This is a genomic window from Halorussus vallis (assembly GCF_024138165.1).
In the GTDB taxonomy this organism is placed as follows: domain Archaea; phylum Halobacteriota; class Halobacteria; order Halobacteriales; family Haladaptataceae; genus Halorussus; species Halorussus vallis.
On the sequence record NZ_CP100000.1, the window covers coordinates 3,661,054 to 3,715,885 of the forward strand.

General features: G+C 67.6%; 59 protein-coding genes and 1 tRNA gene (2 of these 60 running past the window's edge). 31 read left to right on the forward strand and 29 right to left on the reverse strand.

From position 1 onward, the window contains the following. On the forward strand, positions 1–80 hold the end of the coding sequence (locus NGM07_RS18565; RefSeq protein ID WP_253514355.1) for a Na+/H+ antiporter NhaC family protein. 1,498 nt of this gene lie to the left of the window's left edge; the window shows 80 of its 1,578 coding nt (coding positions 1,499–1,578); its start codon lies beyond the left edge, outside the window; it ends in the stop codon at positions 78–80. Beyond that, positions 77–343, forward strand: coding sequence for a DUF7513 family protein (locus NGM07_RS18570; RefSeq protein ID WP_253514358.1), 267 nt, complete (start codon positions 77–79; stop codon positions 341–343). Before NGM07_RS18565 ends, NGM07_RS18570 begins: the two co-directional genes overlap by 4 nt. Before the next feature lie 63 nt (positions 344–406). Here the strand turns inward: NGM07_RS18570 and NGM07_RS18575 are convergent, their stop codons facing one another. Continuing rightward, positions 407–730, reverse strand: coding sequence for an uS10/mL48 family ribosomal protein (locus NGM07_RS18575; protein WP_253514361.1), 324 nt, complete (start codon positions 728–730; stop codon positions 407–409). Positions 731–931: 201 nt separating this feature from the next. Here NGM07_RS18575 and NGM07_RS18580 point away from each other — a divergent pair, with 201 nt between their 5' ends. The 3 genes from NGM07_RS18580 (at position 932) to NGM07_RS18590 (ending at position 4,047) form a co-directional block, all read left to right on the forward strand. Beyond that, a complete protein-coding gene (locus NGM07_RS18580) occupies positions 932–1,369 on the forward strand; it encodes a bis(5'-nucleosyl)-tetraphosphatase (RefSeq protein WP_253514363.1) in 438 nt (145 codons plus the stop codon). Between the two features lie 187 nt (positions 1,370–1,556). Beyond that, positions 1,557–2,663: a DUF5787 family protein gene (locus NGM07_RS18585; protein ID WP_253514365.1), complete on the forward strand. Its 1,107-nt coding sequence runs from the start codon at positions 1,557–1,559 to the stop codon at positions 2,661–2,663. 73 nt (positions 2,664–2,736) lie between these two features. After that, entirely contained in the window at positions 2,737–4,047 is a 1,311-nt protein-coding gene (locus NGM07_RS18590) for a PQQ-binding-like beta-propeller repeat protein (RefSeq protein ID WP_253514367.1), read from the forward strand. Between the two features lie 63 nt (positions 4,048–4,110). Here NGM07_RS18590 and NGM07_RS18595 read toward each other — a convergent pair whose 3' ends face one another. Continuing rightward, complete coding sequence (locus NGM07_RS18595; RefSeq protein ID WP_253514369.1) at positions 4,111–4,611, reverse strand: DUF5797 family protein; 501 nt, start codon at positions 4,609–4,611, stop codon at positions 4,111–4,113. 114 nt (positions 4,612–4,725) lie between these two features. Between NGM07_RS18595 and NGM07_RS18600 the strand changes: the two genes are divergently transcribed. The 4 genes from NGM07_RS18600 to NGM07_RS18615 all read left to right on the forward strand — a co-directional run bounded on the left by NGM07_RS18600 (position 4,726) and on the right by NGM07_RS18615 (position 6,848). Further along, positions 4,726–5,502, forward strand: coding sequence for an enoyl-CoA hydratase/isomerase family protein (locus NGM07_RS18600; protein ID WP_253514372.1), 777 nt, complete (start codon positions 4,726–4,728; stop codon positions 5,500–5,502). A 124-nt stretch (positions 5,503–5,626) separates the two neighbouring features. After that, the gene (locus NGM07_RS18605) at positions 5,627–6,163 is read left to right on the forward strand and encodes a hypothetical protein (protein WP_253514375.1); all 537 of its coding nucleotides are present in this window, start codon (positions 5,627–5,629) and stop codon (positions 6,161–6,163) included. Positions 6,164–6,198: 35 nt separating this feature from the next. Next, entirely contained in the window at positions 6,199–6,573 is a 375-nt protein-coding gene (locus tag NGM07_RS18610; RefSeq protein ID WP_253514378.1) for a hypothetical protein, read from the forward strand. Beyond that, positions 6,570–6,848, forward strand: coding sequence for a hypothetical protein (locus NGM07_RS18615; RefSeq protein ID WP_253514380.1), 279 nt, complete (start codon positions 6,570–6,572; stop codon positions 6,846–6,848). The genes NGM07_RS18610 and NGM07_RS18615 overlap by 4 nt, the downstream gene beginning before the upstream one ends. Before the next feature lie 113 nt (positions 6,849–6,961). Here the strand turns inward: NGM07_RS18615 and NGM07_RS18620 are convergent, their stop codons facing one another. Both NGM07_RS18620 and NGM07_RS18625 read right to left on the reverse strand, forming a co-directional pair. Further along, positions 6,962–8,239 (reverse strand): MFS transporter, encoded by a 1,278-nt coding sequence (locus tag NGM07_RS18620; protein WP_253514382.1) that lies wholly within the window; start codon positions 8,237–8,239, stop codon positions 6,962–6,964. A gap of 130 nt (positions 8,240–8,369) precedes the next feature. Next, a complete protein-coding gene (locus NGM07_RS18625; protein ID WP_253514384.1) occupies positions 8,370–9,254 on the reverse strand; it encodes a DUF7351 domain-containing protein in 885 nt (294 codons plus the stop codon). Positions 9,255–9,476: 222 nt separating this feature from the next. On the opposite strand from NGM07_RS18625, the gene NGM07_RS18630 reads away from it, so the two are divergent. After that, on the forward strand, positions 9,477–10,670 hold the full coding sequence (locus NGM07_RS18630; protein WP_253514386.1) for a threonine synthase: 1,194 nt from the start codon (positions 9,477–9,479) through the stop codon (positions 10,668–10,670). Between the two features lie 5 nt (positions 10,671–10,675). Here NGM07_RS18630 and NGM07_RS25355 read toward each other — a convergent pair whose 3' ends face one another. Together NGM07_RS25355 and NGM07_RS18635 are read right to left on the reverse strand one after the other, a co-directional pair. Continuing rightward, entirely contained in the window at positions 10,676–10,801 is a 126-nt protein-coding gene (locus NGM07_RS25355) for a hypothetical protein (protein ID WP_256524265.1), read from the reverse strand. 95 nt (positions 10,802–10,896) lie between these two features. Beyond that, entirely contained in the window at positions 10,897–11,079 is a 183-nt protein-coding gene (locus tag NGM07_RS18635) for a hypothetical protein (protein ID WP_253514388.1), read from the reverse strand. Positions 11,080–11,383: 304 nt separating this feature from the next. Between NGM07_RS18635 and NGM07_RS18640 the strand changes: the two genes are divergently transcribed. The 4 genes from NGM07_RS18640 (at position 11,384) to NGM07_RS18655 (ending at position 14,372) form a co-directional block, all read left to right on the forward strand. After that, complete coding sequence (locus NGM07_RS18640) at positions 11,384–12,061, forward strand: metal-dependent transcriptional regulator (protein WP_253514390.1); 678 nt, start codon at positions 11,384–11,386, stop codon at positions 12,059–12,061. Continuing rightward, positions 12,058–12,849, forward strand: a complete 792-nt coding sequence (locus tag NGM07_RS18645; RefSeq protein WP_253514391.1) for a TMEM165/GDT1 family protein — start codon at positions 12,058–12,060, stop codon at positions 12,847–12,849. The genes NGM07_RS18640 and NGM07_RS18645 overlap by 4 nt, the downstream gene beginning before the upstream one ends. Positions 12,850–12,928: 79 nt before the next feature. Next, positions 12,929–13,603 (forward strand): TMEM165/GDT1 family protein, encoded by a 675-nt coding sequence (locus tag NGM07_RS18650; RefSeq protein ID WP_253514393.1) that lies wholly within the window; start codon positions 12,929–12,931, stop codon positions 13,601–13,603. A gap of 109 nt (positions 13,604–13,712) precedes the next feature. Beyond that, on the forward strand, positions 13,713–14,372 hold the full coding sequence (locus NGM07_RS18655; RefSeq protein ID WP_253514395.1) for a LysE family translocator: 660 nt from the start codon (positions 13,713–13,715) through the stop codon (positions 14,370–14,372). A gap of 180 nt (positions 14,373–14,552) precedes the next feature. Here the strand turns inward: NGM07_RS18655 and NGM07_RS18660 are convergent, their stop codons facing one another. The 3 genes from NGM07_RS18660 to NGM07_RS18670 form a co-directional block, all read right to left on the reverse strand. Next, positions 14,553–15,263 (reverse strand): HD domain-containing protein, encoded by a 711-nt coding sequence (locus NGM07_RS18660; protein WP_253514397.1) that lies wholly within the window; start codon positions 15,261–15,263, stop codon positions 14,553–14,555. Positions 15,264–15,530: 267 nt separating this feature from the next. Further along, entirely contained in the window at positions 15,531–15,821 is a 291-nt protein-coding gene (locus NGM07_RS18665; RefSeq protein WP_253514399.1) for a hypothetical protein, read from the reverse strand. A 225-nt stretch (positions 15,822–16,046) separates the two neighbouring features. Further along, a complete protein-coding gene (locus NGM07_RS18670) occupies positions 16,047–16,256 on the reverse strand; it encodes a DUF2065 domain-containing protein (protein WP_253514401.1) in 210 nt (69 codons plus the stop codon). Positions 16,257–16,690: 434 nt separating this feature from the next. On the opposite strand from NGM07_RS18670, the gene NGM07_RS18675 reads away from it, so the two are divergent. Then, complete coding sequence (locus NGM07_RS18675; RefSeq protein WP_253514403.1) at positions 16,691–18,973, forward strand: Eco57I restriction-modification methylase domain-containing protein; 2,283 nt, start codon at positions 16,691–16,693, stop codon at positions 18,971–18,973. Between the two features lie 107 nt (positions 18,974–19,080). Here NGM07_RS18675 and NGM07_RS18680 read toward each other — a convergent pair. From NGM07_RS18680 to NGM07_RS18710, 7 genes are all read right to left on the reverse strand, one after another. After that, a tRNA-Gln gene (locus tag NGM07_RS18680) sits at positions 19,081–19,153 on the reverse strand. Between the two features lie 151 nt (positions 19,154–19,304). Beyond that, complete coding sequence (locus NGM07_RS18685; RefSeq protein ID WP_253514411.1) at positions 19,305–19,730, reverse strand: metal-dependent transcriptional regulator; 426 nt, start codon at positions 19,728–19,730, stop codon at positions 19,305–19,307. Then, positions 19,727–20,218: a ferritin-like domain-containing protein gene (locus NGM07_RS18690; RefSeq protein WP_253520248.1), complete on the reverse strand. Its 492-nt coding sequence runs from the start codon at positions 20,216–20,218 to the stop codon at positions 19,727–19,729. The genes NGM07_RS18685 and NGM07_RS18690 overlap by 4 nt, the downstream gene beginning before the upstream one ends. A gap of 203 nt (positions 20,219–20,421) precedes the next feature. Beyond that, positions 20,422–21,633, reverse strand: coding sequence for a Fe-S cluster assembly protein SufD (gene sufD, locus NGM07_RS18695; protein WP_253514412.1), 1,212 nt, complete (start codon positions 21,631–21,633; stop codon positions 20,422–20,424). Next, the gene (gene sufB, locus NGM07_RS18700; protein ID WP_253514413.1) at positions 21,630–23,060 is read right to left on the reverse strand and encodes a Fe-S cluster assembly protein SufB; all 1,431 of its coding nucleotides are present in this window, start codon (positions 23,058–23,060) and stop codon (positions 21,630–21,632) included. Before sufB ends, sufD begins: the two co-directional genes overlap by 4 nt. An 8-nt stretch (positions 23,061–23,068) precedes the next feature. Beyond that, positions 23,069–23,974 (reverse strand): ABC transporter ATP-binding protein, encoded by a 906-nt coding sequence (locus NGM07_RS18705; RefSeq protein WP_253514415.1) that lies wholly within the window; start codon positions 23,972–23,974, stop codon positions 23,069–23,071. Positions 23,975–24,317: 343 nt separating this feature from the next. Beyond that, complete coding sequence (locus NGM07_RS18710; protein ID WP_253514417.1) at positions 24,318–27,053, reverse strand: DNA-directed DNA polymerase; 2,736 nt, start codon at positions 27,051–27,053, stop codon at positions 24,318–24,320. 129 nt (positions 27,054–27,182) lie between these two features. Here NGM07_RS18710 and NGM07_RS18715 point away from each other — a divergent pair, with 129 nt between their 5' ends. The 3 genes from NGM07_RS18715 (at position 27,183) to NGM07_RS18725 (ending at position 28,401) form a co-directional block, all read left to right on the forward strand. Continuing rightward, positions 27,183–27,377 carry a DUF7331 family protein gene (locus NGM07_RS18715; protein ID WP_253514419.1) on the forward strand — a complete coding sequence of 65 codons (195 nt, stop codon included), beginning with the start codon at positions 27,183–27,185 and terminating at the stop codon, positions 27,375–27,377. Positions 27,378–27,486: 109 nt separating this feature from the next. Next, positions 27,487–27,831 (forward strand): DUF7322 domain-containing protein, encoded by a 345-nt coding sequence (locus NGM07_RS18720; RefSeq protein ID WP_253514420.1) that lies wholly within the window; start codon positions 27,487–27,489, stop codon positions 27,829–27,831. 66 nt (positions 27,832–27,897) lie between these two features. Beyond that, the gene (locus tag NGM07_RS18725; protein ID WP_368410220.1) at positions 27,898–28,401 is read left to right on the forward strand and encodes a DUF7346 family protein; all 504 of its coding nucleotides are present in this window, start codon (positions 27,898–27,900) and stop codon (positions 28,399–28,401) included. A 49-nt stretch (positions 28,402–28,450) separates the two neighbouring features. Here NGM07_RS18725 and rad50 read toward each other — a convergent pair whose 3' ends face one another. The 4 genes from rad50 to NGM07_RS18745 all read right to left on the reverse strand — a co-directional run bounded on the left by rad50 (position 28,451) and on the right by NGM07_RS18745 (position 33,539). Next, positions 28,451–31,117: a DNA double-strand break repair ATPase Rad50 gene (rad50, locus tag NGM07_RS18730; RefSeq protein WP_253514422.1), complete on the reverse strand. Its 2,667-nt coding sequence runs from the start codon at positions 31,115–31,117 to the stop codon at positions 28,451–28,453. Next, positions 31,114–32,646: a DNA double-strand break repair protein Mre11 gene (mre11, locus tag NGM07_RS18735; protein WP_368410221.1), complete on the reverse strand. Its 1,533-nt coding sequence runs from the start codon at positions 32,644–32,646 to the stop codon at positions 31,114–31,116. The genes rad50 and mre11 overlap by 4 nt, the downstream gene beginning before the upstream one ends. Beyond that, complete coding sequence (locus NGM07_RS18740) at positions 32,643–33,149, reverse strand: DUF7966 family protein (protein WP_253514424.1); 507 nt, start codon at positions 33,147–33,149, stop codon at positions 32,643–32,645. The genes mre11 and NGM07_RS18740 overlap by 4 nt, the downstream gene beginning before the upstream one ends. Positions 33,150–33,263: 114 nt before the next feature. Then, positions 33,264–33,539, reverse strand: a complete 276-nt coding sequence (locus NGM07_RS18745) for a MarR family transcriptional regulator (RefSeq protein ID WP_253514425.1) — start codon at positions 33,537–33,539, stop codon at positions 33,264–33,266. A gap of 172 nt (positions 33,540–33,711) precedes the next feature. On the opposite strand from NGM07_RS18745, the gene pan1 reads away from it, so the two are divergent. Together pan1 and NGM07_RS18755 are read left to right on the forward strand one after the other, a co-directional pair. Next, positions 33,712–34,926 (forward strand): proteasome-activating nucleotidase Pan1, encoded by a 1,215-nt coding sequence (pan1, locus tag NGM07_RS18750; RefSeq protein WP_253514427.1) that lies wholly within the window; start codon positions 33,712–33,714, stop codon positions 34,924–34,926. A gap of 143 nt (positions 34,927–35,069) precedes the next feature. Then, positions 35,070–35,885 (forward strand): lamin tail domain-containing protein, encoded by an 816-nt coding sequence (locus NGM07_RS18755; protein ID WP_253514429.1) that lies wholly within the window; start codon positions 35,070–35,072, stop codon positions 35,883–35,885. 82 nt (positions 35,886–35,967) lie between these two features. Here the strand turns inward: NGM07_RS18755 and NGM07_RS18760 are convergent, their stop codons facing one another. After that, positions 35,968–36,105 carry a hypothetical protein gene (locus tag NGM07_RS18760; RefSeq protein WP_253514431.1) on the reverse strand — a complete coding sequence of 46 codons (138 nt, stop codon included), beginning with the start codon at positions 36,103–36,105 and terminating at the stop codon, positions 35,968–35,970. Positions 36,106–36,245: 140 nt separating this feature from the next. Next, on the reverse strand, positions 36,246–36,443 hold the full coding sequence (locus NGM07_RS18765; protein WP_253514433.1) for a DUF5800 family protein: 198 nt from the start codon (positions 36,441–36,443) through the stop codon (positions 36,246–36,248). Between the two features lie 96 nt (positions 36,444–36,539). Between NGM07_RS18765 and NGM07_RS18770 the strand changes: the two genes are divergently transcribed. From NGM07_RS18770 to NGM07_RS18790, 5 genes are all read left to right on the forward strand, one after another. After that, on the forward strand, positions 36,540–37,931 hold the full coding sequence (locus NGM07_RS18770) for a polymer-forming cytoskeletal protein (protein WP_253514435.1): 1,392 nt from the start codon (positions 36,540–36,542) through the stop codon (positions 37,929–37,931). Positions 37,932–38,172: 241 nt separating this feature from the next. Further along, the gene (locus NGM07_RS18775) at positions 38,173–39,021 is read left to right on the forward strand and encodes an electron transfer flavoprotein subunit beta/FixA family protein (RefSeq protein ID WP_253514437.1); all 849 of its coding nucleotides are present in this window, start codon (positions 38,173–38,175) and stop codon (positions 39,019–39,021) included. Between the two features lie 2 nt (positions 39,022–39,023). Continuing rightward, positions 39,024–40,604 carry an electron transfer flavoprotein subunit alpha/FixB family protein gene (locus NGM07_RS18780; RefSeq protein WP_253514439.1) on the forward strand — a complete coding sequence of 527 codons (1,581 nt, stop codon included), beginning with the start codon at positions 39,024–39,026 and terminating at the stop codon, positions 40,602–40,604. Then, a complete protein-coding gene (locus NGM07_RS18785) occupies positions 40,597–42,312 on the forward strand; it encodes an FAD-dependent oxidoreductase (protein ID WP_253514440.1) in 1,716 nt (571 codons plus the stop codon). Before NGM07_RS18780 ends, NGM07_RS18785 begins: the two co-directional genes overlap by 8 nt. Before the next feature lie 2 nt (positions 42,313–42,314). Beyond that, complete coding sequence (locus NGM07_RS18790; RefSeq protein ID WP_253514442.1) at positions 42,315–42,674, forward strand: DUF8055 family protein; 360 nt, start codon at positions 42,315–42,317, stop codon at positions 42,672–42,674. A 107-nt stretch (positions 42,675–42,781) separates the two neighbouring features. On the opposite strand, the gene NGM07_RS18795 is transcribed toward NGM07_RS18790, so the two are convergent. Further along, positions 42,782–43,201 carry a DUF2267 domain-containing protein gene (locus tag NGM07_RS18795; protein ID WP_253514444.1) on the reverse strand — a complete coding sequence of 140 codons (420 nt, stop codon included), beginning with the start codon at positions 43,199–43,201 and terminating at the stop codon, positions 42,782–42,784. A gap of 146 nt (positions 43,202–43,347) precedes the next feature. Here NGM07_RS18795 and NGM07_RS18800 point away from each other — a divergent pair, with 146 nt between their 5' ends. From NGM07_RS18800 to NGM07_RS18810, 3 genes are all read left to right on the forward strand, one after another. Continuing rightward, positions 43,348–44,079, forward strand: a complete 732-nt coding sequence (locus NGM07_RS18800) for a GNAT family N-acetyltransferase (protein ID WP_253514446.1) — start codon at positions 43,348–43,350, stop codon at positions 44,077–44,079. Positions 44,080–44,088: 9 nt separating this feature from the next. Next, on the forward strand, positions 44,089–44,544 hold the full coding sequence (locus tag NGM07_RS18805; protein WP_253514448.1) for a hypothetical protein: 456 nt from the start codon (positions 44,089–44,091) through the stop codon (positions 44,542–44,544). Positions 44,545–44,666: 122 nt separating this feature from the next. Next, positions 44,667–46,877: an alkaline phosphatase PhoX gene (locus NGM07_RS18810; protein ID WP_253514449.1), complete on the forward strand. Its 2,211-nt coding sequence runs from the start codon at positions 44,667–44,669 to the stop codon at positions 46,875–46,877. A gap of 146 nt (positions 46,878–47,023) precedes the next feature. Here NGM07_RS18810 and NGM07_RS18815 read toward each other — a convergent pair whose 3' ends face one another. Then, the gene (locus NGM07_RS18815) at positions 47,024–47,230 is read right to left on the reverse strand and encodes a dodecin family protein (RefSeq protein WP_253514451.1); all 207 of its coding nucleotides are present in this window, start codon (positions 47,228–47,230) and stop codon (positions 47,024–47,026) included. Between the two features lie 128 nt (positions 47,231–47,358). Between NGM07_RS18815 and NGM07_RS18820 the strand changes: the two genes are divergently transcribed. Both NGM07_RS18820 and NGM07_RS18825 read left to right on the forward strand, forming a co-directional pair. Continuing rightward, entirely contained in the window at positions 47,359–48,540 is a 1,182-nt protein-coding gene (locus NGM07_RS18820) for a redox-regulated ATPase YchF (protein ID WP_253514453.1), read from the forward strand. A 92-nt stretch (positions 48,541–48,632) separates the two neighbouring features. Next, a complete protein-coding gene (locus NGM07_RS18825) occupies positions 48,633–49,160 on the forward strand; it encodes a hypothetical protein (protein ID WP_253514454.1) in 528 nt (175 codons plus the stop codon). A 6-nt stretch (positions 49,161–49,166) separates the two neighbouring features. Here NGM07_RS18825 and NGM07_RS18830 read toward each other — a convergent pair whose 3' ends face one another. Then, the gene (locus NGM07_RS18830; RefSeq protein WP_253514456.1) at positions 49,167–50,825 is read right to left on the reverse strand and encodes a Kelch repeat-containing protein; all 1,659 of its coding nucleotides are present in this window, start codon (positions 50,823–50,825) and stop codon (positions 49,167–49,169) included. A 173-nt stretch (positions 50,826–50,998) separates the two neighbouring features. On the opposite strand from NGM07_RS18830, the gene NGM07_RS18835 reads away from it, so the two are divergent. Further along, positions 50,999–51,934, forward strand: a complete 936-nt coding sequence (locus NGM07_RS18835) for a M48 family metallopeptidase (RefSeq protein WP_253514458.1) — start codon at positions 50,999–51,001, stop codon at positions 51,932–51,934. 19 nt (positions 51,935–51,953) lie between these two features. Here NGM07_RS18835 and NGM07_RS18840 read toward each other — a convergent pair whose 3' ends face one another. From NGM07_RS18840 to NGM07_RS18855, 4 genes are all read right to left on the reverse strand, one after another. Then, positions 51,954–52,592, reverse strand: coding sequence for a type 1 glutamine amidotransferase (locus NGM07_RS18840; protein ID WP_253514460.1), 639 nt, complete (start codon positions 52,590–52,592; stop codon positions 51,954–51,956). 107 nt (positions 52,593–52,699) lie between these two features. Next, positions 52,700–53,158: a cytochrome b family protein gene (locus NGM07_RS18845; RefSeq protein ID WP_253514462.1), complete on the reverse strand. Its 459-nt coding sequence runs from the start codon at positions 53,156–53,158 to the stop codon at positions 52,700–52,702. A 102-nt stretch (positions 53,159–53,260) separates the two neighbouring features. Then, on the reverse strand, positions 53,261–54,283 hold the full coding sequence (locus tag NGM07_RS18850; RefSeq protein ID WP_253514464.1) for an alpha/beta fold hydrolase: 1,023 nt from the start codon (positions 54,281–54,283) through the stop codon (positions 53,261–53,263). A 141-nt stretch (positions 54,284–54,424) separates the two neighbouring features. After that, positions 54,425–54,832, reverse strand: partial view of a DUF7282 domain-containing protein gene (locus NGM07_RS18855; RefSeq protein WP_253514466.1) — the 3' portion only. It continues 291 nt past the right edge of the window; the window shows 408 of its 699 coding nt (coding positions 292–699); the start codon falls outside the window, past its right edge; it ends in the stop codon at positions 54,425–54,427.

The following is a 54,832-nucleotide window of genomic DNA, read 5'->3' on the forward strand; positions in this document are numbered from 1 at the left end:
TCTTCCTGCTGTCGGCGTGGACCGGGTTCGGCCTGGAGTACGTCTCCGACCGCGAGTCCGAGGAGGTGGCCCGCGTATGAGCCGCCACCGCAAGTTCTTCGCCGGATTCGGCTTCCGGACGAACAAACCCAGTTTCGACCCCGGCGAGGAGATCACGGCGTTCGTCACGGGCTACGACGGCGAGTCGCCCATCGCCAGAATCGGCGACACGATTCTGACCGTCGAGGGTGCGTCCGAGGACGTGGTCGACGCCCGGGTTCGACTGAAGGTGGAGTCGTTCGACGCGAACGCCCACCGCGGGACGGCCACCTTCCTGGAGAAGGTCGGCGAGTCGGCGTACTGAGCCGGAAGAATCGATTTTCGAGGGTTCGAGGAAATCGGCGCGGAGAAAGGAGCGGTTCGGCGGTCAGGCCATCTCGACGTGTTCGAGTTCGACCTCGGCGCGAACGCCGTCGGGGAACTCGGTTTCGGTCGCCTGCCGGGCCACCGCGTCGTGGCCGACGATCTCTAGCTGGCGGGTGTAGACCGTGTAGTCCCACGACCGGAACTGTCGGGACTGGTCGCCGGACGTCGTCTTGTACTGGGGGACCGTCAGGCGCTCGGGCGGGTCCGAGTGGGGGCCGCGCAGTTCCGCGCCCTTTCGCTCGACCGTGGTTCGAATCTCGTCTACCACTCGCTCCAGCGCGGGCCGGTTGCCGCTCTGAAGCCGGATTTTGGTTACGAAGGTCATGGCTGGGGGTTCGTGTCCGTCACCTATTTCGCGGAGGTACGTAAATCGAGTGTTCTGTCTCCGCCGCGGCCGGCGGTGGGCAGAACCGGCGGTGGCGGGACCGGCGAGAGCGGGAACCGGGACGACCCGGAAGTGAGACGTTGTCATCTCGCCGTGGTTCTCCGACATTCTCTTAACGTATCACCGTTTACACTCCAGTAAATGACGGTTGAAGCCACGAGCGCGGGTGCGATCCTGTTCAGGGATACCCGCGGTCGAAGAGAATACCTCCTCCTCAAGAGTCGCCCGGGCGACTGGGAGTTCCCCAAGGGCGGCGTGGAGGGCGACGAAGAGCTACAGCAAACCGCGATTCGCGAAGTCAAGGAGGAGTCGGGCATCGAGGACTTCCGACTCATCGACGGCTTCCGGGACGACTACGACTACGTCTTCGAGGCGAACGGCAACACCATCCACAAGACGGTCCACCTGTTCATCGCCCAGTCCTACGAGGCCAGCGCCGAGCTGTCCCACGAACACCGCGACCACCAGTGGCGCGACTACGACCAGGCGATAAACACCATCACCCAGGACGGACCCCGCGACATCCTCGAAGACGCCCACGAGTTCCTCGACGAGAAGAAAGAGAACGGCGGTCTTTGACCGACCGCCCGTTTCGTCCGCCCGCCCCGCCGAGCGACCGCTTCGGCGACTTTCGAGCGACCGCACCCGCGACTCTCGGAGCGACCGCTTCGGCGGCGCGGAGGTCCGTCGAGACGGACCTCCGCGCCGAGGACTCCGCCGCCGCCCCACCAGAACGACTTAGGTAACACCGTCCGCACCTCCGGGCGTGCCAGACGCCGACTCCGAGTTCGTCTTCGAGTTGCGAGCGTGCCGCTGGGCGGAACTCCACTGGCCGCCCGGCGACGACGGGCGAGGCGCGTCCGCCGCCGACGCCGATAGCGACGACGACCGGCCGCGGCCGGTCGTCGTCGCTCGGCAACTCGGGACGAAGCGCAGGCGGTGGGACACCATCGTCCTCGAAGTCGACCCCGAGGGCCTGCGCGAGCGCCGGAACTTCGGCCGGGAGCGACTCGACCCGGACCTCCTGCACGTCGTCCGCAACGCGCCCGCCGAGTGGGCGTGGTACCGCGACGCCCTCCCGCACCCGGACTACCCCTGGCGGTACGTCCGCGAGAGCATCCACGCGGCCGACGACCGCGGCATCCTGGACGTGCGCAAGCACGGCAACAAACTCCAGATTCGCCGCAAGTGGCGGTATCCCGACTGGGTCCGGCGCATCGTCGCCGTCGAGAACAAGCCCGACCTGGACGCCAGCGCGGCCCGCGCGTTGAAGCCACAACTGGAGTACGACGTGGCGCTCGGACTCGCCGACGAGGTGTGGGTCGCCACCCGGAAGACCGGCGAGCGCGTCGAACCGGCGCTGCTGGAGGCGGTTCCCGTGGAGGCCGGCATCCTCACCCTCGACGACGAATCCGAGGCGGCCGCCGGCGGCGTCGCGCGCGACGCCGCCAGCGTCGAGTGGTTCCCCCGGTCGCTCGCGGTCGACGACCCCGGCACGCGCATCCTCGACCGACCCTCCGGCGGGAAGTACGACCAGTCGGCGGCCACCTTCGAGTACGCCGACCCGGAGCGGAAGGCGACGAAACGGCTCGAAATCGCCGAGCGCGCCTACGAGCGCGGCTGGCGAAACTACGCCGAGACGATGCGCCCGGACTGCCGGCACTTCCAGTTGCGCCGCGAGGGCCGGAGCCTCCTGCCGTACTGTGCCGCGAAGGGCCGCAACCAGACCGACCGCGAATGCGCCGGGTCGTGTCTGGAGTTCTCGCCCGAACCGCCGCAGTGGCGGATGGGGGCCTGGCCCATCGAGGGCGGGCCGGGCAAGGCGATTCGCCGACTCCTCGAAGACCGGCGCGAGCGGGCGCGACCCGACTGAGTCGCCGAGCGCGACTCGTTTCCACCGTCACGAACCGTGAGAACTATTAGTTTCGTCAGAGTGTCATCTCGGCGTGAGCCCTCCATCCGTCTCCAGACGCGCCGCCCTCGTCGGGGCGGGCGGTGTCTTCGCCGGGTTCGGCGCGTCGACGGCGAAACTCGGCCCCGACTCGATAGCGAATCCCGCCGACGGCGCCGACTGGCCGCTCGTCCACCGGGACGCGAGAAACGCCGGCTTCAACCCCGGCGCGTCCGGTCCCGCGAGCGACCCGCGAACGCGCTGGACGCTCGACGCCTACGAACCCGGAGACCGATTTCGCGGCTACCTCAACGCGCCCGCGCCGGTCGTCGTCGGCGACCGCGTCTACGTCGGCGGTCCCGACCTCTCGGCCCACCGGGTCGGCGACGGGCGCGCGGTCTGGTCGGTCGGCGGCGAGCGCGAGGAGACGTTCCACGGCGCGGCCTACGCCGGCGGCCGCCTGTTCGTCTCGACGCGGCGAGGGACGTCCTCGACGCCCGGCGTCACGTCGTTCGACGCGGCCCCCGACGCCGAAGCGCGCTCGCGGCGGCGGTGGCGGACGAGACTCGACCACAGGGGCGTCCAGGCCCCGCTGGTCGCCGGCGACGCCGTCTACGTCCCGACGCTCGACTACCTCTTCGCGCTCGACCGTGACTCGGGTCGGCGGCGGTGGCGACTCGAAGTGAGCCACCCACGCGCCCGCCCCGCGGTCACCGACGGTGCACTCTACGTGCCTCGGGGCTGGAAGGGCCTGTTCGCCTGCGACCGCCGCCGGGATATGTTCACCGCGATGGTCGGCGACCCGCCGCGGACGCGCTGGCGCTTTCGACACCAGGAGGACGTCGCTCCCGCGCCGGCGGTCGGCGGTGGACTGGTCTTCGTCCCCGAAACCGAAGAGTGGTACCCCGGCGGCGACGACGACACCGGCAAACTCGCCGCGGTCGGGACCGACGGCGCAGTCCGGTGGCGCGAACCGGTCGGCTCGTTCGGCACCACCCCGGTCGTCGCCGGCGACGCGGTGTTCTACAAGGCCGGCGCGAACGTCGAGAAGATAGACCACGGCGACTGGGTCGAACCCCGGTCGGACGCCCGCGTCGTCGCCTTCGACCCCGCCGACGGAACCCGGCGGTGGACCCGGGAGTTCCCGGACCTCGGAAGCTGGCGAATCGCGCCCGTCTCGGACGGCGAGCGCCTCTACGTCCCGCTGTACGACAGCCAGTCCGGAAGCGAACTGGTCGCGCTCGACGCCGCCACCGGCGAAACCCGGTGGCGGCTGAAACTCGACGCGCCGGCGTACCACCTCGCGCTCGCGGGCGAGATGCTGTACGTCAGCACGTACGACGGGACGCTGCTGGCGCTCTCGTGAGCGTCTTCGCGGAAGCGGGCCTCACGTCCGAACGTCGGGAGAGAAAAGTCGCGAGCAGACCGCTCAGTCCGAAACTTGCACTTCGACCTCGTCGCGCTCGACCGCCAGTTTGAACGTCGGCACGGTCCGGTAGATCACCTCGATTACGCCCTTGCGCCGGAGGCTCTGGAGGGCCTTCCGGACGTCCTCGGCCTCGGGGTCGACGCCGAACTCCTCGCGGACCTTCTGGAGGACCGACACCACGCTCTCGGACTCCTCGTCCGGGCCGGCGACCACGTCGAACACCTGCTTCTGGAGTTCGGGCACGCGGATGACCTCCGGGATGCCATCGTCCTCGTCGGCGACGAGGCCGGGGTCGACGTCGACGAGCTCGGCCGCCTCCTTGTTCGCGCGGATGAGGCTGTTGTCGTCGCGGTAGTAGTACTCCTTGAGTTCGTTTTCGAGGTACTGGTGGACCTCGCTGCCGCTTTCGAGGCCCCACCGCTCCTGCAGTTCCGCGTTCTTGGTCGGCTGTAGCTCCACCAGATCCGCCAGCCGCTCGCGGGCCTCGTCGGAGAGAGTCATCGCCCGAGGCTAGGCGCGGGGAATATTTCGGTTTTCCGGAAGGGGCGACGACTCCTCGGCGCGGGCGTTTCCCGGAAGGGAAGGACTATTCCGCAGGCCGTCGTCGTCGGAGGCATGTCCGACTGGGAGACCATCCGACTCGACGTAGAGGACGCCGTGGCCACGCTCACCGTCGACCGACCGGACCGGCTCAACGCGGTGAACGTCGAGACGCTCGAGGCCATCGAGGAGGCCCTGGACGAGGCCGAGGCCGAGGACGTCCGGGCGCTCGTGCTCACCGGCGCGGGCGACGACGCCTTCGTCGCGGGCGCCGACATCAGCTACATGCAGGACCTCTCGACCCCCGAGGCGCTGGCCTACGCCGAACTGGGCCACCGGGTCGCCGACAGGCTGGAGCGGTTCCCTGCGCCCACCATCGCGGCGGTCAACGGCTACGCGTTCGGCGGCGGGTGCGAACTCGCGCTGGCCTGCGACCTCCGGGTCGCCAGCGAGGACGCCGTCATCGGCCAGACCGAGATCGACCTCGGCATCGTCCCCGGGTGGGGCGGCACCCAGCGCCTCTCGCGGCTCGTCGGCGACGAAATCGCCCGCCGGATGGTCTTCTTCGGCGAGCGCATCGACGCCCAGGACGCCCGCGAGTACGGACTCGTCGGAGAGGTCGTCGCCCACGACCAGCTAGACGACCACGTCGCCGAACTCGCGGCCGACCTCGCGGCCAAGCCCCGCTTCGCGCTCGCGGCCGCCAAGGAGGCGCTCAACCAGGCCCACGAGATGTCCCTCGAAGCGGGCCTGCAGTACGAGCGCCGGCTCTGGAGCGGGATGTTCGGCACGCACGACCAGCGGGAAGGGATGGAAGCCTTCCTCGAAGACCGCGAACCCGACTGGGAGTGAGGGCCGAGCGCGACCGGCGAGACGACCGTGACCGGTGGCGCGGACGCCGACGAGTCGGCGTCCGCGCCGCGTAAGCGACCCTTACTTTTCCGCCGGGCCACCGAAGCCTGCCTTCACGGAAGCGATGACCGCCGGAGGCGACGGCACGGAGCGGTCCGGAGACGACGGAGCACCCGGCGACTCCGGGGATTCGACGACGGAGAGTCTCTCCTGGAACGTCGGTCCGGGCGACTCCCGCACGATTCGGGTCTGTTACTACCTCTTCGAGGCGTTCGCGGGCGGCGCCGTGCTGGCGGGAGCGTTCGAGTACGGCCGGGCGTTCCTCCCGGCCGCGCTGGCGTCGAATCCGTGGGCGCCCGCCGCCCTCTCGCTCGCGGCGCTCGCGCTCGCCTGGCGGTGCTGGCGGTGGCTCCTGGCGCGGGCCGGGCGACCCGCAAACCGGACCGCCCGCGAGTGGCTGGCCGTCCGCCGGTGGTGGCTGTCGCTCGCGGCGGCGACACCCGTCGCCGTCGCGCTGGTCGCCCTCGAACGCTCGCTCCCCCGTCCACACTGGTCCGGTCCGTATTCGACGTGGTTCGTCGCGCTGTTCGTCGCGGTGGCGTTCGCCTGGCTCACCGAACTGCTGAGCGCGGCGAGGGCGAACTCGACGCCGAGTCGCTGACCCTCTCCGCGCCTCGTTACGGCCGGGAGCGGGTGGTGGACCTCCGGACGCTCACGGGCGTCCGGCACGTCACCGTCGGGGAGTTCGCCGTGCTGTGGCTGTCGGCGTCGCCCGGCGTCGAGAAGCGTTCGGCGGTCCAGGGCCTCTACGCGATGCCGGCCGAGACGTTCGAGCGCGCGAAGCCGGCGTTCGAGGCGGGGGTGGCCGCGCCGGTCCCCCTCGACGCCGAAACCGTCGAGCGGGCGCGGTTCTTCCGGCGAGTCAACCGCGTCGTCCTTGCCGCGTTCGTCGCGGTCACGGTCGTCGCGTTCGGGGTCCTGTTCTGGATTCGAGCGCCCGCCTACCTCTACCTCCAGTGGCTCTGGGGATTCGTGCTGTTCGGCGCGCTCCTGTTCAAACTCGCGCTGTGAGCGGGGTCGCTGAGGCTGTCGCGACTGTCGGGGACGCGGCCGACGGGACTATTGAAATCGACGCCCACGTGCCCGACGTGGCAGAGATAACCTACGAGGGACCTGACGGGGCCGAATCGATCGCGGTCGACGCCGAGCACGTCTCGGACTCCGGGCGAGTCCGCGGGGTCCGAATCCAGCGCGACGACGGGAGCTACCTCCACATCCCCGACGGTCGCCTCTACGCGATAACGACGACCGAGGCGGAGGGCAAGGTCGACTACTCGACGCCGTAGCTCCGGGCGTGTCCGGCGGGTCCGACCCGCCGGACACCGCTGGGTTCAGTTCCGAGATTCCCTGGGTTCGACTTCGGGGCCTGCCAAGCGCGGCCGGTTCCGCGACCGGTCGGTCAGTCCTGGGGCGCGGGTCGGCCGGCCTCCCCGCCCGCCGGGACGGTTTCTTCGACCTGCGTGTAGACGAGCGCGAGTCCGACGGCCGCCAGCGCAGCGCCGAACGCGAACGGCCAGACGAAGCCGAACGTCACCAGAAAGCCCGAGGCCAGCGGACCGATGGCGGTACCGAGCCCGAACGCCATCGTCAGCACCGAGAGCTTCGTGCCCGACTCGCCCTCCCGCGCCAGATCGCCGGCGAGCGCGAGCGCGGGCGCGAACACCATCGCCACCGCGACGCCCTGGACCAGCCGAGCCAGTATCATCGTCGCCGGCGTGGTGACGAACCCCTGCGCGAGCAGCGAGGGGACCAGCACGACGAACCCGGCCACGACGAACGGCCGGCGGCCGTACCTGTCGCTCGCCCGGCCGACCGGCACCTGGAAGACCACGTTGGCGAGCACGACCGCCGCGAACTCGACGCTGAACAGCACCGGCCCCTGGTCGAGTCGCGCCAGCAGTTGCGGTTCGAGCGTGGCGAACAGGCCGATGCCGATGGCCATGAACAGCGTCGCCACGCCGAGCGCGAACACGGTGTCGAGTCCCCGGCCGTCGGGATCGCGGACCGCGATGGCCACGTCGTCGCCCGCGGATTCTGCGGTCCGCTCGGGGTCGGAGACGAACGCCGCGACCAGGCCGAAGCTGACGACCGCCCCGAGCATGGCGACGGCGAACGCGGCGTGGAACCCCGACACCGTCCCGACCGGCGTCGCGTAGGGGCCGAACTCGAGGAGCGCGCCCGCCGCCAGCGGGCCGAACCCGAAGCCGATAAGTCGGAACGTGTTGAACACGCCGAAGTTGTTCCCCCGGTCGACGTCGGTCGCCAGTTCGTTGACCAGCGCGACGGTCGCGGGGATGGTCAGCGCCGCGCCGAGGCCCTGGACCATCCGGAGGACCACGACGCCGAGATAGCTGTCGACGAACGTGTACGCGCCGCTTGCCAGTCCCAGGAGCGCGAGTCCGGCGAGGATGAACGCCCGCCGCCTGCCGGTGCGGTCCGAGAGTCGCCCGGTGAACGGCTGGCCGAAGCTGTTGAGGAAGCCGAACAGCGACAGCGCGACCCCGATGAGGATGGACTGGCGCACCCCCACCCCGAACAGGCTGGCGTGCCGGGAGCCGATGACCACTTCGTTCAAGAACCGCGGGAGCACCACGATGAGAAACGAGTTGCCCACCGAGTCTATCATCCGGGCGAACGCGAGCGTCAGCACTCGCCGGTCGGTTTCGAACGGTTCCATCCGGTCCGGCTAGGGCGCGGCGGGGTTTGACGGTTGTGGCGGGCGGCGTTCCGCGCAAATCCCGTGAGCGAGGCGCGACGCTCGGCGTCGCGCCTCGCTCGCGGTCACCCCTTCCGCACCTCGCTCGCAGTCACTCTTCCGGCGTCTCGACCGCGGTCACCTCGACGTCGTCGTCGAGGACGAACCGGAGTTCGTCGCCGTCGCACTCGACCGCCACCACGACCTCCCATGGGTCCTCCGAGCGGACCTCCCGGACGCCGTCGGCGACGAAGTCGAGTTCCCAGAGTGGCCGGGCGGTCACGTCGACGCCGCGGTCGTGGAAGAACGACACCGTCGCCGGGTGGTAGAGGACGGTTTCGCCCGGGGTCGTGTACATGAACCCGTTGCAGTTCCCGCAGGCGCGGGCGACGTACACCGCCGACTCGCGGTCGCCGGTCAACCCCTCGCCGGAGACCCGCCGAAACTCCCCCGGCATCGGTCCGCCGCACCACTTGCAGACGCCCCGGTTGAACAGCAGGATGTTGTGTCTCCCCCACTGGTCGAACGCCGAGAGCAGTTCGTCGTCGTCCCACGCCTCGACGGCGCTCGGCGGGTAGGGGACGTCCTGGTACTCGCGGCCGCAGTCCTCGCAGGCGAGGCGAAGCCGGTTGTCCTCGTAGCGCGCCCGTAGAGTCGTGCCGCAGGTCGGACACGGGGCGTCGGCGTCGAAGTTCTCCAGGTCGGCGTCGTCGGTGAAGAACCCGGCGACGACGGTCCGGTACAGCAGTTCGCCCGCGTAGTTCAGGGTGTAGCCGTCCTCGCGCTCGCGGACGAACGGGCCGACCAATTTCCGGAGGTGGTAGTTGAACTTCCCGCTGTCCCGGACCGCGGCCCGCTCGCGGAGTTCGGAGAACCGAAGCGTCCCCTCGAACTCCTCGTACGGCGCGCTCCCGAGCGCCCGGAGGATGCGAAGTCGGGTTTCGTCGGCCACCAGGCCGAACGCGTCGGCCGGCGAAAGCGGTTGGTCGTCCGTCACGTTCGCTCCGACTCCGGCGGCGGTCAAAAGCCTCCCGGTCGTGCGTTTCTCGGTGTCACGGTTGCTCGCACTCCGCTAACTCTCACCGCCTGACCGCCCGGCGCGACGCCGGCGTCGCGCCGGGCGAGCGAAAGGGCAGGTCCGGGTGGTCGGCGGAAGCTAGGGGCCGAGCGGTCGGGCGAAAGGGCAGGGGATTTGTCCCTCGGCTTCGAACCCTCGCGCATGGAGACTACCGAGGCGTTCGTCGGCCTGACGTGCGTCGACTGCGGCGAGCAGTTCGACGCCGCGGAGGCAACCCATCGCTGTCCCGACTGCGGAGGCATCCTGGACCCGACCTACGACTACGACGAGATCGACCTCTCGCGCGAGGACCTCGAATCGCGGCGCTTCGACACGATGTGGCGCTACGAGGAACTGCTGCCGTTCCCCCGCGAATCGGCGGTCACGATGGACGAGGGCGCGACCCCGCTCGTGGAGTGTCCGCGCCTCGCCGACGAACTCGGCGTCGGCCGCGTGCTGCTGAAAGACGAGGGGCGCAACCCGACGGGGACGTTCAAGGACCGCGGCCAGACCGCCGCCGTGACGGCGGCGGTCCAGCACGGCGCGACCGACGTGGCGCTCAACTCCGCGGGCAACGCCGGCCAGGCCGCGGCGGCGTACGCCGCGCGCGCCGGTCTCGACTCGCACGTCTTCCTCCCTTCGCGGGCTGGGTTCACCAACAAGGCGATGGTGAACGTCCACGGCGGCGACATGACGGTCGTCGAGGGCCGTATCGGCGACGCCGGCGCGGCCTACGAGGACGCGATGGCCGAGCACGACGACTGGTACTCGGTCAAGACGTTCGTCACGCCCTACCGCCACGAGGGCAAGAAGACGATGCTGTACGAGGTCGTCGAGCAGAACGACTGGGAGGTGCCCGACGCGGTGGTCTACCCGACCGGCGGCGGGGTCGGCCTCGTCGGGATGCACAAGGGCGCGACGGAACTCCGGGACCTCGGGCTGATCGACGAGGTGCCGTCGATGTACGCGGCCCAGTCGGCTGGCTGTGCGCCCATCGTCGAAGCGTTCGAGGAGGGAAAGGACGCCCACGAGACGTGGGACGTGCCGGACACCATCTGCGGCGGCATCGAGATTCCGGACCCCGGCGCGAGCCCCTGGATTCTGGACGCCCTGCGCGAGAGCGACGGCGGCGCGGTGGCCACCCCCGACGAGGACATCCTCGACAGCGCCGTCGCCGTGGCCACCAACGAGGGCATCGAGATGGGCGCGACCGCCGCGGCGGCCGCCAGCGGCGCGTGGGAACTCGCCCGGCGCGGCGAGTTCGGAGAAGACGACACCGTCGTCCTGCTGAACACCGGCGCGGGCAACAAGGACGACGACGTGCTCCGCAGCCACCTGATGGGCAAAGGAATCTGACTGGGCTACTGTTCGACGTCGACCGGGTCGTCGGCGATGATCCAGGCGTCGGGCGACGCCTTGGACCGCAGTTCGAGGCTTCCGTCGTGGAAGTGAGCGGTGATGCGACCGCGCGCTTCGGACTCTGACATGGACGTATTCGGCTACGAGCTATCCGTCCATTACTATTGACCGGCTAGTCGAACGTTAGGGCGCGCGAACCCGCGAAAAACGGAGTGAAACGGATTCAGTAGTAGTAGACCTCGAAGCGGTCGCCGCACTCGGCGCAGGCGACCGACCGACCTTTCAGTCTGTCTCCGTCGCCGAAGGCCGCTCGCGGTTCTCCGCCGTCCGTACGCAGGTCGTCGCCGATGGTTACGCTCCGGGCGTCGCAGTGGGGACACCCGACCTGTACGCTTGCTTGCGGCATGCTCACCGAATATTCCATCCGGGACGTTAGTTATATTCCGTCTAATGGAGCTGACAATCGGTTCCTTCGACGCGCGAAAACGGCTTAGACCGGCGTTAATGCGCCTCCGGCCTGGCTTGACTCGACGGCGCTCGACCCGCATTCGGCGCTTGAATCGGGCCGGCGGGCCGCAAGCCGGGCCTGTTTCCCGCGGAACGACCGGAACCGTCGGAACGACCCGCCACGCCGATACGTCGCCGCCCGACGCGCCGCCGAAACGAGGGGACAAATATATCCTTTAGACGCGTCTAATAACGGTCACACGATGTTGAGCGACGTGATGGAGGACTACCTCAAGGCTATCTACGCGCTCCAGCGGGAGGGAGAGAGCCCCGTCTCGACCTCCGCCATCGCGGAGTACCTTGACGTGACGCCGCCCACGGTGACGAGCATGGTCGAGAAACTCGCCGACCGCGGACTGGTCGAGCGCGAGAAGTACAAGGGAGTCGAACTCACCGCCGAGGGCGAAACCGTCGCGCTCGAAGTGCTGCGCCACCACCGCCTGCTGGAGTCGTACCTCACCGAGCACCTCGACTACTCGTGGAGCGAGGTCCACGAGGAGGCCGACACGCTCGAACACCACATCAGCGAGGAGTTCGAGCGCCGGGTCGCCGAGGCGCTGGGCGACCCCGAGGTCGACCCCCACGGCGACCCCATCCCGGGCGCCGACCTCACGCCGCCCGAGGAAACCGGCGTGACGCCGCTGTCGGACCACGAGCCGGGCGACCGCCTCGTCGTCGCCCGCGTCAGCGACCGCGACGAGGAGGAACTGCGCTACCTCGCCGACGCCGGCATCGCGCCGGGCACAGAACTCGAAGTCGTCGACGTGGCGCCGTTCGGCATGGTGACCGTCTCGCTGGTCGACGACGACGCCGAGCAGAGCCTCCCCGAGAACGTCGCCCGGTCGATCCGGGTCCGCAGCGCCGAGGAGGTCCGGGCGTGACCGCGGCGGTACCGTCGCCGGTACCGCTCGCGGCCGGACTCGACTCGGTGGTCGAACGCTACGACGCCTACGGCCCGCTGGTCGCGGCGTTCCTCGCCAACACGCTGGCGACGTTCGGCGACAAGGGCCAACTCGTCGTGGTGACCCTCGCCTCGCGCTACGACGCCGAGAAGGTGTTCGTCGGCGCGATGGGCGCGTTCGTCGCCTGGAGCGCGATCGAGGTGACCGTCGGCCAGATGGTCGTGAGCGCCGTCTCCGACACGGCGATGACGCTGGCGACCGGCGGACTGTTCGTCGCGTTCGGCCTCTGGACGCTGTGGACCGCGGTCGGCCGCTTCCGCCGGCGCGTCGGCGACCCCGACGGACCGCTCCTGACCGGCGGCGGCGTCGACGTGGGGCTGACGGGGCGACTCCTGCCCGACGTGGTCCTCGACCGCGTGGGGACCCACGGCGGCGTCCTGACGAGTTTCGTCTTCATCGCGTTCGCCGAGTTCGGCGACAAGACCCAACTGCTGACCATCACGCTCGCCGGGACGTTCCCCGACCGGCCGCTGTCGGTGTTCGTCGGCGTGGTGGCCGCGCTCGGCCTCCGGACCGGCGTCGACGCCGTCATCGGCGAGAAGTTCGAGCGCTGGATTCCGACCCGGTGGCTGGAACTGGTCGCGGCGGTCGTCTTCGTGACGTTCGGCCTGGTCGTCCTCGGCGTCGTCCCGACGACCCTCCTGCTCGGCCTGCTCGCCGGCCTCCTCGCGCTCGGTGCGGCGCGGGCGGTCCGGTCACTGCGGTAGGTCGGGGGAAACCCGCGAGGCTCGCTTCTCCTGGCCGTAACCCTTCTCGACGTCGGGTTCCTAGCGGGGTCGACCCCCGATGGCCGCCCAGACGATGACGACGCCGCTGGTCGCACAGAACGTCGGTTCGCTCGTCCAACGGTACGCCGTCTACGGCCCGCTGGTCGCGGCGTTCGTCGCCAACCTCGTCGGTACGTTCGGCGACAAGGGGCAGGTCGCCGTCGTGACTCTGGCCTCCGAGAAGTCCTGGGCTGGCGTGTTCGCCGGCGCGATGGCCGCGTTCGCCGCCTGGAGCGCGCTCGAAGTGGCGCTCGGCGGCTGGCTCGTCGCCGCGATTCCCCGGAGCCTGCTGACCGTCGCGACCGCGGGTCTGTTCGCCGCCTTCGGCGCGTGGACGCTGTGGAACGCAGTCGAGCGATTTCGCGAGAGCGAGGACGGCGGCGCCGACGAGGCGTCCTCGTCGCTCCTCGACCGGTTCGACGACCGCCGCGGCGCCGTGGCGGGGTTCGCCCTCGTCGCGGTCGCGGAGTTCGGCGACAAGACCCAATTGCTGACCATCGCGCTCGCGGCGGCGTTTCCCGACCGACCGCTGTCGGTGTTCGTCGGCGTGATGGCCGCGATCGCCCTCCGAACAGGCGTCGACGCCGTCGTCGGCGAGGCCCTCGGCAACCGCCTGCCGCTCCGCTGGGTCGAACTGGCCGCGGGCGTCGCGTTCGTGGGGTTGGCCGCGCTCGCCGTGCGCGCACCGCTGTAAACCGAGCGACTCGCGGCGGCCCGGGCGACCTCGGTGGCACTCCGCTCTCGCGGAACCCGCGTCGTCGACGCGACAGGCTTTTCTCGGGCGCGGAACCTACCTCGGAGCGATGATAGACGCCGCCGCGTCGGCGCTGGCCGGCATCGCGCTGGGACTGTCGCTGGCGGCCCCGCCGGGCCCGATGAACGCCGTCATCGCCGAGGAGAGCGTGCTCCGGGGCTGGAGCGCGGGCTTCCGGGCGGGACTCGGGGCGATGACCGCCGACGCCTGCTTCTTCGTGCTGGCGCTGTTGGGCGTCGTCGCGGTGGTCCAGGAGATGCCGACGCTCCGTGCGGCGCTGTTCGGCGTCGGCGGCCTGCTGATGCTCTACTTCGCCTACGGCGCGGCCACCGACGCAAGTGCGGCGTTCACCGCAGACGAGGACGACGCCAGCGCCGACGAGGACTCGAAGGGCTTCCGGAAGGCGTTCGCGCTCGCGCTGACCAACCCCTACCAGATTCTGTGGTGGCTCACCGCCGGCGTCGGACTGCTCGACCCCGGGACGCTCGCGCTCGACGCGCTGGGGCTCACGGTCCGTACCGGCGGGCCGGTCATCCTCGTGGCGTTCTTCGCCGGCATCGGACTCTGGATCACGGGTTTTCCGGCGGCGCTGACCGCGGCCGGCCGCCGAGTCGACGCCTTTGCGCCGGTCGTCGCGGTGCTGAGCGCGGCGGTGCTGGCGCTGGCCGGACTCTCCTTCCTCTCGCGGTCGGTGTCGCTTTTGGGGTGACCGCGAGCACGTCCCGGTCGGCGGCGCGGCCGCGCCGCCGACCGGGGCGGACACGGAGCAATCGAGAGCGCAGTCGCTCAAGGCGCCTGACTTCTCGTGACGTCTTCGGAACTCTCGCTCGCTGGCGCTCGCTTCAGAATCTCGTTAGCCGCAGGTCGTCGCGTCGCTCCTCCTCGCTCGCTACGGCCGCCGGTGGCCGCGCGGCGACGACGTCTTCTCGCTGTCCATCTCCGGCACCTCCATCTCCAGCCACTCCCGGAACCACTTCACGCGCTTGAGCCGGCGGTGGGCGATGCTCTCGGCGGTGTCGCTCCGGACGCGGTCGGCGGCGTCCTTGCCGCGTTCGAGCACGCGCTCGACCATCTCCGCCGAGTCCATGTGGGTGCGAGCCTCGTAGCCCATCCGCAGCAGCATCAGCGCCGTCCCGTTCGCGCCCACCTTGTCGAGCAGGTCGGCCTCGATGAGACACCGAGTCTCCAGCGAGAGGTTGTCGAGGTCGCCCTGGTAGGAGTGGTTCTCGACGGCCTTGGCGACCTCGTCGATGAACGACTCGGGGAAGTCGCCGTGGGTTTCGAGGTACTTCCGGGCGATGCGCGCGCCCTCCTCGGCGTGGACCTCCTGGTCGGCGTCGAGTTTCGCGATGTCGTGGAACAGCGCGGCGACCCGCGTCACGTCGACGTTCGCGCCCTCGGCCTCGGCGATGGTTTGGGCAAGGTCGACCACGTTGAGGATGTGGTTGAAGCGGTACTCCGCCGAGTGCCAGGGGTACCACCGCATCCGACCCCCGCCGTCCTCGTTCTCGACGCTGGCCGAGAGATACTCGTAGACGAACTCCTTCATCTCATCGAGTTCCGACTCGGTGACGGGCGATTCTTTAATCTCGACGCCCACGAAACCACCTCGATTGTCCGACGTTCGCGTTCATTGTTACTCGCATAAACGTATGATTGACTCTTTAGAGTTACGACGAGCGAATCGAGTAGCATTCGCCCCTTCGCGCGGGTACGACCGAGCGTATGACCGAAACTCCCTCCGTCGATTCCTCCGGCGAGCGTGTTTTCGAGACGACAGTCGAGGGGGCCGACGGTGACCGCACGACGTACTACCCAGGCGGGCCGAGAGACGGGGGAGGAGCGACGAAGAGCGGTCGGAGGTGGTTCAGGTGAGCCACCGGCCGACGCGGCGGAGCAGTCGAGCCGTGAGCGTCGGACGCTCTCGGACGTTCCCGGCGTCACGCCGGACGTTCCTCTCGGGTTCCTCGGATTCGCGCGGTGGCATTCCGGCGCGGTGGCGGTCCCGGGACCGCAACAGGTCGCGCGTCGAAAGGACGACCAGCGCGGCGCCGATGAGCGCCCAGACGACCAGCGGGGACTGCTGGACGCGCTGGAAGAACGCGTATCCGACGCCGACGGTCAGCACCGACGCGGCGGCGACCCACGTCAGTTCCATCGCTCTCTGTTTTTGAGTCGGTCGACGAGTCTGTACAGGGGCGGGGCCATGCGTGTGCACGGACGGTTCCTACGCTTTTTGTTATGTGTGCGCTGGATAACTATTAGGCGGTGTCAAAGACCGCCTGAATCGGGGTCCCCTGCCCGGTAGGGTGCGTTTACCGCCGGCGCAGGCGGGACGGTAGGTCGAACCTTCGGAGCGCGAGGTCGGCGGTCGGCCGAGAACTCAACCCAGCGCGTGGGCGACCGTGACTACGCCGACGAGCAGACAGACCAGCCCCATCCGGCGCTTGGCGCGCGCGAGCGCGTCGGTGACCGTCGGCGGGAAACTGAACAGGCGGGACTGCGCTCTGAGTACGGTCGAGGGGAACAGGTAGTCGGCGAACCCCCACAGGACGAGGACCGCGCCGAGTCCGAGTTCGACGGGGTGGGACATGGGGAGTGCTAGTCAACGTGAAGCACGAAATAGGTACTCCCTGGAGGCTGCCGGTCACGAAACCGTTACGAAACCGCTTCGAGAGCCGTCTGACGGCGACACACGACCTACTTCGAGCAAGTCGGTGCGACCTGCGAAGGCTACTTCCGTGACAGCTTCGGAGCACCGTCGGCAGTACGATTCTCGACCGTACAGATACCGTAGTACGGACGCGGTGGTTCTCCCCGTCGAATATTGTGCCGCCCGAAATGAATGGACGCTCTTATCTGCCGGGTCGAGTGATTTCTCCGCAACGAGTACGCGGACGCTCCCGAAGTCTGTCGACGAAGCCGAACGAGTCACGGTCGTCCGGATGCCATGAAGGAAAACGACGACGATAGACCCAAGTGTCGGTCCCTCCGAGTCAGTAGCAACTGGAAGTCGCGTCGATAAACATGTCCGACAACTCTTATTACTGGTTGACCGCCCCGCTGCTCCTTTCGGAGAAATCGGAGTTAGAGGCGAATCTCCCCGACGAGTTCTACGCCGAGAACGAGTCCGTCGAGTATCGACATCGCCGCCACCAGAAGGACGCCGGAGCGTACTACACCGACGAACATCTGGCGGAGGTACTGGCTGATATCGCCATCGAGCGGCGCGTAGAGCCGATAGCAGAGAAGGTGGAAAACGCGGCGAGGAACGATGCCGAAGAGGAGGCGCGGGACCTCGCCGACGGACTTCTCGATTTGAAAATCTGCGACCCCACTGTCGGTGGCGGTGTCTTCCTGAGCAAACTCGCCCCTCGACTCGAAGACGTCCTCAACCGAGTCCGCGAGGTCGTTTCGGCGGAAGGACTCGAACTCGACCACGAGGCGCTCGACGGGGAACGGGACGTGGCCGAACACGTTTACTCGCGGATGCTGTACGGCGTCGACCTCGACGAGCGCGCGCTGGCGGACGCGTGTTCGCACATCGCCGAGGACTCTTCGCTCTCGGAATCGGAAGTCCGGAACCTCATCGCACCGAATCTGAAGCAAGGAAACGCACTGCTCGACCCCGTCCCGCCCGAAGCGTGGCCGAACAGGAACACGCTACATTTCCCCGCGAAACTCGGTCAGTTGGTCGGCTATCGAAAACGGCTCCGAGAGGGTCAACGCGATGCGGAGACGCTTCGAGAGTGCCTGGACCTGAAAGAGCAGATCGTCTCGCGGACGGCCGGCCGGGTTCTCGACCGGTTCCCCGACTGGTATCTCGAAGACGACCAGCCCTTTTGCTGGCCCCTCGAATTCCCGGAGGCGTTCTACGACGAGAACGGGCGCCTCCTCGATTCACCGGGGTTCGACGTGATAATCGGTAATCCACCGTGGGACGTCGTGAAGTGCAACGACCGGGAGTTCTTCGATACCGTCGAACCGGACTTCTCGCAACGAAGCAGAGCGAAACGGGACGAACTCAAAGCGGACCTGCTCGAAGACGACGAGGTGCGGGCCGACTACGACCGGTACGTCGAACGTATCGAGCACTTTCTGGACTTCGTCAAGTCCGACACCTACTACCGGCATCAGACCAGCGGGCGATACGGACACAGTTACAACAAGTACAAACTCGCCACGGAACTCGCGTACAACGTCGCGAGCGAAGGAGGAGACGTCCTCCTCATCACGCCTTCGGGCATTCTCGGTGAGGCGGGGTCCACCGCACTCCGAGAACTGCTCTTCGACGGAGGGACCGTCGATAGTTTCTGGTCGTTCAAGGCACGGTCGGACGTGTTCGAAGGCGTCGACCAGAATCCCGCGATCCAGATCTACACGAAGGGCGGGAGGACCGAGAACCTCCGCTACGTCGACGGTATCGAGTCGGCGGACGAGTTCGGTCGACTGTATCACTCGGACGAAGTACCGCAGATCTCCGGGGAACTGGTCCGCGAGGCGGCCCCGGAGACGTTCTCGCTGATTCCTGTCCGCGACGAAACCGGCCTCAACGTCCTCGACACCCTCACGTCGCACCCCCTCGCCGGTGACGACTCGGGCGAGTACTGGAGCGTAACCCCATCACGAGAGATAGACGAGACGAACGATAGACACCACATCGTGGAGGAGGAAACCGCGTACCCGTTCGTCAAGGGTCGGTGCGTCTTCCCGTACGACCTCCAGCCGGAGGTCATCGACAAGTGGGTGGAGGCGGACTTCCTCGAAACGGAGTGTGAACACGCGAACGAGTCGCGGGTCGTGTGGCGCGACGTCGCCCGTCCGAGTCTGCGACGGCGGATGTTCGTGACCGTCGTTCCGCCGGAACACGGCATCGGGAACTCGTTGAACTACGTCGTGCCCGACCAGTCCGAGGACGAGAAACTGTATCTCGCGGCCGTGATGCAGAGTTGGGCGTTCGAGTATCGCGCTCGGCAGATCAGCACGAACAGCCACCTGAACATGTACGTGATTCGCCAGGTACCCGTCCCGAGGCTCGACGCCGATACGGAACTGTTCGAGAGCATCGTCTCTCGAACCCGCGAAATCCTGAATCGAGACGTCGAGGACGGCCGTCGCGAGAGCGTGATGAACGAGATCGACGCCCTCGTCGCTCACGCGTACGGCCTCGACGACGACGAACTCGAATTCGTCCTCGACTCGTACGAGAAACTGGAAACCGAAACGAAGCAGTCGATACTAAATGCGTACGCTAACTACCGGGGGACGATGACGCAGGTGATGGGCGATCCACCTCCTCCGAAAAGATAGAATTTGGTATCTATTCGTCACGGGCGCGCGCCACGGACCCCATCGTTCGACGCGGGAAGTCGCGGCGAGTATCACCGTGAAAAGGTGGATTCGTACCGTTTTGGATATAGTCCCGGGCGGATTCGAACCGCCGTCAATGGCTCCAAAGGCCATTATGATTGGCCACTACACCACGGGACTTCGATCGCTTCGTTCGCTCATCCTGCGAGTTTCGCGTTTCCTCCGGAAACGCTCACCACCATGGGACTGCGCTGTCGACCGCAACGAAAACTAACGCGATAACGCACTTGAACGTATCGCAATCGGAAGACCGAGGACGGACTGTCCCGGTCTAATCCGCCTCGCTATCCAACAACTCCGCGCACATATCCGCTTCCGCGCTGAAGCAGTCAGGACACTGGGGTTCGCGGTCGATGATGGTGTCCAACCGCTCGGCCACCGTCTCGTCGATGACGCTCTCCAAGGCCTTGGCCTCGCTCGGGAACTCCTCGACTTCGAGGACGTTCTTGAGGAAGCGCTCGATGATGCAGTAGGTCTGCAGGGCTTCCCGGGCGCGCTCGATTCCCTCGTCGGTGAGCCGAACGCCCTTGTACTTCTCGTGGTCGGCGAGTTCGCGCTCCTGGAGTTTGCCGATCATCTCGTTGACGCTGGCCGGACTGACGTCGAGTCGCTCGGCGAGCGCGCCGGTGGAGGCCGGGCCGTTCTCCATCCGCTGGACGAGGTAGATAGCCTTGAGATACTGGTCTGCCGTATTCATGCTCGAGTCTCCATCACTTCGGTCACTTCCTCGACGCCCTCGGCCTCCTCCTCGCGGATCGCTCGGAGCGTGGCGAGCAGTCGCTCGCGGTCGAGGCCGAAGGTCACGTCGCTGGCTTCGACGGCCTGGATGAGGTCGTCGTAGAACTTGTAGGCCGTCTCCTCGCCGTGCAACTGGTCGTAGAGCACACCGTCGAAGTCGTCGGGTCCGGTCTGGGCGTACTGGGCTTCGACCAGCGTCTCGATCTCTTCGAGGGGAACCGGGTCGGCGTCGAGTTCGTCGATGAGCGATTCCAGTCGGCGTCGGTGGTCGGCCGACTCCTCGCGGGCCTCCGCGAGGAGCTCTTCGATCACCTCGTCGCGCTCGTCGGGCGACAGCGTGTCGTAGTGGCGCGCCGCGCGGACCTCGACGACCTCCTCTAACACGACTCCAATCTGGAGCAGCCGGGCGAGCTGGCGGTCGGTCGAGACTCGGTGGCCGACGCTCACGTCGACCACCTGGGTTCGGACGACGATACGGCGGTCATCGTGGTTAGTTCGGTGGGTCGGGAACTTAACAGATGTGATTGGGCGAAGTACGGTTCGACCGGCCGGCAGTCGGTCCCGTCCGGAGAACGAGCGAGAGCAGATGCGCGAAAGAGAAGAAGAAAGCGAGACGGCGAGTCGAGGCGCCTGCGCCTACGGAAGGTCGCTCACTTGAGGCGCTGGCGGATTCGCGAGTCGAGGTCCTCGCGGAGTTCCTCGACCTCGACCTCGTCGAGGACGGGGACGAAGAAGCCCTCGACCAGCATGTTCCGCGTCGACTCCTCGTCGAGGCCGCGGGAGGTCATGTAGAAGAGGTCCTCCTCGTCGATCTGACCGACGGTCGCCGAGTGGCTCGCCTCGGTGTCGTGGTTGTTGATGATGAGCTTCGGGGAGGCGTCGGCCTCGCTCTCGTCCGAGAGCATCAGCGTGTTCTCGCGCTGGTAGGAGTTGGTGTCCCACGCGTCGCGGCCGACGTCCTGGACGCCCTCGTATACCGAGCGCGCCGCGTCGTCGAGCACGCCGCGGGTCACCAGGTCGGCGGTCGTGTGGGCCGCGTTGTGCCAGACGCGGGCGGCGACGTCGAAGTGCTGGTCGTCGTGGCCGAAGAACGCGCCGACGGTCTTGGTCTCCGAGCCCTCGCCGTCGAGTTCCGTCTCGACCGAGGACTTCGTGAGTCGGGAGCCGAGGTTCCCCTCGACCCAGTTGACCGTCGAGTAGTCGTCGGTGACGCCGCGCTTGAGCGTGTAGTTGTACGTCTCCTCGTCGAGGTCCTGAAGCGAGCCGTACTGGACGTGGCTGTTCTCGCCCGCGGCGATCTCCACGAGGCCGCTGTAGTACTGGTCGCCCTCGACGGACTCGCCGGTGTCCTGGCGCTCCAGGATGGTCACCGAACTCGACTGTTCGGTGACGACCAGCGTGTAGTTGAACAGCGACTGGGAGTTCTGAGTCGTCCGGATGGTCACGTCTTCGGCGTCGACGTTCTTCGGGACGTAGACGACCGTGCCCGTGCTGAACAGCGCGGTCGAGAGCGCGGTGAGGTAGTTCTCCTCGGGGTCGATGACGGAGCCGAAGTGCTCCTTCAGGAGTTCCTCGCGCTCGTCGACGGCCTCGGCGAACGGCAGGACCTCGACCGAGTCGGGGCCGACCTGGTCCTTCTCCTCGGCGGCGTTCAGCGGGTCGACGAAGCCCTCGTAGTCGAGCGCGTCGAGGTTGGTCCAGTCGCGGCCGGGCGTCCGGATGACGTCGGGCATGTCCAGTTCGGCGAGCGCCGAGAGCGCGTCGAGGCGCGTCTCGAGCAGCCACTCGGGTTCGCCGAGGTCCTCGGAAATCTCGCGGACGGTCTCCTCCGAGATTGTCTCGTGGACTTGCGTGGCGGTCATCCGAGGCTCCCCTCCATCTCGAGTTCGATGAGTCGGTTGAGTTCGACGGCGTACTCGATGGGCAGTTCCTCGGTGATGGGCTCGATGAACCCGGAGACGATCATCTGCTTGGCGTCGTCGTCGTCGAGTCCGCGACTCTGGAGGTAGAAGACGTCCTCGTCGCCGATCTTGCCGACGGTGGCTTCGTGGGCGACGTCGACGCGGCTCTCGTCGATCTCCATGTACGGCATGGTGTCGGAGGTCGACTCGTTGTCGAACATCAGCGCGTCGCACTCGACGCTCGTGCTCGAATGCTCGGCACCTTCGGCGATGTGGACAAGGCCGCGGTAGTTAGTGCGGCCGCCGTCCTTGCTGATGGACTTCGACTCGATGGTCGAATTCGTCCGAGGCGCGTTGTGGTAGACCTTCGCGCCGGTGTCGATGTCTTGGCCTTCGCCCGCGAACGCGATACTGATGTGGTTCGCAGATGCGCCGCGACCCTTCAGAATCGAGCAGGGGTAGAGCATGGTGGCCTTCGAGCCCATCGAGCCCGAAACCCACTCCATGCGACCGCCCGAATCGACCAAGGCGCGCTTGGTGTTGAGGTTGAACGTGTTCTTCGACCAGTTCTGCACCGTCGAGTACTGGACGTGAGCGTCCTCTTTCACGAACACCTCGACGCCACCCGAGTGCAGGTTGTGGGTGCCGTACTTGGGCGCGGAACAGCCCTCGATGTAGTGAACCTCGCTACCGGGTTCGGCGATGATGAGGGTGTGCTCGAACTGGCCCATACCCTCGGAGTTCATTCGGAAGTACGCCTGGACGGGCATCTCGACCGTGACGTCCTCGGGGACGTAGACGAACGAGCCACCGCTCCAGACGGCACCGTGGAGCGCGGCGAACTTGTTGTCGCTCGGCGGGACGCACGAGGTCATGAAGTGCTCTTTGACGAGCTCGGGGTGCTCCTGGACGGCCTCGTCCATGTTCATGAAGACGACGCCCTTCTCCTCCCACTGCTCCTGCATGTTCTGGTAGACGACCTCGGACTCGTACTGAGCGCCCACGCCCGATAGCGCCTTGCGCTCTGCCTCGGGGATGCCGAGTTTCTCGAAGGTGTCCTGAATCTCCTCGGGGAGGTCGTCCCAGCTATCGGCGCCCTCGCGCTTGTCGACGTCGGGGCGGATGTACGGGACGATTTCCTCGACGTCCAACTGGGTGAGGTCGGGCTGACCCGGCCAGTCGGTCGGCATCGGCATGTTCTGGTAGTGCTCGAGTGCGCGGAGACGCCGCTGGAGCATCCACTCCGGTTCGTCCTTGTCCTCGCTGATGAGGCGGACGACCTCTTCGGTCAGGCCCTTGCCGGACTTGACCGCGGAACGCTCTTCCTTCTTGAAGGAGAAACGCTCCTCGGTGTCGGTTTGCTTGAGATGGTCTTGGTCGGAACTCATGGTATCACTTATGCGGTTTCGTAGGCTTCCTCGCGGACCCAGTCGTAGCCCTTGTCCTCGAGCTTCTCGGCGAGCGACGCGTCACCGCTCATCGCGATTTCGCCGTCGAGCATGACGTGGACGTGGTCGGGCTCGACGTAGTCGAGGATGCGCTGGTAGTGGGTGATCTGGAGGATGCCGGTGCCCTGCTCGTCGCGGAGGGCGTTGATGCCCTTCGAGACGTCCTGCAGGCGGTCGATGTCGAGGCCCGAGTCGATCTCGTCGAGCACGGCGACCGAGGGCTCCAGAATCGCGGCCTGGAGCACCTCGTTCTGCTTCTTCTCACCGCCGGAGAAGCCGGCGTTGAGGTAGCGCTGGGCGAACTTCTCGTCCATGTCGAGCTGTTCCATCTTCTCGGAGAGGAGCTGCTGGAACTCGGCGACGCCGACCTCGCCCTCGTCGGCGGGGCCTTCCATCGGGCTGGTTTCGTAGCCCGACTCCTCCTCTTCCTCCTCGCCGTCCTCGTCCTCGAAGAGCTCTTCGCGCTCTTCGAGCTTGGCGTTGAGCGCCTGGCGGAGGAAGTTCGTCATCGTGACGCCCTCGATCTCGGCGGGGTACTGGAAGCCGAGGAAGATGCCGAGCGCCGCGCGCTCGTTCGGTTCGAGGTCGAGGAGGTTCCAGGTTCGCTTGTCCTCGGGAATCTCGAAGCCCTCGCCGAATTCGTCGTCCTCGAGGTGGATGAGCACCTCGCCGTCGGTCACTTCGTAGGCGGGGTGGCCGGCGATGATCTTCGCCGTCGTCGACTTCCCGCTTCCGTTCGGTCCCATCAGTGCGTGAATTTCGCCGGACTCCACTTCGAGGTCGACGCCGTTGAGAATCTTCTCGTCGGCTTCGACGACCTCCGCGTGGAGATTTTTGAGTTCGAGCGTTGCCATTGTTAGGTTCACCTAAGTCGTTCGGAGAAAGGGGTGTCCGACCCATAATGCTTTCGCATTCCCGCGTAATTGCTTTCCCCGGACGGAAAATAAATTTCCCGAATGGGAAACTCTCTCGGGGGAGACGCCCTCGTCGAGACGGCGACGGTCCGGTCCTCGAAAGGCGCGTATTCGGGTCGCCGAGCGAACTACGCCGTCATTTTCCGCCCGCGTTCGCGGCGGCCGCGGCCGCCGCGAACGCGGGCCGACGACGAGGCAGGTCCAGCCTCTCCGCCGTCTTCGATTTCGATTCCGAGTCGACGTCTCCGACCCGGGCCGAACCCGGCGCCACCCCGGCCGACGCTCAGACGAAGCTACCGAGTCCGGTCTGCTCCTGTCCGGACTTCACCTCGTCCCACGAGATGTCGAGCGCTTCGAGGATGCGCTCGATGGGGCCCTGGAGCGTCTTGTCGAGCATCTTGTCCCAGTCGACTTCGAACTCCTCGGGCACCTGGTCGGCGAACTCGAAGCAGATGACGTCGGGTTCTTTCTTGAACTCGCGGTAGAGCCGGTCGGCGGTGGAGTTGCCGCTCGGGTCGAACCCCTCCTCGGTCTCCATGCGCTGCCAGAAGTCCGGGTGAACGGTGTCGAGGTAGAGACGCTTGGGCTTGCTCCCGCGCTGGAAGTTCGTCCCGAGCATGAGGTTGGCGTACTTCGCGCCCCGGACCTGCGCGGTCGCGGTGTCGTAGGCGTCGAGTCGCTTGCCGATGCCGCCGGGGATGCCCACGTCGTCGAGGTCGACGTTCCCCGCCTGGAAGTCCTCGATGATGTCGTGGACGTAGTCTTTCACGTCGTCCAGGTCTTCACCGTGGACGATCATGTCGATAACCTGCTTCTGGACCTTCTTCGTGATGGGCGCGATGTCGCTTCGCTTGTACTCGAAGCCGGTGATGTCGATGTCGTCGACGTCCTTGCCCTCCTTCCAGACGATGTGGCCGGCGTAGCGCTTCTTGGTGCCGGCCTGGAAGAACCGTCTGTATAGCTTCTCGAACTCGATCTGGAAGCGGTGGTTCTCGGCGTTGAGTTCCGAGAGCGCGAACTCGTCGTAGGCGTCGTTGATGCCCGCTTCGATCTCGAACGACTGCTCGATGGCCTCCTCCTTCGAGACGTCAGCGCCGAGTTCGAGCATGACCGAGTCGGTGTCCCCGTAGGCCACCTCGTAGCCGAGTCCGCTCGCAGTTTCGTCGGTGTACTCGATGACCTCGCGCCCCGTCGCCGTGATGGCGGCGCCCATCTCCTTGTCGTAGAGGCGGAACCGCTCCCAGCCCAGCACGCCGTACAGCGAGTTCATGATGACCTTCACCGCCGCCTGCTGGCGGTCGAACCGCTCGTACTCGGTGGTTCCGGGGTCGCGCTCGTTCCGGAGCGCCTTCTTCTGTTCGCGCTCCTCCAGCGTCTCGTCGATGATCTTCCGGATGATGCCGTCGGGCTGTTTGCGGAAGTGGGTGCCGTTGGGCGCGACGTAGGCCTCGCCGTCGTACTCGTCGGGGTCGACCTTCGTCTCGGGCGAGGCGTTGATGGTCGTCATCGACATCGGGTAGAGGCTCTTGAGGTCGAGCACCGTGACGTTCTCCCGGACGCCCGTGATGGGTTCGAACACCGCGCCGCCCTCGTAGTCCTCGCTCTCCTGTTGCCCTTTCGAGGGGAGCGCGAACCGGCCGTGGGCCTTGTGGAGGACGTAGACGTCCACCGCGTCGCCGGGCGTGGTCGCATCTTCGAGTTTACAACCGACGAACGAGGCGACCTCCTTCCAGAAGGAGACGATGTCCTGCTTTCGGTCGAGAACGACGCAGAGTTCGACGTCCCGGAGGTTGTACTCCAGCAGGCGCTCGGGGTCGTCCTCCCAGAGGTCGCCGATGTCGCCGGCGTAGCGCTCTTTGCCGACGCCGAGTTCGACCTCGCCCACCGCGTCGAGACGGTAGGAGTCGAGTTCGCTGAACTGCGTCCGCTTGTAGGCGTACAGCAAGTCGAAGACGACCCGGCCCTTCACCGTCGGGCCGCCCCAATCGGAGCGCCAGACCTCGTTCACGCGCGAGAGCCGGTCCGAGTCGAGGTCGTACTCGTGGGGGCCGGCGAGTTCGTCGAGTCGGTCGAGGAAGTACGGCGCGTCGAAGTCCTCGAAGTTCCACCCGGTCAAGATGTCCGGGTCGGTCTCCTCGATGTAATCGAGGAACGCCGCGAGCATCTCGCGCTCGTCGCCGAACGCCCGGACGTCGACCTCGATGTCCTCGATGGGGTCGTAACCCGGCAGCGACGACGGAATCTCGCCCTCGCCGTCGGGCGCCTCGTAGAGCCAGGCAACGTACTCGTCGCGGTAGGAGTCGAAGCTGGTGAGACAGATGATGGGCTCCTCGCCGTCCTCGGGGAAGCCCGACCGGTCGTCGACCTCGATGTCGAAGTAGTTGACCCGGGGGCTGGCGTCGACGTCGACGGTCGCAAGTTCGTCGGTTTCGTCGTGGAAGTGGAGGACGCCCTCGTCGTCGCGGCGCTCGGGGATGCGGATGCCGCTCTTTACGTCCTTGTCGATGAGGAAGCGGTTGGGGAAGAGGATGTCGGCCTCGTAGTGGTCGAAGTTCTCGCGGACGTTCCCGACGTCCCGCGGAGTCCGGCCGAATATCTTCGTGAGCTTCTCGCCCCGGATGCTCTCATAGGGCTCGCCGTTCTCGTCGGTCGTCCGGCTTCCGGTGAGCGAGTCGAACTGCTCTTCGGGCGGGCCGTCCAGCGAGGCCGTCGGCGCGTAGAAGTACGGCTTGAAGCCGTGCACCTTGACGTGTTCGAGTTCGTTCTCGGGCGTGCGACCGAACACGTGGACGACTGGTCGCTCGTCGTCGCCCGACCCTTCGACGGTGTAGTCGACCTGGATGACCGCGAGTTCGACCGTCCCGTCGGCTTCGGGGAGCCAGTCGGCGTCGTCGACGACTGCGTCCGCGCGCTGGGGGTCGCTCCCGGCGACGGCGCGAGCCTCGGCCGCGACGTCGCGGTCGCTGTCACCCCCGCCGGAGAAATCGGTCAGTTTGGCGTCTGACCCCGTGTTACTCATGTAATCGAGCTTTGGCGCTTTGGGGTAAAAACCCTCCCCTTCGCCGACCCGACCCCGGGTTTCCGGAAAGGTTTGCCGCATGGAAAGACATATAATGTGATAACACATACCATGGTCCGAGGTGACGCAATGTCCGACCACGCCAACCCCGGTGACGAGCTTGACAGTGCGGAAGCGGCGCTTCCCGAAGCGGACGAGGAGGCGGAGACGGAGAACGCCGTCGAGGCGTACGAGACGGAGGACGGGGTCGTATTCTACGACGCCCAGAATCCGCTGGCGTGGGTGAAGGCGACGAGCGCGCTCACGCTGAAAGAGCAGGCGTAACTCGCCGCGCGCCGGCCCGCGAGCGCGACCGTCGCGCCGGACGACCGACTTCGAACGGACGTCACGAACATCGAACGCTTTTTTCCCGTGCCTCGCGGAGGACTCGACAGTGCTGCCCGACGACCGAGCGCCCGAGGAGGCCGAGGCCGAACAGCGCGGGACCGACCTCATCCCGGACGACCCGGGCGAGCGGTTTCGGGAGAGCGACGACGAGACGCTCGGCCTCGAAGTGCCGAGCGTGCCGGAGTTCTCGGCCGACGACGCCGACCCCGAACTCCGCCGGCAGTTCTGGTCGCTCGTGTTGCTGTTCAACGTCGCGCTGTTCGGAATGAGCCTCGGACTGATGCTCGTGGGCTTCGAGGGCCGCCTGAAAGTCGGCGGGGCCATCTTTCTGGTCGGCCTCGTCGCCTTCCTCCGCGGGCTACGAGGCTACCGCAAAGTGAACGAGGACTGACGGTGCGCGGCACGCCGTCGGCCACCGGTCGCAAGGGCTAACCGCCAACGGCCTCAACGCCCGACCATGCGCACCGTCCGGGACGAAGACGGCACCGTCTACCTGCTCGTGAAGCGGTCGGGCGACTCCAGCAGGGTCCGGAACCCCGAAACCGGCGAGGAGACGTACCGCGACAACGCCGACCTCGAACCGGCGGAAGGCGTCTCGGCGCTCGAGACGGCCGCGACGGCCGTCCCGGATTCCGTCCGTCGACTCCTCACCGCCGTTCGCGACGAGCGCGGCCTCGGACTGCTCCTCGAACTCGACGGCCGCGGCCCGCTCTCCGTCCGATACCTGCTCGACGCGACCGACCTCTGCGAGAGCGACTTGCTCGGGACGCTCACCGAGTTCCGGGCGGCGGGGTTGATCGAAGAAGCGGACGTCGCCGGCGAACGCGGTTACGCGACGACCGACAGCGCCGCCTCGGCACTGTCGGTCGTTCGTGGGTCGGTCGCGTCGCCCGCATCGCCTGCGTCTGCAGACCCAGGCGATGCGGGTGACGCGGCCAGCGAAAACGACGAAGGCGACTGATTCCGACTGGCGACGTACCGCGACGACGGTAACGTACTACAACGACGGGTCAGTCGGCCGCTTCGAGGAGCGCGTCCCGGCGCTCGACCTGCGAGCGGTTCGTCACCGAGTTCTTCTCGACCCACACCACGTCGTCGGCCGCCCCGACCAGTTCGTCGTCGTGGCTCACGACCACGATCTGTTCGACGCCCAACTCGCGCATCGACTCGACGAGTTCGACCAACTGGGAGACGTGGCCCGAATCGAGGAACACCGTCGGCTCGTCCAGTATCAGCGGCGGCATCGGCGCCGACCCGTCGATGCCCTCCGCGAGGAGCCGGTAGATGGCACACCGCAGACTGAGGTTGAACAGCGCGCGCTCGCCGCCCGAGAGCTGTTCGGGGTCGAGCGGTTCGCCGTCCTTCTGGTAGACGGTGAGTTCGTACTCGCCGTCGAGTTCGATGCGCGCGTACGAGTCGTTCTGGTAGACGAGGTCGAACACCTCGTTCAGCATCTCTTCTAAGCTCTCGACGTTGCGCTGGCGGAGCTCCGCCCGGAGGTCGCCGTACATCCCCTCCAGTGACTCGGTTTCCTCGTGGAGTGATTCGAGGGCGTCGACCTTCTCGCAGATTCCGTCGCGACGGTCTCGGAGATCTTCGAGTTCCTGAATCTCGGACTTCACCCCGCCGATTCGGTCGATGAGTTCGTCGCGGTTCTCCCGGAGTTGCTCCAGTTTCGCGTCGACCCGCTCGATGTAGTTCTCGGCGCGCTCCCTGTCCTCGCGGGCGGTCTGGACCTTCTGTTCGTCGTAGGACTCGCGCAGTTCGGCCCGCCGGTCGCGCTTCTCGGCGAGGCGCTCGCGGCGCTGGTCGTTCATCTCTTCGAGGTGAGCGCGCTTCTCGCGGTGGCGCTCGACCTCGTCCTCGGCGTCTTCGACCTTCCGCCGGAGGGTCCGAATCGATTCGACGCGTTCGCGCTCGTCGGCCACCGCCTCGCGCTCGGCCTCCAGTTCTTTGACACGCTCGCGGTGGTCGTCGGCCTTCTCTCTGAGTTCCTCGGCGGCCTCGCGCTTATCGTCGACCTCCGATTGAAGTTCGTCTGCTTCGGCACGGAGTTCCTCGGCCTCCTCGCGCTTCTCGACGACGGTCGCTTCCCTGTCCTCGACCGACTCCTCGGCCAGTTCCCGGTTCTCGCACAAGCGCGCGACCTCGCTCTCGGCGTCGGCGAGCGCCTGGGCCCGCTCGACCGCCTCGGCGGCGGCGTCCCGCTCCTCGCGGAGGTCGTCGAGTTCCGCCTCCAGTTCCGCGACGCGCTCGCGGTCGTCGGCCAGCGTGTCGACGTGCGGGGAGTCCTCGACCGACTGACCGCACTCGGGGCACTTGCCCTCTTCGAGCAGTCGCTCGGCCTCGGCCACACTATCGCGGGCGCTCTGGAGGTCGGCCTTCACGTCCTGGATACGGGTTCGCAACTCCTCGCGCTTCTCGCGGCGGTCTTCGAGGGCCGCCTCGGCCTCGCCGAACTCGACCGAGGCGTCGGCGAACTTCTCGCGCTCGACCTCGATGTCCTCGTCCAGTCGCTCCAGTTTCTCGCGTCGGTTTCGGAGGTCGGCTTCGACCTCGTCGGCCTCGGTTTCGAGTTTCTCGGCGCGCTCGCGCTTCTCGGTCGCCTGCCGCTCGAAGTCGTCGGCCCGCTGGCTCAGGTTGTCGGCCTGATTGCCGAACATCTGGGCCTTCGTCTTCGCGTCGCTCAGTTCCCCTTCGAGTTCGTCGTCGGCCTCGCTCAGTTCGGCCAGCCTGTCTTCGACGGCCGACTCGGTCGCCGAATCGACGTCGGTGTCGGCGAGCAGCGCGTCGATTTCCGCCTCCAGTTCGTCGGTTCGCTCGCGGAGTTCCTTGATTCGCTCGCGGTGTTCGGTCCGCTCTTGTTCGGTTTCGCCGATTTCGGCCTGAAGCTCCTCGACGTCCTCGTCCAGGGAATCGAGTTCCTCGCGCTTAGCCTCGTAGGAGTCGAGCACGTCGACAGCCTGGTCGCGGGTCTGTTCGGCGGTCGCGCGCTGTTCCTCGAAGTGCTCGATCTCCTCCTCGGCCTGGCTCCGCTTCGATTCGAGGTCGTTGAGCCGCCCGTGGAGGTTCTGGGCCTCCTTGTCCGCTATCTGGTTCTCGATGTTCGAGAGGCCCCCGCGTTTGTCGTCCAGCACGCTCTTGACCCCGAGGCGGGCGTCGCTGGCGCGCTCGCGGTACTCCTCCAGTTTACCGAGTTGGAGGAGGTCGTCGATCATGTCCTGGCGCTGGGCCGGGGTCGCGTTGATGAGTTTGTTAACCTCGCCCTGCCGGACGTAGGCACAGTTGACGAACGCCTCCGAGTCCATTCGGAGGAGTTTCGCGATCTCTCGGCGGACGTCTCGGGCACCCTCGACGGTGTCCTCGGGCGTTTCGAGGACGCATTTGGCGGTGACCGCGCGTTCGCCGGTCGCGCGAATCCTGCGGTGGACGCGGTAGGAGCCGCCACCGTGGGCGAACCAGAGTTCGACCTCGGCGTCCTCCGCACCGATGGTCACCACGTCGTCGAGCGTCTTGTCGAGGGCTTTCGCGCCGTAGAGCGCGAAGAAGCACGCCTCTAACAGCGAGGACTTCCCGCTGCCGTTGAGGCCGTGGATGACCGTCACGCCGGCGTCGAGTTCCAGGTCGGCGTCGGCGTAGCACTTGAAGTTCTGCAGGCGGATGCGCTCGAACCTCACAGGTACTCCTCCATCGAGGACTGACCGTCACCGCCGGCGCTTTTTGCGCTTTCGGCGTTCTTGGCGCTTTCTGCATCCGACGCCGTCTCGTCATCGCCTGCATCGGCGCCCGATACCTCTTCTCCGTCGGACCCGGTCGCGTTCCCGTCGCCGTCCGCGGTCGGGGTATCTCCGGTTCCGGTGTCGACGGTCACCGTCTCTCCGTCACCGACGTCGGTCGCCGAGGTCGCGCCGCCGTCCTGGGATTCCGAATTCGACGCGTCGGTCGAGTCCACCGGTTCGGCGGCCGCAGTCGCGGTCGCCTCGGCATCGTTGGCGGCGTCGGCCGCGTCGTCGGTCACGTCGGCGGAACTACTGCTCTCGGGTGCGTCGGTCGCGTCCCCCGTTTCCTCGTCGTCGGGCGCCGACTCGAACGCCGAGAGGTCGCCGTCCTCGACCAGTTCGTCGACCCGCTTCTCGACCGACTCGCGGACGTTCGCGTCGGCGAGTTTGCTCGCCCGAACCGTCTCGTCGATGCCGCGGGCCGCCTCGCTCAGACCGAGGTCGCGCACGCGGTCGCGGACCGCCTCGTCGGGGTCGGCGAACGATACGTCGAGGGCCTCGCGCTCGTCGGACCGCTCGCGGCGGTCCATCACCCGGGCGACCAGCGCGCCCCGCTCCAGCGCGAACTCCTCGACGCCTGCGGGGGTCACGTCGGTGCCCTCGCCCTCGATTTCGACCACAGCCACGGCGTCTTCGAGGTCGTACTCCCGAATCGCCTCGCGGACGCGCTCGATGCCTTCGTCTTCGCCGAGGTCCACCTCGACGAACTCGAAGTTCCGGGTACTGTCGAGGCCCCGGCGGGTGATGGTGACCGTCTCGCCGTCATCCTCGAAGGTGACGATGTTGTAGCCGCGCTCCTCGCGCTCGGCGGTGCTGGTCCGCTCGGTCGACCCGCAGTAAGTGACCCAGGTGTCGGCGACCTCCTTGGTGTCCGGGATGTGGTTGTCGCCCAGCAGGAAGGCGTCGAAGTCGACGTTCGACTCGATCAGGACCTCCTCGGCGTCCCAGTCGCCGGGTTCGAACGGTTTGAACAGGCCGTGACCGACCAGCGCGGCGTGCGACCGGTCGTGGTCGGCGAACTCGTAGTCGAGCGCGTCGCGCTTGGATTTCGGGACGTGGTCGAGTCCGTAGAAGGCGGTGTCGCCGACGACCTTGGGTTCGTCGCCGAGCCTGGTCGCGAGGCCGAGCATCTCGAAGAGGTCGAGCCACTGTCGGCCACGGGTCCCCTCGTGGTTGCCGACGATGGCGAGGAACGGAACCCCGGCGTCCCTGAGTTTCCGGAGTATCGAGATGGTTCCGTGGAGGTCCCGGAGGTCGGGTCGCCGGTCGTGGAAGAGGTCGCCGGCGTGGACGACCGCGTCCACGTCGTCGGCGACGGCGTCGTCTACGACCTGTTCGAACGCCGCGAGGAAGTCGGCGCGTCGCTCGGGGGAGTGGTACTGCTGGTACCCGAGGTGGGTGTCCCCCGTGTGTATCACCCGTGTCATTCGTCCGTCCTTTGCATCCGGACCCTAAAGGCGTTCCGCGACGGGTTTCCGACCGGACTCGTCCGGTCGGACGACGCTCGCTCGTCCGGGTTCACCGACCGGGAGGCCGTTCCCTCGGCAAGTCGACGCGCTTCGTTCGTCTTGCTTCCCCGCCCCGATTCGCTCGTCTCGTTCGTCTCGCACGCCGCCCGGAACCGCTCGAAGGCGGCCAACGCGCGCTCGCCCGCACGGGCGAGTGTGCAATGGTTATCTGACCCCCGTTCCTCGCTTTCGCTCTCCCCTCGTTCTTCGGATTCTTCCTTCATCCTCCCCTCTTCGGCTCGCCGCGTCATCGTCTCGACGGCGCGTTCGAGCCGCGGCGTGCCGACTTCGTCGGCGAACGCCGCGGCGAGTTCCACGTCCTCGACGGCGCGGGTCGCCGCTTCGACCACGGCTCGCGGGCGATGGTCCCGGCCCTCCGCGAGGTGTGTCAGCTCTCGTTTGACCGCCGCTACGTCGGGCATGGCACGGAGTTGCTCCGGCTTCGGATAAAAAGGTTCGTCCGGAAGACGGTCCGATGGTCGCGGGTCGACGGTCGAGTGACGGTGCGTCGGCCCGTCACTCGACTTCGGGCAGTTTCACTCGAAGTCGAGCGTGTAGATGCGCTTGCGGGCGTCCGAAAAGGAGAATCGGGAGTCGACGAGCCCTTCGTCGTCGAGACGGGTCAGCGCGTATCGCACCGTGCGGTCGGGCAGCAGCGTCTCTTCGGCGATCTGACTCTGGGTCAGCGTGTCGTTGTACTCCAGGACCTTCGCGACCAGCTTGGCGCTCGGGGGCAGTTCGCGGATGGCTTCGGTGGCGTTCTCGCCCGTCAGGCGGCGTTCCTCGGTTCGGGCGGACTCGGATGCACTCATCGTACCTCACAGTACCGAATACAGACTAATAATATTTCCTCTTTAGAAATATTACCATCGAGAATCTTATCGGTCGCCGCGTCGTCGGATCCCGCCGCCGTACCGTGCGATAGTCTGACACTCGTCACACCCACCCGAAGCCTCTTATGAGGCTGGCACCTAGTCGGGCCTGATGACCGATACTGTGGAAGACGTCGATCTCCCCTACGACGAGGAGAGTGCGTCCCAGCAGGAGAAAATCGAGGCATTGCAGGAACGCCTCGAAGTTCTCGAATCGCAGAACGAGGAGATGCGCGACAAGCTTCTGGATGCGAACGCCGAGAACAACAAGTACCAGCAGAAACTCGAGCGACTGACCCACGAGAACAAGAAGCTCAAGCAGTCCCCGCTGTTCGTGGCGACCGTCCAGGAGATCACCGACGACGGCGTCATCATCAAGCAGCACGGCAATAACCAGGAGGCGGTCACCGAAGTGACCGACGAGATGCGCGAGGACCTCGACCCCGACGCGCGCGTTGCCGTGAACAACTCCCTGTCCATCGTCAAGACCCTCGACAACGAAACCGACGTGCGGGCCCGGGTCATGCAGGTCGAAGAGAGCCCGGAGGTTTCCTACGAGGACATCGGCGGCCTCGAAGAGCAGATGAACGAGGTCCGCGAGACGGTCGAGATGCCCCTCGAAAGCCCCGAGATGTTCGGCGAGGTCGGCATCGAACCGCCGAGCGGCGTGTTGCTCTACGGCCCGCCGGGCACCGGTAAGACGATGCTCGCGAAGGCCGTCGCCAACCAGACCGACGCCACCTTCATCAAGATGGCCGGCTCCGAACTGGTCCACAAGTTCATCGGCGAGGGGGCGAAACTCGTCCGCGACCTCTTCGAGGTCGCCCGCCAGCACGAACCCGCCGTGCTGTTCATCGACGAGATCGACGCCATCGCGGCCAAGCGGACCGACTCGAAGACGTCGGGCGACGCGGAGGTCCAGCGGACGATGATGCAGTTGCTCTCGGAGATGGACGGCTTCGAGGACCGCGGCGAGATTCGCATCATCGCGGCGACCAACCGCTTCGACATGCTCGACCGCGCCATCCTCCGGCCCGGTCGCTTCGACCGCCTCATCGAGGTTCCCAAGCCGAACCTCGAAGGCCGCGAGAAGATCTTCCGCATCCACACCCGCGACATGAACGTCTCCGACGACGTCGACTTCGACAAACTGGCCAAGGAGGCCGAGGACGCCTCCGGCGCCGACATCAAGGCCATCTGCACGGAGGCCGGCATGTTCGCCATCCGCGACGACCGCACCGAGATCACGATGGACGACTTCGAGAACGCCAAGTCCAAGATCGAGGCCGAGGACGAGGACGAAGAGATCTCGAAGACGTTCGCGTAATCGCCGCTGGGACGGCACCTCGTCGTACCTCTTTACTTTCCGTTTTCTCATCGCGTAGCCGTCGGCTCGTCCGTTCGTCGGTTTCGACGTAGCCCCGAACGGCTAAGCACCTCGGCGTCGCCCCCGAGGTAGGTGGGGAAACCATGGCCGAGCAACGTCCCTGGACGACGAAGACGACGACCGACCACGACACCGTCCGCGAGTGGGTCGAGGCCCGCGACGCCGTCCCGGCGCGCGCGACGCCCGGCGACGAGGACGACCGCGATGTCCTCCGCATCGACTCCCCTGAGCGCGACTCGGAGTCGGACGCGAACCTCGAAGCGGTTTCGTGGGACGAGTTCTTCGAGCGGTTCGAGTCGGCCGGCCTCGCGTTCCGCTATCGGGACGAAGAGCCGACCGGCGAGCGGAGCCACTTCCACCGGTTCGTTCGGCGCGAGGAGACCGGCGTCGCCGACGCGCCCGAGGCCGACGTGTCGGTCGTCGCGGTCGCGGCGACGGCGACGCCGAGCGACCGGCAGACCGACCCGGAGGACCCCGACCGCCCCGAGATGGAGTCGGCATCCGAGATGAACGTGGAGTCGCCGTCCGAGGGAGCCGACGCCGAGGCCGAGCGACGACCTGCGCTGACGGCCGGCCTCGTCGTGGACGAGATTCACGAGGACGCCGGGGGGTACGACCACTGGAACAAGAACGACGAGTACCTCGTCCTCCGCAACGACGGCGAGGAACCCCTCGACCTCGCGGGGTGGACCGTCGAGAACGACGACGGGAAGACCTACGAGTTCCGCGAGGAGTTCGGCCTCGACCCCGGCCGGACGGTCACGCTCCACAGCGGGTCGGGTGAGGACACCGACACCGACCGCTACTGGGGTTCGGAGCGTGCCGTCTGGAAGAACACCGGCGACGTGCTGACCGTCCGGGACGCCGACGGACGGCAGGTGATTCGCGTCTCGTACTGAGGAATCGGTCCGGTCGGTGCCGGGGCCTCGCCGGGTAGTCAGGTCGCGCGCCGCGCGCGACCTGACTACCCGACGAGCCTCCTCACCCGAGCGCGAGGAAGACGGCGTACGGAACCAGAAAGAGCAGGACGAACATCGCCAGCAGAATCGCGCCGTAGCCGGCGAGCGTCCCGAGCGCGGTCAGCCACGAGGGGTGTTCGAAGTCGGCGGAGAGGTTCATACTCGCATCGACGGAGCGCCCGGACTTAAATCCCTCTCCGACGGGGTGCCGTCCGGCCGGGCGGCACCCCGTCGGAATCGCGCACTCCGGTCGTCCCGCCGCGGCTATCTGCTCGTCTCGGTTGCCGAACTACCGCGACGTCATCGCACGATGTCGCCTATCTGACGGGCCTGGCCCTTCGTCTGCGGGTTCTCCTCGACGATGCGCAGCACCTCGTGGTCGGTCACGTCGAAGTACGACTTGCCGGTCGCGCCCTCGATGAGGTCCTTCGAGAGGCGGAACTCCGTCCCCTGGTACACCACGTCCACGCCGTCCTCGTCGAACGCGAGCGTCGTCATACGACCGGGTATGGCCCTGCCGTTTAAAAACCCACAGAACGCGACCGACGAGCGTCTGACGGAGATTTATATACTCGGAGCGGAAGTACTCCGCCTGTGCCGCTTCGCTCCGACCCACTCGACGAACTCGCCATCCCCGACGGGACGACCGTCGAGGAGCACGACCTGGTGACCGACGGCGACGTAATCGTCGGCGGCCAGAGCACCGTGGAGTTCGGGGTCCGGGGCCACAACGTCATCGCGGGCGAGCGCGTCACCTTCGGCGGCCACATCGAAGCCGAGTCGGACTGCCGACTCGACATGTGGTCCGAAGTCGACGGCGAGGTGCTGGTCGGCCGCGACGCCTACCTCGGCGAGCGGGTCCACATCGCCGGCCAACTGATGGTCAGCGGCGACCTCGACATCGGCGACGACGTCGACATCGACGAGGGGTTCGAGGCCAACGGCTGGATCGTCATCCGGAACCCGATGCCGACCATCGTCTTCCTGTTCGCGTACCTCTCGCAACTCCTGCGCATCGGCGAGGAGGAGGCCGCCGAGGAGGTCGTCTCTGAACTCTTAGAGAGCGACGCCGACGCCGACCCCGCGGTCATCCCGCGGAGCGCCCACGTCAGCGACGACTCCTGGCGGGTTTCGACGCCCGCGACCATCGGCGACGACTGCCGACTCCACGGCAACATCCGCGCCGAGTCCATCGCGGTCGGCGCGCGCAACGACGTGTTCGGGAGCCTGCGCGCCCGCGGCGACATCACCATCGAGGAGGACACGGTCATCCATGGCGACGTGACCACCCGAAGCGGGACGGTGGAACTCGCCGACGACGTCGAGATTCGCGGCGACGTCTCCTGCGAGGACCTCCAGTTCCACGAGGGCGCGGTCGTCGACGGGACGATGCGCGCCGGCGGGGAGATGACGATGGTCCAGGCCGGGACCGCCCACCGCATCGCCGCCGACGGCGACGGCGGGCGCAACCGGGAGGACCACGCGAGCGACGCCGAGACGGGAGCCGACGCCGAAGAAGACGCCGACGCCGAGACGGAGGCCGCCCCCGAAGAAGAAGACGCCGATGCGTCGGACGAATCGGAAACCGCGAGCGACCGGTCCGACGCCGACAGTGCCGACGCGCCGGACGACGACGAATCGACGGAAGCGAACGACGGGGACGCCGAAGCCGTCGAGGACGACACCCACCTCGAAGACGACACCGACCTCGAAATCGAGGACATCGAGTCCGAACTCGCGGGCGACGAAGACGAGGACGAGGAAGACGAGGTCGAAATCGTCGAAGCTGACGCCGACGCCGAGGACGACCCGGCCGTCGAAGCCGACGCCGACGACGCTGACCCCGTCGACCCCGCCGACGAGGACGCCGAGATTCTGACCGACGGCCCCGAAGACGCCGCCGACGCCGCCGACGAGAGCGACGAGGCTCACGCGGAGTCGTTCGAGTTCGAAGGCGAGCGCGGAACCGTCGAGAGCGAGGACTGAGTCCGGCCTCGAACGCCCGAAACCGTTCTTCTACCGTCGTACCCCCCGCGGTTACGCCGTTTGTCTGTCGAGTCGCAGGTCCGCGACGCGAAGTGTCGATTCGCCGAGGGCACCCCGAAAGTTCGACGTTCGAAGTTCTCGCCCGCCGGAAGCCGTTACGGTCGGGGTTAATGTAATAAAGATTGGGCGTGATGTACCGTACGAGCATGGGAGAGAGACTCATTCGTGTCAGGTGGTGCCAATGCACTCGGTAGTGCTGACGAAGGGCGTCCCGGACTTCCGGGAAGGGCAGGTTTCGTTCGACGAGGACGGCCACCTCGAACGCGGCAAAACGCCCACCGTGATGAACCCCAACGACGCCTTCGCGCTGGAGGCGGCGCTCCAGACCAAGGTCAAGCGCGGCGGGCGGGTGAGCGTGATGAGCATGGGACCGCCGGGCTACGAGGGCGTGCTGGAGGAGGCGATGGGCGTCTACGCCGACGACCTCTACCTGCTGTCGGACCGGGAGATGGCGGCGGCCGACACCTGGTCGACCTCTATCACGCTGTCGGCGGGCATCGAAAAGCTCGGCGACCCGGACCTCGTCGTCGCGGGGTTCAAGACCGCCGACGGCGAGACGGGCCAGACCGGCCCGCAGACGTGCTGGTGTCTCGACCGCCCCATCGTCACCCACGTCATCTCGATGACCGTCGACGAGGACGAGGGGCGACTCCGGGCGAAGCGACTCGTCGAGGGCGACGTCGACGAGATAGAGACGGTCGAGTGTCCCCTCCCGGCGTTCGTGGTCACCGACCCCGAGTTCGAACCGTCCTACCGGCGGGCCGAACACCGACTCCGCCACAAGCGCCTCAAGGAGGAGACCGAGGAGCGCGTCGAGAACTACGAGGACCACCTCACCACGTGGAGCGCCGAGGAACTCGACCTCGACCCCGATTTCATCGGCCTCGACGGGTCGCCGACCATCGTCTCGTCGGTCGACCCCATCCCGAAGGCGCCCTCCGAGCGCGAGGCCACGATGATCGAACCCGGCGACGACGAGGGGATGTCGGCGCTGGTCGACGAGATGACGCCGCTGGCGGGGGGTGACTGAGCGTGGCCGACGAGAACCCCGACTCGGACGTCGACCTCGACCCCAGCGAGTACACGGTCGACGAACTCGAGGACAAACTGGTCGCGGTCGACGACCCCGCGGAACTCGACGCGACGCTCGCCGCCGAGGAGTCGGGCCAGGACCGAACCACCGCCAAAGAGGCCATCCGGGCCCGCATCGACGAGGTGCAGGCCGACGCCGAGGGCGAGGCCGGCGAGGCGACCGACGACGACCACGAAGAGGAGTACGCCGACGAGGGCGGAACCGACGCGCCGGCCGAAGCGGGCGAGTCGGAAGCCGAGGGCGAGTCGGACGAGGCCGAATCTGTCGACCGCACCACCCGCGACAAGAAGCACGTTCGGGCGCTCGAAGACGGCGTCTACGGGGACATGTGGGTCTACTGCGAAACCCAGGGCGGGCAACTGCTCGACGTCTCGAAAGAGATGCTCGGCAAGGCCCGCGAACTGATGGACGCCTACAACGACGACTACGATTCGAACGAGCGCGTCGTCGGCGTCCTCGTCGGCGACGACATGGAATCGCTCGCCGAGGAGGTCGTCGCCTACGGCGCCGACGTGGCCGTCTACCACGAGGACCCGCGACTGGAGCGGTTCCGACACAAGCCCTACACCGAAATCGTCGCCGACATGGCTCGGGGCGGCGCCGACCCCCCGAACTGGGCGACCGGCGACTCTGGGACAGAACCCACTGCCGAGTGGCGCGACTACGACAAGCCGCGGTACTTCCTCTTCCCGGCGACCAACAACGGCCGGGACCTCTCGGCGCAGGTCCAGGGCGAACTCGACTCCGGCCTCGCTTCGGACTGTTCGGGGCTGTCCATCGAGGAGGAACTCGTCAGCAACCCGGTCAAGACCGGCGAACCCGGCGAGAAGGTGGAGTTCGAGCGCGTTCTCCACATGAAGCGACCGGACTTCTCGGGCTTCGAGTACTCGACCATCCTCTGTCTCGACAACCCCGGCCGGGAGTTCCACCCGCAGGGCTGTTCGGTCATCCCGGGCAGTTTCGACGCGCTCGACCCCGACTTCGACCGCGAGGGCGAACTGGTCGAACACGACCTCGACCTGGACGACGACTGGTTCCGCGTGGACGTCTCCGAGTGGGACCGCCTCGACGAGGGCGTCGACCTCACCGGTCACGAAGTCGTGGTGGCGCTCGGCCGGGGCATCGGCGACGACCCCACGGAGGGCATCGAACTCGGCCTCGACCTCGTGGAGGCGTTCGACGACGCGGCGCTCGGCCTCTCTCGGGGGGTGGTCACCGCCTCCTACGACGTGGCCGGCCACGTCGCCGACTACGTCGCCGAGGAGCGCCAGATCGGTGAAACCGGCCAGGTCGTCCAGCCGACCCTCTACATCGCCGCGGGCATCTCCGGGGCGGTCCAGCACAAGGTCGGCATGGACGAGTCCGACACCATCGTCGCGATCAACACCGACCCGGAGGCGCGCATCCGGGACTTCAGCGACTACTTCGTGGAAGGCGACCTCTTCGACGTGCTCCCCCGTCTCACCGAGTCGTTGCAGGCGGGCGAACTGACCATCAGCGCGGAGGCGACCGATGACTGAGACAGACCAGAACGTACGGACCGTCGAAGACGGCGGCGTGGCGAGCGAAGAGCACGAACACTACGAGGCGGTCGTCGTCGGGGCGGGACCCGCCGGGGCCGCGGCGGCGGCGACGCTCGCCAGGAACGGCGTCGAGACGCTCGTCCTCGAACGCGGCGTCGAGGCCGGGTCGAAGAACGTCACCGGCGGCCTCATCTACGCCGAAGAGTCGGCACCGTACACGATAGACGCGCTGTTCCCCGACTTCCGCGCCGAGGCCACCGAGCGACCGGTCACCGACTACTACCTCCACAACGTGGCGGGGAGCAAGGTCAAGACGTTCGACATCACCGACCTCCACGACCACGACACCGAGTGGGCCGACGCGGTGCTCCGCCGGAAGATGGACTCGTGGCTCGCCGACCGCGTCCACGAACTTGCCAGCGAAACCGGCGGCGGCCTGCTGACCGAGGTCAGGGTCAACGGTCTGTTGCGGGAGGACGGCGAGATAGTCGGCGTGACGTGCGACGAACTCGACCCCATCCGGGCCGACCTGGTTGTCGCGGCCGACGGCGTCAACTCCGAACTCGCCCGCGACGCCGGCCTGATGGACTGGGAGGACCCCGAGGAGTGGTTCCAGGGCGTCAAGGCGGTCGTCGACGTGCCCGAGGAGGTCGTCGCCGAGCGGTTCGGCGTCGGCGACGAGGAGGGCGAGGCCCACCTGTTCTCGGGCGACCTCTTCGAGGACGTCCGCGGCGGCGGCTTCCTCTACACCAACCGCGACTCGCTGTCCATCGGCACCGTCTTCCACCTCGACAGCCTGGTCGCCGAGGACGCCGAACCCCACGCCCTGCTCGACGCCCTGCTCACCCACCCGCTGATGGCCGACTGGCTGGAGGGCCACTACGACGAGGTGGAGTACAGCGCCAAACTGGTGCCCGACTCGAAGAAGGTGGCCCACCCCTCGCCCCACCGGGGTCGCCTGCTGGTCGTCGGCGACGCCGCGGGTCAAATGCAGGCCCAGGGTCCCATCATCAAGGGGATGAACCACGCCGTCTCGGCGGGCGCGCTCGCCGGCGAGGCGTTCGCCGAGGCGAAACTCCGCGGGAACCCCGAGCGGGCGGGCGACCTCTACGAGCGAAAGCTCCGCGAGGAGGGCGTGATGGACAAACTCCGGCCCTCGGGCTACCGGGTTGCCAGCGCGTTCGGCGAGCACGACGCGGTGACGAACCTCGCCGACTCGGTGCTCACCTCGGGCGTCGGCCGGACGGCCGTCTCGCTGCTCGGGAGCCAACTCGAATCGCTGTACTCCTCGCCGACGCTCTCCCAGATAGTGCCCGACACCCGGACGCCGTACGTCACCCTGCCGACGGTCATCGCCGAGGAACTCGGCGAGCGCGTCTCGGGCGAGGCGAGCTACGAACCGAAGAGCCTGCTCGACCGCATCGGTGACCTGACCTACGACACCGACGTGGGCAACCCCCACATTCGGCTGGTGGACGACTCCGCCGAAGCCAGCGGTGCGGCGGTGTCGGCGTGTCCGGTCAGCGCCAGAGACTTCGGCGGCGGCTGTTACCGCGAGGAGACGGTCGAGACCAACGGGACCGAGGAGAAGCGCGTGAGCCTCGACACCCAGCCGTGCGTCGAGTGCGGAACCTGCGCCATCGTCGCCGACACCGAGTGGGAACACCCCCGCGGCGGCAAGGGCGTCGAGTTCAAGCAGGGGTGACGATGAGCGACTACCGCGAGCAGGCCGAGGCGCTGGCCGCTCGCGCCCGCCGGGACCGCCGGGCGTTCGACCCGCCGGCCGACCCGCCCGACGAGGCCCGGGGCCTGCGCTACCTCCGGGAGGGCGTCGGCGACGTGGTCGCGACCTACGTCGACGCCCGGACGGGGGAGTTCGCGCCCATCGACGCCGAGGAGATGGCGCTGCTCGAACGCGCGATGAACGACTGGCTCGAACTGTACGCCCGGTGTCACGGCCGCGACATTGACGCCGAGTTCACGGTGCGCGAGGCGGCCGAGATGGTGATGAAGACCTACGACGTGGCCGACACCGCCCAGTTGCTGACCGGCGTGCCGGAACGGTAGCCCGTCGTACGTGCGGCGAGAACAGAGTGCCCGGGCCGGCGGGCGGCGACCGTCGGTCGCTGCCCGCCGGCCGTTTCTACCGCGAACTCCGCCCCTCTCACCGCCGGTCAGTCGAACGCGCCCTCGACGCCGACGAGTTCGAACAGTTCGTCCCAGTTCTCGTCGTTCGGCAGTTGGTCGCGGACCTGCCGGAGTTCGCTCTCGGGAACGACGTCGGCGACGAGCGCCACGACCGCCTGCCCGTAGTAGGAGGCGTCCGACCGGTCGTCGCGGTCCTCGGGGTTCATGTTCGCGCGCTCGGCGACCCGGGTGACGAACTCGTCGTAGTCGAAGCGCTGGCCCGACTCGGCCGATTCGAGGTAGTAGTCTATCTCCATCGGGAGCGACCCCGCGAGGTCTGTGGCCTCGCCTTCCTGGAGTCGCTCGCCGAGTGTCGACAGCACGGCTCTGGCCGCCCGGACGGCCGTTCCGCGCGTGCCGAGTTCGAGTCGGTGCTGTATCTCGCCGGTGAAGTCGTCGTAGTTCACGGTCTCCCCCCGCGAGTCGTACACGACGAGCGCGTCCTAAAAGTCGTCGGGAACCGCTCGGCGCGTCGAGAGGTGTCCGACGCGGTCGGCCGGCGATTCGGGGACGAGAAAGGATTAAGTCTCTTCGACGTGTGTTATCATTGACCATGAAGCTCTCGGAGACGCTGGAGTTCGGCCACGAGGACCGCAAGCGAATCTACGAGTACGTCGAGCGCCGCGGCGAAGTCGACGCCGAGGAGGCTCGGGACGCGCTGCGCGTCGACCCTGGCGGCTTCCGTCACCACGTCGCCATCCTCAAGCGCGACGGCTACCTCGAAGAACGCGAGGGGCGACTCCGGGCGGCCTTCGAGGAGGGCACCGCCGAGGAGTACCAGGAGGGCGACGTCGAGTTCACCATTCGACCCGCCCGCCAGGAGGACCTCTCGGGCATCGTCGGCGCGATTCGCCGGGTCGCCGAGCAGGGCAGTTACATCGTCGCCGAGTCGGTGGCCGACGAGGTAGACCACGACGAGGCGCTGCTCCGGCACAACGAGATCGAGTCCCGGATGTTCTTCGTCGCCACCGTGGGCGAGGAGGTGGTCGGCTGGGTTCACCTCCACGCGCCCGAACTCGAGAAGTTGGCCCACACCGCCGAACTCACCGTGGGCGTCCTCGAGGACTACCGCGGCCACGGCATCGGCAGCCACCTGCTGGCCCGCGGACTGGAGTGGGCCGCCTCGAACGGTCTCGAGAAGGTGTACCAGAGCGTCCCCTCGACCAACCAGGACGCCATCGACTTCCTGACGGCCCACGGCTGGGAAACCGAGGCGGTCCGCGAGAACCACTACAAGATCGACGGCGAGTACGTCGACGAGGTGATGATGGCGGTCGAACTGTAGCGACGAACCATGGCAGAGTCCGAGCGACCGAACGGACCGGACGAAGCGGGTGAACCGGACGAAGCGGGCGAAGCGGAGTCGGTGCACAGGGAGTACGTTCTGGGCGTCCGCATCGCGGAAGTCCCCCGACCGGGCGACGACGGGTCGAGGTACCGATTCGAGGCGCCCCAACACGTCGGTACCACCTTCGACGACGCCGAAACCGCCGAACTGTACGCCGACGTCTACTTCGACGTCAACGGGTTCCAGGAGGAAGGCACGGGAGAGCGCGGCGTTCCACCGGAGATCATCCAGGCCGGCAAGGACACGCTCGCGGCGTACTTCCTCACGCAACCCGGCGTCGACCGGAACTGGATGGCTTCGTTCTACGGGGTCGAACCGACGAAGATCGACCGATACGTCTCGTGGGTTCGAGAGCGAGCGACGGAGATACGCGCGGGCGTCGCCGAACGCGATCCGGAGTGATGACGCCTCGGCCGTCGCCACCGACCCCGACGGTGAGGGAGACGAAACGCCCGTCGCAGACGCGCATCTATCAGTCCTTACTAGAAAATAATTAGGTTTTCCCCGTCGAGCGTTGACGGGCCATGGTCGAGTTCACTCGACGAAAGCTGATGGCCACGTCGGTCGCGGCGACGTTAGGAGCCAGCGTATCGGGTGCGTCCGGCGTCGCGCAGGACGACGAGGACGCCGACACGCCGAAGGCTCCGCACGTGAAGGGGGAGATAAAACGATTCGCGACGACGGCGCTCGGCGCGGAGGTCACCGGACCGGAGGTCACCCGGGACGGGACGCTGTGGTTCAGTCTCCAGCACCCGAGTCGCAGGAACCCGCCGCCGTACAACAAGGCCGGTATCGGGTACGTGAAGGGGTACGGCTTCGGCGACGACGGCGGCGGCTTCGACGAACTGGGGATTCCGAACACCAACGAGAAGCAGGGACGAGTACGGGTCGCCGGCGGCGAGTACGAACTCGTCGCGCGCGAGGGGGACAACGTCGGCGACGACGCCGACCTCGGGATGCCGGTTACGCCGGACGGACTGGCGCTCCACGAGTACCCCGGTTCCCGGTACGGTAACTTCGGGTACAATCCCGACTGCAACCGGTTCGTTCCGACGAACGAGGCCGAAACCCGGGGATACCTCTTCACGAACTGGGAGGAGAGCCCCGGCAACGTCACCCGCATACCCGTCCAGCGGAGGGACGGAAGCTGGGAGGCCGACCTGGAGAACGCCGTCAACCTCGCGAACACCGAGGCGCTCCGGAGTCAGGGCGGCACGCGAATCAACTGCTACGGCGATATCAGCCCGTGGGGGACCTACCTCTCGGCCGAGGAGGAGTACTCGCACTGTCGAGTTTCGGGGAACGCGACGGTCGGCGAACTGATGGGGAACTCCCCGGGACCCGCTCCCCGCGGCGCGGCGCAGTTCTACAACCGACCGGACCCGGACGGCATCCAGGAGGCGGTCGGGAGGTACTACGGCGACGACGCCCCGTCCATCCAGGGCTACTGGGCGCTCGGGGGACTCGAACTCCAGGCGTACTACCTCGGGTCCGAAGCGCGAGACGAGTCCGACGACCTCTCGGCCGACGTGGAACCGGAAACCAGCCTTCGGCCGCTCAAGGGGCCGTATCCGAACCCCTACCGGTACGGCCACATCGTCGACTTCCGCGAACCCGCTTCCGAGACGCCACGGCCGGTGAAGTACCACGTGATGGGCCGGGCCGCCTTCGAGTGCCCCGACGTCCAGGCCGACCGGAAGACGGTGTACCTCACCTCCGACGGCGACAGCAAGGGACTCTACAAGTTCGTCGCCGACCGGCCGATACCGAGCTACGACGACCCGATGGCCGTCGCGGGGACCCTCTCGGCCGCGAAGGTGACCAACCAGCGGGCGGCCGCCAACCGGCCGCCCGCCGAAGTCGACCTCGAAATCGAGTGGCTGGAGATGGGCCGCGCGACAAACGAGGAGGTCGAGTCCTGGATCGCCGAGTACGACGGGGTTACGCAGGTCGACTACTTGGAGACTCACGCCGACGTCGACTGGCAGCAGAACCTCCAGCAGGCGCTGGAGCAGGCAGACAAGACCGTCGTCCGGAACGGGAACCGGAACTACGTCACCGACCGGGAGATCGTCGAGTGGGCGAAACAGTGGACACAGAACGGTCCCGAATCCGTCGACGAGGAACTCCGGAAGGTTCCGTTCCTCGAGACGCGCGCCGCCGCGAAGGAGATCGGCGCGACCGTCGAGTTCCGCAAGAGCGAGGGCATCGACAGCAAGGACGGCGCCCGGCCCGGCGATTACGTCTACGTCGGCATCTCGGAGGTCAACGACGGGATGTCGGACGACGCGGGCGACGTGAACCTCGACCGCGTCGACGGCGGCCTCGTCTACCGGGCCGAACTGGAAGACGACTTCGACGTTTCGACGCTCGAACCGGTCATCGTCGGCGCGGACGCCACGGACCCGGCCGACGTCGCCAACGACGCCCTCCTCAACATCGACAACGTGTTCGTGCTGAACGACGGGCGGGTCCTCTGCTGCGAAGACGCCGACACGTACGGGCGGTCGTACCCCAACGACTGCCTCTACGTCTACACGCCCGAGGAGATGGTCGACGCCCCCGAGGAACCCGACCCGGGGAAGGACCGCTACGAGATTACGGAACTCCTGGAGGTCGCGCTCCGGTGGTTGCTGGAAGGCGTAGAATCCGGCGGACAGCCGCCGACCGGCGACGAACCCGAAACCGGCAACCGGACGAGCGGCGATACGACGACTCCGACGACGACCGACTAGCGGCGACCACTCCGCTCTCCGGCCGGCTTTCCGGGCCGGCCACGCTACTCTCGGATTCCTGTAAATACCGTCGGCTCGGCGTCGAAATCCGGCCTGCGTCGGTTCGGCGGCGACGCCCGCGGCCCAAAAAGGAGAACGCTCGACGACTACTCGCTGTGGACCGGGAACGCCACCTCGACCGTGGCGCGGTACTGGCTTATCTCGCCGTCCTGTACGTCCGCGGTCCAGTCTTCGACCTCGACGCCGCTGATGTCGTCGATGGTCTTGCTCGCCTCTCGGAACGCCTCCTCGGCGGCGTCCTGCCACGAATTCTCCGACGACCCCGTTATCTTGACGATTTTTACTGCCGTCATGGCACAAGCGGTACGACGCCTTTCGAGTAGCGTCTTGTGGCCGATGCCGTGGAGGCGCGAGCGACGCTTGAACCGGGGCGACCCGGAGAATCGAAAGGCAATTCCCCGCCACGCCGGTAGTCACTCGCATGATTTCCATCGCGCTCGCGGGCAAGCCCAACGCGGGCAAGTCCACCTTCTACAAGGCCGCGACGATGGCCGACGTCGACGTGGCGAACTACCCCTTCACGACCATCGACGCCAACCGCGGGGTGAGCCACGTCCGCACGGAGTGTCCCTGCCTCGAACGCGACGAGCGGTGCGACGACGACAACTGCCGGGCGGGCAAGCGCTACGTCCCCATCGAACTGCTCGACGTGGCCGGCCTCGTCCCCGGCGCCCACGAGGGCCGCGGCCTGGGCAACCAATTCCTCGACGAACTCACCAACGCCGACGCGATAATCAACGTCGTCGACGCCTCTGGCGGCACCGACGAGGAGGGCCAACCCGTCGAGGTCGGGAGCTACGACCCCGTCGAAGAGGTCGACTTCATCGAGGAGGAGATGGACCAGTGGCTCACGGGCATCATCGACCGCAACTGGGAGTCGGTCGAGCGCAAGTCCCGGTCGCCCGACTTCGACATCGACGACGCCCTCGCGGAGATGCTGACCGGGTTCGGCGCGACCGAGGCCGACGTGGCCGCCGCGCTCCGCGAACTCGACTACCCTGCCGACCCCATCCAGTGGACCGACGACCACCGCGAGGCGCTCGCCCGGGACATCCGCGCCCGGACCAAGCCCATCATCCTCGTGGCGAACAAGGCCGACGTCGCTCCCCCCGAAAACGTCGAACGCCTGCGCGAAACTGGCAAGCCCGTCATCCCCGCGACCGCCGAGGGCGAACTCGCGCTCCGCCAGGCCGCCGAGGCGGGCGCCGTCGACTACGACCCCGGCGACGAGGACTTCGAGATACTCGGCGACCTCTCGGACGAGCAGCGGGCGGGCCTCGACAAGATTCGGGAAGTCATGGCCGAGTTCGGCGGCACGGGCGTCCAGGAGGCCCTTGACGAGGCGGTGTACGGCCTGCTCGACCGCATCACCGCCTACCCGGTCCAGAACGAGACGAAGTGGACCGACGCGAAGGGTAACGTCCTCCCCGACGCGTTCCTCCTGGCCCGCGGGTCGACACCGAAGGACCTCGCCTACGCGGTCCACAGCGACATCGGCGACGGCTACCTCCACGCGGTCAACGGCAAGACGAACCGCGACATCAGCGACGACTACGAACTGGAAGAGGGCGATGTCGTCAAAATCGTGAGCACCGCGAAGTGAGGGAACCGGAGTTCGCTCGCGCCGGACGGTACATTTTCCACGCTCCTCGACCGATAAACTCTTTCTCTCACGAACTGAACGAATGACATCGCATGACGTTGACGAGGCGGAAACTACTCGCTCGCTCTGCCCTCCCCGGCGTCCTCCTCTCGACCTCCGGGTGTCTCTCCCGGGGCGGGCCGACGGTCGGGTTCGGTTGGTTCGACCGGGCGCCGAACGTGAACCTCTCGGGAAACGTCAGCACCGACGAACCGCTGATCGAAGGCGCGTCTCTCTCGACGGAAACCGAGTATCCGCACCACTACTCCGCGGTCGTCAGTTCGGGCGCCGACGCCGAGCGAATCCGGTGGGAGTACGTCCGGCGGGAGCTTCCGCCGCTCGTCGACGAACTCGAAGCGACTGACTTCGCGTCCGAGTACCTGCTGTTCTTCGGAATGCGGCTTCCACGGACCCAGCAACTGCGCTCCGGCCCGTCATCCCTGAACGACGGGACGCTGTACTCCGAGTACCGAATCGAGGGGCCGGGCGGCGCTTCCTCGGTGCTGACCATCAACACCAACGTACAGCGAGTCGAGGGCGAGTCGCCGCCCGACGACGTGGAGTTCAAAGTTCGCTTCTGAGCGCCCTCACTCCGGCGGCGCGAACGATTCGCTGGCGGTCACGCAGTCGTGGTAGCCGTTTCGGTCGTACCGCTTGACGTGCCCGCCGACCACGTAGAGAGTGTCGTCGACGACGGCGTCGACGGACCCACCGCGCAACCGACGGGGTCGCGCGAGGTCAGTTCGGAACTCGTCGGTCGCCGGGTCGTACGCGTGACAGGCCGCGGTGTAGGAGTCGACCGACGGGCTATCCTCCCAGAAGAGGCCGTGGGTGAGGTAGACCGTCCCGTCGATTACGGGGTCGCTCGTCGTGGCGTAGCTTCCCGCTCGCGGAGCGGGGGTCATCGTCTCCCACTCGCCGGACGAGAGGCGGAGGCGCAGGTTCTGGTTCGTCGGTCCGGTGACGCCGAACAGGCCGCAGATGGCGTGCAGACAGAGTTCGCCGCCGACCTCGACCAGCGCGACGGTCGGCCAGCGGCGCGCTTCGGGAAGTCGCGCGAGGTCGGGGTCGACCACCTCCTCGGCGGCGGGGTCGAACGTCCAGACGCGGCTCTCGTCGTAGGTGCCCGGCCGCTCCCCGCCGACGCCGTGGTCGCTCGCGCTCTCACGGTCTGTGACGTCGGTGCCGCCGCCGACCAGGTAGACCAGCCCCGAATCGGGGTCGTAGACGCCGCCCATCGCCCAGTTGGGGTACGGACACCGGACGCCGGTTTCGGCGGTGAGGTCGCGCCAGCCCTCCCCGGGTTCGTAGACGAATATCTCGTCCGACGGCGGTTCGCCGGTCCCGTACGGGGCGTCCCGTGGCGCGCCGCCGAAGCTGAACACTTTCCCCTCGGCGGCGACCCCACACGGCGCCCACAGCGCCCGCGGCATGTCTTCGAGTCGCTCCCACGCTCCACCGTCCGTCTCGCCGCCGGCGGTCGGGTCGAAGCGGTATGTTCGCGCCACCGCCGGGAGGTTCTCGCCCGACTCGATGCCGCCGAAGTAGTAGATATTTCCGTCGACGACACCGCCGCCGGCGTCGCTCTGGGGTGCCGGAAGGCTCGCTTCCGCCGACCACGCGCCGTCTCCGTCGGGCGGTCGTTCGGTCGTGGTCGGGGTGGGCGTGGTCGTTTCGGTCGTAGTCGGAGTGAGCGTGGTGGTCGCGGGGGGCGTAGTGGAAGTCTCGGGAGTCGTGGTAGGGGTCGGAGTCGGCGTCGTCGATGTCGTCGGGTCGGCGGTCGTGGTGGTCGTCGTACTCGTCGGTGGCCGTCCGGACGTCGTTCCGGGGGTGGTCGACGTCGTCGGGTCGGCCGTCGTCTCGGTCGTAGTGGTCGTCGGTTCCGGGTCGCGGAACGACCCGGAACCGCCCGACTGGCCGCCCGACCCGCCGTTCGCACCGTCTCGAACCGCGCGTTCGTCCGTCGTCGCGGTCGCCGCGGTCGTCGTTGGCGTTTCGGTCGTCGCGGTCGCGTCGGTCGCTCGCGCGGCACTCGTCCCGCTCGTCGGCGTCTCGGTCGTCGTGAGCGACGGCATGACGGTCGTCTCCTCGTACGCCACGGTCGTCGGCGGTTCGAGGGTGGTCCGGGTTTCGGTCGTCCCGCGCTCGGCCGGGTCGCCGGCGGGGAACTCGGAACCGGAACAGCCGGCCGCCGAAGCGAGGAGACTCGCGCCGAGCGCGCGGAGGAGGATTCTCCTGGAGGGCATCCGTCGCACATCGTGTGCGTCGGCTGTTAAGTATGGGTCGCCACATCGGGCGGAACATCCGGCTTAACGGGGCTTTCGGTCGCCCCAGACGGCCGCCTTCGCCGGTCTTCTGCGGCGAAGCGACCCGCCGACCGAGAGGAACGCTTTTCCGCCCGGCGTTCGCGCCACCCGCCATGAAGCCCTCCCTGCGAACCCGCGTCTGGGCCGTCACTGCGGGCCTCTCCTTCGCGGCGGTGCTCGCGGCGCTCCTCGTCGCCGCAACCGGCGCGTCCCGCGTCTACGTGGGTTCCGGGTCGCTGGCCGTCGCCTGGATATCGTTCCAGGCGTACCGGTCGGGCGGTCGCTTCCAGTTCGAGTCCGAAACCCGACTCGCCGAGGCCCAGAGCGCCGCCGGCCGCGGACTGGCGAGCGCGCCCGAGATCCAGGCCGCGCTGCTCGACGTCTGCGAGCGCGCCGGCAAGTCGGTGCCGGCGACCGTCCTCGTCGCGATGGACGCGCCGGGAGCGAAGATCGGCTACGACGACGGCGACCCCCTGCTCGCGGTGGACCCGCGGCTCGCGACCGTCGTCGGTCCGGCCGGACTCCGGGCCGTCTTCGCCCACGAACTCGGCCACCTCGGCCGCGATTTGCACACCGACGCGATTCGACTCCACCTCCCGACAGTGCTCGGCTTCGGGGCGTTCTGGCTGGTCGCGCTCGCCGGGCGCGGCCGCGCCGTCGCCGGCCTCGGAAGCGCGCTCTTCCTCGCGCTCGCGCTCTCGTCCGACCGCCGGACCGCGCTCGTCCGGTACGCGCTCGGTCTAGGTGCCGAACCGCTGGCACTCGCGGCGAGTCGCTACGCGAACCGACTGGAGGAGTTCCGCGCCGACGCCTACGCCGCCCGGGTCGTCTCGCCGCCCGAACTCGCCGAGGCGCTCTACCGGATGGCGGCGGTCGCGACCGGCGACAACGACGAGGACGTGGCCGGGCCGATTCCCTGGACGGCCGACCGGTCGCTCCGGTTCGGACTGTTCGCCACCCACCCGTCCGTCGAGCGCCGGGTCGAGAGACTGGGCTGTGACCTCCCGGCGTGGGTCAGGCCGTACCGGCCGCACCTCGACGGGGACTGAGCAGGGACCGACGTCGACGCTACTTGGAGGTCGCCAGTCGCTCGAAGTTCCGGAACGTCTCCTCGACGTTCACGTCCGAGAAGGAGAGGTCGTTGTCATCCCAGCCGAAGTCCTCCCGGACGCGCCCGAGCAGGCGTTCCGTGAACTCCGGGTGGTACTGGACCGTCCAGAGGGGCGCCTCGCGGTGGCGGGTGGCGAAGTTCGAGTAGTAATCGGCGGTCGCGATGGGTTCCATCTCCCGGCCGCGGGCGACCACGTGGTCGCCGTGGACGGCCGGAATCACCTCCGAGACGCCCTCCAACAGCGGGTCGTCGCCGAGGTTGGCCCGGACCAGTCGGGTCGTCGGCCCGCGGTGCTGGACGATGCCGCCGAGCGCGGCGTTGACGAGTTGGTGGCCGAAACAGATGCCGAGCGTCGGAATCTCGCGGTCGACCAGGTCCCGGACCAGCGCCATCTCCTCGTCCATCCACGGATGCTCGTCGCTGTCGTACACGCCCGCCGTGCTGCCGCTGACGACCACGCCGTCCACGCCCGACAGCGAGGGTTGGCCGCCCTCCTCGGCGTAGTCGTACACCTCGCAGTCGTCGAGGTGGTCGACGATTTCGGGCACGAAGTACCGCGCGTCGGGGTCCACCTCGTTTTCGAGGACGAGTAACATTCGGTAGTAGACAGAGGGTGTCGAGAGGCGAAAAATGTGTTCGCCGAACCGGCGCGGCGGCCGCGCCGGTTCGGCGAGACGGAGCAGATGAGACGAGCGGACGAAACTCAGAGTCGGTCTCGGCCGCCCGAGGAGAACCGGTCGCCGGAGGGGCGCACGTCTCGAAGGAGACGGGCCACGCGCGTCCGGACGTCGCCGGCGACGTCCGGACGCGCGTCGCGGAGGTTTCGGGCGGCCGCGACGGACCGCCGACGCAGGCCCGGCGTCCGCGAGGCGACGAGCAGACCAGCGCCGGCGACCAGCAGGCCGACGACGGCGGAGAAGCCGACGGTCTCCAGCAGCGTGTCCGAGAAGAACGCCAGCCAGACGCCGCCGAGCGCGAGGAAGACGCCGGCGGCGGCGAGTCCGCCGTGGAGGGTGGTTCTCTCGTCGGGGGTTTCGGCGCGGTTTCGGGTCCGGGTCGACCGCCCGCGGGCGGTTCGATTCGAGGCGGCGGTCCGGGTCCGCCGGGAGGTTCGATCGCGAGTTCGATTAGAGTAGGTACTCTTCAGACTGCGTTGGCTCATCGTCCGGAGAGTACTACGGAGGCCAGCCAAAAGAAATTTAGTCAGACACGTGTCGAGCCTTCGTTCTATCGAGAACCAAATTGGAATTTGGTGGAACGTCCGTCACGCCAGGAACTCCGCGAGCGCCCGGTTCACTCGCGCCGGCGCGTCGTTCTGCACCCAGTGGCTCGCGTCGGGGAACCGCTCGACCCGGAGGTCCGGGACCCACGCGTCGAGGCCCTCGGTGAGTTCGACGCCGAGCGCGGGGTCGCGTTCGCCCCAGAGCAACAGCGTCGGGGCTCGAACGTCGAACGACCGCCGCTCGCCGCCGACGAGCGCGCGGAGTTCCCGCGCGGCGTTCTCGCGGAACGCCGCGCGGTAGTAGTTGACCGCCGACGTCAGCGCGCCCGGCGTGCAGGCCGCCTCGCGGTAGCGCCGGAGGTCGGTTTCGGAGAAGGCGTCGGGGTCCTCGGCGATGTCCCGGAACATCCCGACGACGGCTTCGCAGTCGCGAGCGCCGAGGACCGCCTCCGGAACTTGCGGCAACTGGAAGGCCATCGCGTACCACGACCGCCGCCACTGGTCGGGGTTGCGCCGGAGCGCCCGCCGGTACCGGCCCGGATGGGGCGCGTTCAGCACCGCGAGTTTCTCGACGACCCCGGGCTGACGAATTGCGGTTTCCCACGCAACCAGGCCGCCCCAGTCGTGGCCTACCACGTGGGCGCGCTCGGCCCCCAAGTGGTCTATCAGCCCCGCCACGTCGCCGACCAGTTCGTCGGTCCGATAGGCGTCGACCCCGCGGGGCTTCTCGGAGTCGTTGTACCCGCGCATGTCGGGCGCGACGACCCGGTGGCCGGCGTCGGCGAGCGCCGGAAGCTGACGCCGCCAGGAGTACCAGAACTCCGGGAAGCCGTGGAGGAGCACGACCGGCGGCGACGCCTCTTCGTCACCCTCCTCCCCTCTGCCGGCGGGCGACGACGCCTCGGCGTCGCCGCCCGCCTCGACGTAGTGGAGGCGCACCCCGTTCACGACCGCCTGTTCGTGGGACCAGGGACCTTCGATGCGCTCGCGACCCGTCCCCTTCCCGGAACTGTCGCTTCCGCCCGCGCTTCCGTCCTCGTTCGCGCTCGCACTCGGGCGCTCCATGGTCGGGCGCTCGGCGGCCGGGCGATTAAGCCTTGAGGCTCCGCGTCGCGGGTGGCGAGCGGACCGCCGGCCGAGAGCGCCGAGTCGAAGAAAAGGAGTTCAACCGTCCCGACCGCTTCGGCGTCGGCCGATTCGATACCGTTACGCTTCCGTGGTCGTTTCGTTCTCGCCCGTGGTCGTCTCGATTGTCGTCTCTCCCGCGGCGGTCTGGTTGCCGCCCAGCGGTTGGCCGTCGGGGCCGGTGACGATGACGTAGCCCGACTCGACGACCGGCGCACCGTCGACCGTGTACGGGTCGTCGGCCTGCGGGAAGTCGTACTCCTGGTTGTCGTTGGTGTCCCGGTGGGGCATCGCCACCAGCGTCTGGCTCTCGTTCAGCGGCCGGTCGAGTTGGACGACTACGTTCGAGTGGACGCCGGGTCCGAGGTACGTCGAGTTGCCGAGGACCGGCCCGACCGTGACGTCCTCGGCGGTCACGTACGCCCCGGTCGCGTTCTCCGCGGCGTGGACCACCAGGAAGCCGCCCTCGGGGACGACGACCCGCTCTAT

Bases quoted from the DNA above. Each gene is read 5' to 3' on its own strand.
- NGM07_RS18570 (WP_253514358.1), top strand. From the start codon at position 77: ATGAGCCGCCACCGCAAGTTCTTCGCCGGATTCGGCTTCCGGACGAAC.
- NGM07_RS18575 (WP_253514361.1), bottom strand. From the start codon at position 730: ATGACCTTCGTAACCAAAATCCGGCTTCAGAGCGGCAACCGGCCCGCG.
- NGM07_RS18580 (WP_253514363.1), top strand. From the start codon at position 932: ATGACGGTTGAAGCCACGAGCGCGGGTGCGATCCTGTTCAGGGATACC.
- NGM07_RS18595 (WP_253514369.1), bottom strand. From the start codon at position 4,611: ATGACTCTCTCCGACGAGGCCCGCGAGCGGCTGGCGGATCTGGTGGAG.
- NGM07_RS18600 (WP_253514372.1), top strand. From the start codon at position 4,726: ATGTCCGACTGGGAGACCATCCGACTCGACGTAGAGGACGCCGTGGCC.
- NGM07_RS18605 (WP_253514375.1), top strand. From the start codon at position 5,627: ATGACCGCCGGAGGCGACGGCACGGAGCGGTCCGGAGACGACGGAGCA.
- NGM07_RS18620 (WP_253514382.1), bottom strand. From the start codon at position 8,239: ATGGAACCGTTCGAAACCGACCGGCGAGTGCTGACGCTCGCGTTCGCC.
- NGM07_RS18630 (WP_253514386.1), top strand. From the start codon at position 9,477: ATGGAGACTACCGAGGCGTTCGTCGGCCTGACGTGCGTCGACTGCGGC.
- NGM07_RS25355 (WP_256524265.1), bottom strand. From the start codon at position 10,801: ATGTCAGAGTCCGAAGCGCGCGGTCGCATCACCGCTCACTTCCACGAC.
- NGM07_RS18635 (WP_253514388.1), bottom strand. From the start codon at position 11,079: ATGCCGCAAGCAAGCGTACAGGTCGGGTGTCCCCACTGCGACGCCCGG.
- NGM07_RS18640 (WP_253514390.1), top strand. From the start codon at position 11,384: ATGTTGAGCGACGTGATGGAGGACTACCTCAAGGCTATCTACGCGCTC.
- NGM07_RS18650 (WP_253514393.1), top strand. From the start codon at position 12,929: ATGGCCGCCCAGACGATGACGACGCCGCTGGTCGCACAGAACGTCGGT.
- NGM07_RS18655 (WP_253514395.1), top strand. From the start codon at position 13,713: ATGATAGACGCCGCCGCGTCGGCGCTGGCCGGCATCGCGCTGGGACTG.
- NGM07_RS18665 (WP_253514399.1), bottom strand. From the start codon at position 15,821: ATGGAACTGACGTGGGTCGCCGCCGCGTCGGTGCTGACCGTCGGCGTC.
- NGM07_RS18670 (WP_253514401.1), bottom strand. From the start codon at position 16,256: ATGTCCCACCCCGTCGAACTCGGACTCGGCGCGGTCCTCGTCCTGTGG.
- NGM07_RS18675 (WP_253514403.1), top strand. From the start codon at position 16,691: ATGTCCGACAACTCTTATTACTGGTTGACCGCCCCGCTGCTCCTTTCG.
- NGM07_RS18685 (WP_253514411.1), bottom strand. From the start codon at position 19,730: ATGAATACGGCAGACCAGTATCTCAAGGCTATCTACCTCGTCCAGCGG.
- sufD (WP_253514412.1), bottom strand. From the start codon at position 21,633: ATGACCGCCACGCAAGTCCACGAGACAATCTCGGAGGAGACCGTCCGC.
- sufB (WP_253514413.1), bottom strand. From the start codon at position 23,060: ATGAGTTCCGACCAAGACCATCTCAAGCAAACCGACACCGAGGAGCGT.
- NGM07_RS18705 (WP_253514415.1), bottom strand. From the start codon at position 23,974: ATGGCAACGCTCGAACTCAAAAATCTCCACGCGGAGGTCGTCGAAGCC.
- NGM07_RS18710 (WP_253514417.1), bottom strand. From the start codon at position 27,053: ATGAGTAACACGGGGTCAGACGCCAAACTGACCGATTTCTCCGGCGGG.
- NGM07_RS18715 (WP_253514419.1), top strand. From the start codon at position 27,183: ATGTCCGACCACGCCAACCCCGGTGACGAGCTTGACAGTGCGGAAGCG.
- NGM07_RS18725 (WP_368410220.1), top strand. From the start codon at position 27,898: ATGCGCACCGTCCGGGACGAAGACGGCACCGTCTACCTGCTCGTGAAG.
- mre11 (WP_368410221.1), bottom strand. From the start codon at position 32,646: ATGACACGGGTGATACACACGGGGGACACCCACCTCGGGTACCAGCAG.
- NGM07_RS18740 (WP_253514424.1), bottom strand. From the start codon at position 33,149: ATGCCCGACGTAGCGGCGGTCAAACGAGAGCTGACACACCTCGCGGAG.
- NGM07_RS18745 (WP_253514425.1), bottom strand. From the start codon at position 33,539: ATGAGTGCATCCGAGTCCGCCCGAACCGAGGAACGCCGCCTGACGGGC.
- pan1 (WP_253514427.1), top strand. From the start codon at position 33,712: ATGACCGATACTGTGGAAGACGTCGATCTCCCCTACGACGAGGAGAGT.
- NGM07_RS18755 (WP_253514429.1), top strand. From the start codon at position 35,070: ATGGCCGAGCAACGTCCCTGGACGACGAAGACGACGACCGACCACGAC.
- NGM07_RS18760 (WP_253514431.1), bottom strand. From the start codon at position 36,105: ATGAACCTCTCCGCCGACTTCGAACACCCCTCGTGGCTGACCGCGCTC.
- NGM07_RS18765 (WP_253514433.1), bottom strand. From the start codon at position 36,443: ATGACGACGCTCGCGTTCGACGAGGACGGCGTGGACGTGGTGTACCAG.
- NGM07_RS18775 (WP_253514437.1), top strand. From the start codon at position 38,173: ATGCACTCGGTAGTGCTGACGAAGGGCGTCCCGGACTTCCGGGAAGGG.
- NGM07_RS18785 (WP_253514440.1), top strand. From the start codon at position 40,597: ATGACTGAGACAGACCAGAACGTACGGACCGTCGAAGACGGCGGCGTG.
- NGM07_RS18790 (WP_253514442.1), top strand. From the start codon at position 42,315: ATGAGCGACTACCGCGAGCAGGCCGAGGCGCTGGCCGCTCGCGCCCGC.
- NGM07_RS18800 (WP_253514446.1), top strand. From the start codon at position 43,348: ATGAAGCTCTCGGAGACGCTGGAGTTCGGCCACGAGGACCGCAAGCGA.
- NGM07_RS18805 (WP_253514448.1), top strand. From the start codon at position 44,089: ATGGCAGAGTCCGAGCGACCGAACGGACCGGACGAAGCGGGTGAACCG.
- NGM07_RS18810 (WP_253514449.1), top strand. From the start codon at position 44,667: ATGGTCGAGTTCACTCGACGAAAGCTGATGGCCACGTCGGTCGCGGCG.
- NGM07_RS18815 (WP_253514451.1), bottom strand. From the start codon at position 47,230: ATGACGGCAGTAAAAATCGTCAAGATAACGGGGTCGTCGGAGAATTCG.
- NGM07_RS18820 (WP_253514453.1), top strand. From the start codon at position 47,359: ATGATTTCCATCGCGCTCGCGGGCAAGCCCAACGCGGGCAAGTCCACC.
- NGM07_RS18825 (WP_253514454.1), top strand. From the start codon at position 48,633: ATGACGTTGACGAGGCGGAAACTACTCGCTCGCTCTGCCCTCCCCGGC.
- NGM07_RS18830 (WP_253514456.1), bottom strand. From the start codon at position 50,825: ATGCCCTCCAGGAGAATCCTCCTCCGCGCGCTCGGCGCGAGTCTCCTC.
- NGM07_RS18835 (WP_253514458.1), top strand. From the start codon at position 50,999: ATGAAGCCCTCCCTGCGAACCCGCGTCTGGGCCGTCACTGCGGGCCTC.
- NGM07_RS18840 (WP_253514460.1), bottom strand. From the start codon at position 52,592: ATGTTACTCGTCCTCGAAAACGAGGTGGACCCCGACGCGCGGTACTTC.
- NGM07_RS18845 (WP_253514462.1), bottom strand. From the start codon at position 53,158: ATGAGCCAACGCAGTCTGAAGAGTACCTACTCTAATCGAACTCGCGAT.
- NGM07_RS18850 (WP_253514464.1), bottom strand. From the start codon at position 54,283: ATGGAGCGCCCGAGTGCGAGCGCGAACGAGGACGGAAGCGCGGGCGGA.